A 57,671-nucleotide genomic window follows, 5' to 3' on the forward strand; every position below is an offset into this window, starting at 1 on the left:
AGTTCGCGCAGGTTTCCGGGCCACCGGCGGCCGAGCAGCGCAGCGCGGGCCGCGGGCGACAGGCGCATGTCATCAGGTGCACGCCGCCGCAGCAGGCGGTCCAGAAGCGTGCCGAGATCCTGCCTTTGGCGCAGCGGCGGCAGGGTTAGCGTAGCGCCGGCGAGGCGATGGAACAGTGGGCGGGGAAGATCCAGTTCATTAGGGGCGACGCATGTGGTTGACAGCGGCCTGAGGCAGCTGCGGCTGTCCAGCATCGCCGCAAGGGCGGCAGCCGTGTCCTCGGGCAGATCCTCGATCCGGCGCAGCAGAAGCGTTGTCGGGTTGTTCACATCGGCGCAGGTTTCCTGCAGCGCCTCGGCCGACAGTCCGGCGCAGTCGATGCTCAGAAAGCCGCTGGTTGTTCCAACCATGTGGATCGCGCGGGCTAGCCTTGTCTTGCCGGTCCCCGTTTCGCCGGTGATCAGCAGCGGCACGTCGGTGCGCGCCAGCTTCGCCGCCCGCGCGAGAACCTGCTCCATGGTGGGATCGTCGCCTGCCAGCCCCGTCAACGGTCCGCCTTGACGGCTGCTGCGCGGTGCAGTCCGCGGCGCCTGCGGTGCAATGGCATGACCAAAGAGCGCACCGCCATCCCGCATCTCGATAATTCGATCCTCGGTCGGGCGGTCGCGCATCAGGTCTGGAAGGTCATCGACTGTCAGCCCCAGCACATCGTCGATGCGCCGCCCGAGAATGGTGCCGCAATCTGGAAAAAGGCGCCGCGCTCCGCGGGTATAGCCGAGGACCCGCCCCGACCCGTCTAGGCGAACAGCGGCCTCGGGATCGACATCAAGGAATTCGGGGCTGTCCGAAATCCGCAGTACCCAGTCGCGGCGGCCTTCCGCCATAACGTTCGCCATCTCGACCCGCCGTGCCGCATTGGTGACAAGGCTCATCGCAAGGTTCTGGCTGCGCTTTGGCGTCGGCGAGCGCAGCAGCGAGATGTCCAGCACCGCCGCCAGGCCGCCCAAGCTGTCGAAGATCGGTGCGGCGGTGCAACTGAGCGAGACATGTGCATTGCCGAAGTGGTCGTCCTGGTGAACGGTTACCGGCTCCTGCGTGACGATACAGGCCCCGACACCGCAGGTGCCTGCCAGGTTCTCGGACCAGTTCGATCCGAGGTAAAGCCCAGCACCACGCAGGTCATTGACAAAGAGGTCGTCTCCAAAGAAGTCGACGCAGACACCTTTCGCATCCGTCAGGAGAAGGACGTAGTTTTGCCCGGCGACTTGGCGGAACAGGCTCTGCAAGCTGGAGCGCGCCGCCCCGATCATCCATTCCGCTTGCTTGCGGTGATCCCGAAGTTCGGCCTCCGTCACAATATGGGCAGGATCGTTGCGCGAGGGATCCATGCCGTAAAGCTCGACACAACGCCGCCAAGACGCAGACACAAAACTGTCGCGCCCCGTCTGCGTTCCGTCGAGGACCTGCTCGATCTCCTTGACGTGATGACGATCTGTCACTCCGCCCTCCCTAAGCTCAAGCCGAAACCGATAATTCAGGCTAGCACAGCGCAGGCACATCGGAAGACCAGACTTTTGTCCCGTTCCGGCTGGCGGCTGTCCCGTATCTTTAACCTGCGGCTTATAGGCTCACCGATTCACAACCTCGGTTTAAGTAGGTGCGAACCCCGATTTTTGCCCTGCATGTCGGGGCTTGCGGGACAAAGCCCACCGCATACGTGACCGCACCGGAAGGACCCAAAAAGTAGCAGGGTTTCCGGTCCAATCCAGCGGGCGGAGCTAGGACTGGAAACGGGAAGGGTCTGTTGAGCGCGGATTGGCATGGGACTTGCATCCCATGCCACTAAGACAAGCACAATTACGCCTTTCTGTTGCGCCTGCTGCGGAGAGCGCCAAGACCTGCGACTGACACCCCCAATTCCGGGTGCCGAAGCAAGATGCCAGGACAGGCTATGGGATGACCCAGTTTGGCCGGGCCTTGAACGAGCTGAACATCGAGATCCTGTGCGCCAACTCCTCGCAAGCAACGGATGAGATTGAATAGGCCCTTTCTGTGTGTGCCACCGCTCCGGAAGCCGTATCGGCAATGACCCTCTCGCAGCCAGCCGCCAGCAGGGCATCCCTCTGCAGATCAAGGTTCTGCTCGATGGTGGAGACCCGGGCATAGCCGATCTTCAAGGTCGAAGCCCAGGTTTCGTAAGAAAAGTCGTCATTGCGGAGAGTAAACTGCCTTAGTTTTTCTTACCGAGTTGATTTACTTGGAACTGGCAGGTTCTGCAACGAACATGATGGCCTGTAGCCATAGTAAAGAAAACCTCCGGACACTGTTGGCGAATTCAGGGCGAAGTGGCGAGTGCGGCAAAGCGCGAGGTGCGGGTGGGCGCCAGGGGCCGGTCGGCAAGCCAGGCAGCAAGGCGGTCGAGGTTGATGGCCGCGGCAGTTGCCAGGCTCTGCAAGCCGGTCTTCGCCAAGCCACGGTAGCGCGCGCGGCGCAACCCAAAGGCGCGCACCGCCTGCGAGATCGTGCCTTCAACGCCCTGTCGCTGCGCATAAAGCCGTTGACCCGCCTCGGTCGACAGCCTTGCCCGAGTGGTTGCGATCGCCTCGTGCCGGTCGCGCGGGTGCAGCGCCAAGCGCCGGCTTCGACTGCGCGTGCAGCGAGCCCGCGCCAGGCAGGGCTGACAGTCAGTTGGGCTGAAGCTGGCACGGATAAAAGGGCGGCCCGTGGTCCTGTCCCGATACTCCCTCCATCCCCTGCTCTCGCGACCCTCAGGGCAACGTGCGCAATGCCGGTCCCAGTCCACGGTGAAGTCGGTGACGAGAAATGCGCCCTTCTCCTGTGTCTGCCAGTTCTGGACCGGGCGCGGAGGGCCGATGAGATCGATACCGTGGCGTTCGTGGGCTGTGACGAGATGCTCGGCGCTGACATAAGCGGCATCGACCAGGTGTTCGGCCGGAGCCAGGCCCTTGGCGGCGAGCGCGGCGTGGATCGGCTCCGTGCGCATGGCCTCATGGACATTGGCCGGCGTGGTGTCGGCATGGAGCACCAGGTGCGGTGCGCTGGCATCGCAGGTTTCGGTGAGATGGACCATATAGCCGGTCCATTTCGTGCCGCTCTTGGCGCGGAAGCGGGCCTCGGCATCGTAGGGGGACTCGATCCGGTCGCCGTGACCGCGACCCTGTACCGCCCGCAGACGGACCTTTAACGGCGCGCCCGAGCCGGGATCATCGTCTGTACGGTCGAAGTGCCGGTTCCAAACGCGCCGGAGCAGCGCAACGGCGGGCAGGGCCGCGGCCTCGGCTGGCGCATCCGGAGCAGCGACCGCGTCCAGGAGCCGGAAGCCGTCTGTCCCGACCTGAGCCACATAGGCGTCCCGCCTCAACCCACTGGGCGGCAGGCGCCCTTCTTCGACCCGATGATCATAGCGCTTGTGCCAGTCCGGCTCCGCTACCTGCCGAAGCCAGTCAGGTGCTATGGCAGCGAGGGCGTTCAACGCCGCGCGCAGCGTCTCGGCGAGAAGCTCGATCCGGTTGAGATCGCGTATGGCAGCCAGAACGTGTGTGCTGTCAGTGCGCTGACGACCGCGCGCCTTCAGAAACCCGGCCTCCCGGGCCACGTCGAGCACGCAAGCGAGCAGGCGCTCGCCGGCTTCATGGTCAAGCAGGCGGGCCCGGAACTCGCACAAGACGCTGTGGTCGAAGCCCGGGTCGGCCAGATCCAAGGCCAAAAGGTACTTCCAGTCGATCCGCGCCCGAACTGCGTCGGCCGCTTGCCGGTCGGAAAGACCCTCGCGGAACTGCATCAGCGTGACCAATGCCAGACGCCATGGTGCGTAGGCGGGCTGGCCCAGGGCCGGGTAGAGGTCACCAAAGATGGCGTCATCAAACAATGGACCAAGCCGGTCACGCAGGAGCAGGTACGGGTTGCCGTGCGGAAATGCCGCTCGGGCGACGATCTCCGTCTGCGCAGGAATGGTTGGTGCAGGGCAATGTGGACGCAAGGACATGGGAGCTACTCCTACCAGAGGCGCTCGTTTAACGCTCCATTGCCAGCAGGTTCCGACTTCGCCAACAGTGTCCCTCCGTTTTCTTTACTTCTATTCTTCCTTCCGCGGTGACCTTGCCATCCTACATCGATAGCAGAGTGCGTCGTCCTCCTGGCGGGCGACACCTTCGATGCCGAGCTCCTGTTCCGAACATGCTGCGCGTCATGGCGGCTGAGCCGATCTCACCTGGGTCTTGCTACACCTACTCTGCGCCGCGACGGAAATCCATGTCTTGGTTGAACCCCCACGTGGCGTTGATTTTCTTGCCTTCTCGGATTATCTAGTAAGCACTTCCGCTGGCTACAGGTTAGATAGATGCTTCCCGTACTGTCGAAGGTTATGGCTACCGTGAACGCGCCCTACAGCGTGGTGGTAACGCCTGCCCAATTGGCGGTCAAAATTGCCGATCCCGAGAGTGCTGTCGTTTGCGACCATGCGACCTTTGCATTCCTGTCGGAAGTATCTCTGAACCTGCAGCATGCCTTCATCGATGCAATGGCCGTCGACCCGGAAAAGGTTGCCTTGGTGGCGAGGAAGTTTTCTGACCTTGCCGGTTACAGGCTTCCGCTCGCATCTTGATGAACACCCCTCACCCGAGCCGGTGGCTCGAGCTTTTCGAGCAAGCAATGGCGATCGTCGATCAAGCGAATGCAAATGGCATTACCATGAGCGACTGGACGTTCGGTGGTGGCACTGCCCTCATGCTGCAGATCGGGCACCGTGACAGTCACGATATCGACCTGTTTGTCAGTGATGCCCAATATCTGCCTTTCTTGAATCCAGAAACGCAGGGGTTCGAGCTTGGCCTCGTTCCAAGCGGCTACGAGACGGATGGCACAAGGGCGCTCAAGATCGTCTTTGATGGCGTCGGCGAAGTCGACTTCATCTGTTGCCCTACGGTCACAGACCACGCTTTCGAACGGGCAATGGTCAATGGCCGGGAGGTCAATCGCGAGACACCGGCGGAAATACTTGGAAAGAAGATCGTCTTCCGTGGTGCAACACTGCAACCTCGCGATATGTTCGATATTGCCGCCACAGCTGTGGTGCTTGGCGAGGACGCTCTCGTGACCTTACTGAAGCCTTTGGCGGAGGAAAGTGGCGTTGCTTTGAAGGTGGCTCGCCCTCGCGATATGTTCGATATTGCCGCCACAGCTGTGGTGCTTGGCGAGGACGCTCTCGTGACCTTACTGAAGCCTTTGGCGGAGGAAAGTGGCGTTGCTTTGAAGGTGGCTCGCGGGATGAACCCCGACCTGGCCCGAACGGTGATGAGCCGACTGATGGCACGTCCAGACTACCAGGATCTTTATCTAACTGCGCAAGACGTTGCTTGCAGGGTGCTGCAGCGGGTGGTTGGCGAACCAAGGTGACAACCGGCGCTCGGTCACGCCGCTCCGGCAGAAAGCGCAAGACAACGGGACCACATGGGTCGCAGTATTCCAGTTCGCGCAAGGGGCACGTTTGACCGATCATTTCAGCCGTTCAATGGTGCGAAGAGATCCTGCAGTGTGGCCTCGTCCAGGATCGGCAAGCTGCTGTCGGTGCTCTCGTCGAACAGGGCGTCGGCCAGGGCCTGCTTTCTCGCCTGGAGGTCCAGGATCTTTTCCTCGACCGTGCCAGCGGCGACAAGGCGATGGACGAAGACCGGCTTTGTCTGGCCGATCCGATGGGCGCGATCCATGGCCTGGCGCTCGACCGCCGGGTTCCACCAGGGATCGAACAGGATCACCGTATCCGCTTCGGTGAGTGTCAGCCCCACGCCTCCGGCCTTGAGGCTGAGCAGGAAGACCGGGGCATCCCCGCGGGCAAAGGCGTCCAGAACGGCGGCGCGGTCGCGGGTCTCACCGGTCAGGCTGAGGCTGGCAACTCCGGCCGCGCCCAGATCGGCCTCGATCAGGCGCAGCATCTCGACGAATTGCGAAAAGACCAGGACCCGGCGGCCCTCCGCCACAAGCTCGGCCAGCAATTCGCGCAAGCGCTCGCGCTTGGCGCTGTCGGTGACCGAACGCGCGGCCTCGGTCTTGGCCAGGGCCGGATCGCAGCACACCTGCCGCAGTTTCAGAAGCGCGTCCAGCACCGTGATCCGCGCGGCCGCGAGGCCCCGGCTGCCGATTGCCTCGCGCACCCGCTGGTCCATGGCGCTGCGCACCGTCTCGTACAGGGCCTGCTGCGCCTTGGGCAGGCTCACCCGCTCGAGGATCTCTGTGCGCGGCGGCAGCTCCGCGGCCACCTCCTCCTTGGTGCGGCGCAGAAGGAAAGGGCGCAGGCGCCGGTTCAGACGGGCCTGCGCGCTGGCATCGCCCTGTTTCTCGATAGGGGTGCGGAACAGGGTCTGGAAGCGCTTCCGCTCGCCCAGAAGCCCCGGCACCACCCAGTCAAACAGTGTCCAGAGATCCCCGAGTGAATTCTCCATCGGCGTGCCGGTTAGGGCGATGCGCCCCTGGGCCGGGATCTCCCGCAGGGCCTTGGCCAGGTGCGATGCCGGGTTCTTCAGGATGTGGGCCTCGTCCAGAATGACCAGCGGCCATTGCTGCCCGGCCAGCCAGTCGCGATCCCGCGCCAGCAGGGGATAGGTGGTGATAACAAGATCGGTCTCGTCAAGCCGCTCGCGCAGCGCCTTGCGGTCCGGGCCATGCAGGATCAGCAGGCGCAGCTGAGGCGCAAATTGCGCGGCCTGGACCTGCCAGCCATGCAGCAGGCTGGTCGGCACGATCAGGAGCGCCGCGCCCCTGCGGCCCGCCTCACGCCGGGCCTGCAGCAGCGCCAGCGTCTGGACCGTCTTGCCCAGGCCCATGTCATCGGCCAGCACCGCCCCGAAGCCGGCGCTCAGCAGCCCGGTCATCCAGGCCGCGCCAAAAGCCTGGTAGGGCCGCAATTGCGCCTTCAGCCCGGCTGGGGGGTGCAGGTTCTCGCCCCGGGCCAAGGCTTCGAGATGGCGGGCGAGGGGCAGGATGCCGGCATGGTCCGAGAACCGCACCGTGCTTCCCTCCAGCGCCTCCTCCGCACGTCGCGCGACCACGGCATCGGTGGGATGGAGGGCGCCCCATTCGGCATGATGGCTAAGGAACAGATGGAGAAGCGGTGCCAGGGGCGAGAGATCCAGCGCCGCATAGCTGTTCTTGCCCGCGTCGAGATAGATCGGCTGGTCGGAGAGCCGCTGCCTGAGGGTCTCGGCATCCGGCACCGCCTCCCAGTCCTCGCGGATTTGCGCGAGGCAGGCCGCCAGCAAGGGGGCGACATCAATGGACCGGCCACCGATCTCGGCCGTAAAGCCCAACGAGAACCAGTCATGACCCTGAAAGGCCGCACCCCTTTCCGCCCGGGTGGAAACCGAGAGGGACGCGGACTCAGAGCTGAGGCGATAAGGCCATTTCGTCGTCTCGGTGATCTCCCAGCCTTCGGCGCGAAGGGCCGGCAGGAGACCGAAAGCGAAGTGCAAGGCATCGCGCTTTTCGGTCATCCGAAGGCTGTGCAGGCTCATCTCGCCTTCTGCGAAGGTGTAATCGCAGCGCCCCATCCGCTCACCCGGCCAGTGAAACTCCAGCTCCTCGACCGGAAGGGCGCCCGCATCCAGCAGCCGGGTCCTGCAGGAGGCCTCCCATTCATGGTCCCGGATCAGGCTGACCACCTCCCCGGCTACCACAAGGCGCGGATCCGTGCCATCCTCCGGAGCCTCGATCCCGTCATAGGCAAAGCGCAAGCTCAGCGTCGGCAGCAACTGGCTGGCGCCCCAGCCGCGCGGACCGTCCTTCGCCTGCTCGGCCCCCAGGGTCAGCCGGGCGCAGCGCACCTCGGCCGCGCGCCTCACCCGCCGCGTGTTGCGCGGGGGCGGCAGGGACATCCCCGCGATCGCCTCGGGCAGGGCCGCGCCGAGGGACTCGGCCTCCTGCGACGAGACGATCGGGGCGGCGGTGACGATCCGCAGCGCGCCCTCGTCGACCACCTGGGCCAGACGGCCCATGCGACCGCCTTGCCGGTCAAGCCAGATCGTGGCCGCTTCGAGCGACCGGAGTTCGAGCGCCCGCCCGGCCTCGTCCTCGAAGCCCAGCTGCTGGTTGCCATCCGCCGTCATCCGCCAGCCGAGCAGGGCGTCAGGGTGCTGATCGGACCAACGCAGCCGCGCCTCCGGCGCGTTCTCGTGCAGAAACCGGCCGCTGTCGCAGAGCCTGCGCAAAAGCGCAGTGACATCGTCTCCGCGCGGTCGCAGGCGTTCAGGCAGGCCGTAGCTGTAGGGGGCTTCCCAGAGCCGGGTCTGGGCAAGGGCGGATAGCAGGTCGAGATCCAGGGGGCGGATGAACTTGGCGGGGGCGAGGCTCCGCATCTCGCGCAGCGCGTCATAGCGGCGGATGGTCTGGTTCAGCCGGGTCCCCGTGGCATTGATGCGGCCCTTGCAGATGTCGATCTTGACCTGCGATCCGGAGGGCATGAGCACATAGAGCAGGCGGTCCTTGACCGTATCCGGGTAGTCCTGCGGTCGCTCGGCGGCAGGTTTGGGCCGCGGGGCATAAGTGGCGAGGCTTTGGAGCCAGTTGCGTGTTTCAAAGCTCAGACCGGTGCCGACCCCGGGAGAACCGCGCGTGCTCCAGGTGATCAGCGCGGCTGCCACATGCTTGCAGTTGTAGCCTACAGGGCAGGAGCAGATGCCTTCGACCAGATCGCCCCGCACCGCAATATGCTGCTGATAGGACCGACCCCGATCATTCACCACCCGCGCCTGCAGATGCCCGTTGGGCAGGGCATCGACCGATCGCACGAACCCGCGTTGGCTGTAGTCCCTCCCACGTTCCGCCGTATGGCGGTCAAACTGGTCTTCAAACTGCATCATGCACCAACGTCCTATGCCGGGATGCTTGTCTCCTGTCCGTGGCCGAATGATTTAGAACAGGCGTCGGGATTTTGCTCTGTAGGGCTCTGGCTCTATAGATGGAGGTTATGCTGCCTGCTGCTAATGGTTCAAGTGTACCGGGCAGGGTCTTGAGACAGCGCCTAGCGCCGGTCATGCCGCCAGTTTGAACCCGGTGGCTTCGGTTTCAAGGGCCTTCTGCGACAGAAACAAAATCCAAAGCTGACGATGATGTGCTGACACAAAGGATCCCGCTTCGGCCGGCCTTTTCATGAAGCAGGCGGCGATAAGCTGCCTGAATATTCAAAATGGGGCTGGTGGCCACTGAACGATCCAGACCGGGTAAACACTCAGAAAGGTTATACGACAGTCGGTCTAACACAAACAGGTGGTTGGCGGACCTGGACAGTCTTGGTAATCGCCCGAAACGATCGGGGCAGACGGCGGGTCCGAGCCGCCGTCTGCTCTCAGCCCACAGCCGCCGGGTGGGGCTGAGGGCATGTAGCTCCACTACGACTTGGCTACGCCATTCTCGTAGCTGGACCAATCCGAGACAATCGCCTGGGCAAGCGCGTTTCCGACGCGGAACGCATTTTCCGTCGCGGCAGGAAAGCCGCCGGATTTCGCAGCCAGGGACTCGGCCGTGCTCTGTCCGTCATTGGCGCGGTCGAAGTTTGATGCAGTCCGCAGCACGGCCACTCGGTCGAAATCCAATAAGTCCGATTGCGCCCCGCGCTGAAGCGCGGCCAGCGTGGCGTTGTCCTCCATCTGGCTCATGCAGTAATCCGCCTTTCCATCCGTGAGAAGCGAGACGTGGTCCTCGACCTCCTTGGCGGTAATCGCGCCGTGCCAATAGGTATCGGCGGAAACAGAGGCACAGACCGTCACCGCAGGATCGGCCTTCGCAGCGTCCTGGCCATAAGCGCTGCGGTAGGCAGCGGCATCTGCGTTGTCGCTGAGCTCAACACCCTTGCTGGCCTCGTAGGCCGCCTCCACCAGGGCCGGGTTCAACCGGAACACCTCGGTTCCGGCACTCCAACCAGGCTTTTCATCGGGCTTCTTCGCGCCCAGTTCGACGAAATCAGGCCGGGCCGGATCACCGTCCTATGCCCGCAACCTCCCCGACGAAGGGTCCGCACTGGCGATCTCGATGCGGCATGATGTTGACAAATGGATCAACTTCATCGGTCTTCTCAGCACCCAGCCGAGGTCATTGCCGGGCCTGTTTCTGGCCAACATCATCTCAAGTGCGATTGCGATCGCACTGGTTGCGTTCTGGCTTGTGAAACGGGTCACACAGCCGCTCGCCCGTCTTTCTGAAGCGGCCGAGCGCCTGGGACGCAATCTGTTCTCGATGCCGCTTCCCGTTTCCGGTCCAAGCGAAGTGGTATCGGCCGCAACGGCCTTCAACAAGATGCAGCGCAGGTTGATCCGCCTTATCCGCGGCAGGACCGAGTTCCTGGCCGCCATTTCTCATGACCTGAGAACTCCGATCACCCAGATCAGGCTGCGAAGCGAAATGATGCCCGCCTCGCCCGAACGCGAAAAGAACCTGCGCGCGCTCGATGACATCGATGCCATCATCGGCACGTTTCTGAATTATGCCCGCACACTGGACGAGGCCGAGCCCAAAAGCCGCATCGATCTTGGAGCACTGGTCGCCAGCATCTGCGATGATCTGGCCGACGGGGGCGCAATCATTGGCTGCGATTGCGCCTCTGGGATCATCATCTCGTGCAAGCGTGTCGGCATCAAGCGTGCCGTGACAAACCTGATCGAGAATGCCCTCAAGTACGGCCAAGAGGCCCATGTGAGGACATATCTGGTCAAGCACGCTGCCGTCATTTCCGTGGAGGATCGCGGACCCGGGATTCCTGCATCTCAGCTTGAGGGGGTGTTCCTGCCCTTCAACCGTGGAGACGCATCCCGCTCCGCCAACTCCGAGGGTATTGGGCTGGGCTTGAGCATTGTACAGGCGATAGCCGAAGATCATGGTGGCGACGTGCGGTTGATCAACCGCAGCGAGGGAGGGCTCCGCGCGGAGCTCGTTCTTCCATTGTGACAGATGTCTAGACGGCGTGCCGCCTGTCAGGGGCGTGAATTACCTTTGCCACTGTGCAGATCGTCCCTTCTGGTCACGTTCGTATTGATTCGTTTTCTGCCGAATGGCGAAGACCTGAGGATGCGCTGACGTCGCGTTTCCACAAGCAGGCGGTGTCAAAATGTATCAGCAGCCCTGTCTGTCACATGCTGTCACAGCCTCGACAAACACATAGCGAATTCAGGTTCCAAACATCGCCTACCTTGGTTTCGCAGCTCCTGTGGCGATGCCGCCTCCGCTCTCTGAGCAGGCCGTGTTCTGATCACGGGAGAAGGCAAACAAGACCGGCGGCACTGGCCAGAGCGAGGATGCCTTTGTCGAACCGGATGCAACGGAGGATGAGATCAGTGGCGCTTTGGCTGGCACCGGCAACTGAAAGGCGCCGGCCAGACATCCCGAGACCACACTCAGCCAAACTGGAGGAAAGATCATGCTGACCTACAAGAAACTGCCCGGAGCCGGCTTGCTGGCCTTGTTTCTATGCACCGCGCCAGCCTTGGCCCAGTCCGTCTGGGAGAAGGAGGCCTGGGACGCCGACACCGACGGCCTGCTGAGTGTCGAGGAGTTCCGCGAGGGCTTCCGTGAGCGGGTCAACTTTGCCGACTGGGATGATGACGGCGATGGCGTGCTGTCGGAAGAAGAGTTCGGCAGTGGGATCTACAGCCGGTATGATGCCGACTCGACTGATGCCATCGAAGTAACCGAATACGGCGCCTTTGAGCGTGATTTTGGCGACGAGGGCTTTTGGCGCTTCCACGGTGAACAAGTGGTCGAGGCCCGGGAGGAGGCAGAAGTCGGCGCTGGCGAGGAGGTCGCGGATACTGAGACACTCGCCAGTGACGCTGTCCCTGAGGGCGAAGAACCGGCTGAGGAAGGAGCCAGCGTTGAGGCCTGGGATGTTGATGGTGACGGGACCATTCTCAGCGAGGAATTCCAGACCGGCTTCCAGACATGGGGTACGTTCTCTGAATTCGACACGACAGCCGATGGCGGGATCAGCGAAGACGAGCTGACCCAAGGGATCTTCGATCGGTACGACGCGAACGGCACCGGCTTTATCGAAGAGCCGGAACTGGCCGATATCGGTGACGATATGGGTGACGAGGGCTTCTGGGACGTCTGAGCGTCCGCAGCACACCGAAGAAGGCCGGCAACTGCCGGCCTTTCAGTAGAAAAGCTGATAACCATGGCACTCGGTGCAGGCTTGCCGCCTTTGGCAAGATGTCCGCTGAGGCAGATCCGCAGTGACGGGTCGAAACGCGGGCGTAGTCGTGGCCATCGGTACCCGAAATTCCAGTCGTCTGACGTGGTTTCCGTGAAAACCCGAGGAACCACCCGGCCTTGCTGGACGCAAACGAAGGAGAATGACATGACAATCATGAACGGAAAAATGGGCAGCACTGCCCTTGCCGTCGCTTTCGCTCTTCCCTTGACCCTGGGCACCGCCTGGGCTCAGCAGTCTCAAGGCACGGACCAGAGCAGCGAGACGGCCAACCAGTCTCAGGACTCCAGCCAGTCGCAGAGTTCCGGCCAACAGCAGACTCCGCAGCAGTCGTCTCAATCGGCAGGCAGCTCAGGCGGAACCAGCAACGACGGCCAGGCAAATGCCCTTGTGGCAACAGTGGGCGGTGCTGAAATCCGCGGCTCGGATGTGCTGACGGTGATCGGCATGTTGCCGCCGCAGCTGCAGTCGCAGTCGCCGGACATGCTTGTTCCGATCGCGCTGGAGCAGTTGATCATGCGGGAACTCATTTTGGAGAAAGCCCGCAGCCAGAACCTGGCAGAAGATCCCGAGGTCGTCTCCCTGGTCACCGGCTCCACCCAGGCGGCCGAAAAGGACGCGATGGTGCAGGTCTGGCTGGATCGCGAACTGGCAAAGACCGTAACGGACGAGGCTATCCAGAAGTCCTACGACGAAGCGCAGCAGGGCCAAAAGGATTTCCCCCCGCTGGAAGCCGTCCGTCCGCAGATCGAGCAGCACCTGCGCCGGCAGGCGCTGGAGGAGCTTCGCACACAGCTGCGCGAAGGCGCCGACATTGTGCTCTATGATCCCACAGGCAAACCTGTCGAGGGTTCATCATCAGGTTCGCAGAGCAGCGAAACCTCCAGCAGCGGCAACACCACAAACGGCCAAAGCATCGACGCTGCGAAAAACCAGGCCGAGCAATCGGGCATGCAAGGTGTTGAGCCCGTTCAGGGTGCAACCATCCTGAAGGGAAAGGCCTCAACGAATGCCGACGTTTACATGATCGTGGGTCCCTCGGGTGAACTGCTTGCCCTTGCAGCGCCCCTTCCCGCGGACTCTGGAGCCAAGACAGGTTCCACGGAGAGCCAAGATGGTTCCGAAGCTGCTACGGAAGCGGGTGAGCCTGCCGAAAGCGGCTTCATGGCCACACAGGCACAGCCGGCGTCGCCCCAGATGTGGGATCCCTCTTCGGTCGAGCAGGGCATGCGGCAGCTGGAACTAGGGACCCGCGGTGCTGCGGGTGAGGTATCCAAGCCCTGAGAACCTAGTCCCTCGACCTGGCAGGGGCATGCTGACGCAAGACCTTTATGTCTGCCCCTGCCGCCACACGTCCTATTTGCCGTGTCGAGCAACATTCGGTGGTCTGTCCAGAGGCTGTGGGGCGGTGGTCTCGCTTGATAATTCTTTACAACAGATCTCTTGCATTTGCCGCTTTCAACGCCGTGCTCCGTGTGAACCAACCGGCCATTCGGACCATCAGTCACCCTTTCCGGCGAAATAGGCTGCAAGCGCCTTTATCTGCGTATCAGAGAGAGACTGAGCTGCCGCATGCATCAATGGGGCCCGCTCACCGCCCCTGCGCTGTCCTTTGCGCCAAAGAAACAGCTGTTGCTCCAGATAATTTTGTCGTTGTCCATCAAGGCTTGGAATAAGGGGATTGCGATTGCCGGAGCCATGGCAGACTAGGCAGGCAGGCACGTCGGCCGTGCCAGTCTGCGCGAGCATCTCGGCATTGGCAGGCATCTCAACAGGCGCCGTGCTTTCTGTGGCCGCTGGCAGCGAGGACAGGAGGACTGCAAGCCCCGTATCGGCTGAAGGGTCAACCTCGCTTGCCGCATGGGACATGATGCCGCTGGGCCGCGCCTCGGTGCGATAAGCCTTGAGGGCCATCGCAATGTATTCCGGTTCCAGGATGTCCAGCCGGGGCGCACGAAGCGTACCCTGTCTTCCATGGCAACTGGCGCAATAACCCTCGGGCGCAGCGGCAGTGATCGCCGCGTAATCCTCGGCGGTCATTCCGCGCTGAACGGCCGCGAGAAAGGCCACGACTGCCCAGACCTCGTCGCTGCGGCCCTTTACGGGCCATGCGGGCATTCCCGACATTTTGACACCCTGCTCGACGATCCAGAGCATCTCCCCGGGACGCCAATCGGAGACGGCCTCCTCGATCTGGGGTGGGCGAGGCACCATCGATGCGATCGTGGCATCAGTCACCGCGCCGGGACGGGCATGGCACATCCGGCAGGCGCTGTCATAGTGACGCGCGCCCAGTTCGATCAGCGCCGGATCATCCAGGTCATCGGGAACACTGGACGCAGCAGGGGCACGCAGTTCGACGGCGTTCTCGAAGGTCGTGTGCAAGACCCAGTTCGTGATGGCCCAATGGCCGTTCCGGGCAGAGGTGTTGAACAGGCCAAGGAACACCACCGCCGCGCCCGCCAGTGCACCAAGCGCGGCAACGGCTGCCAGGGTGAGGGCGATGGGACACCATCTTCTCATGCGGACACCTCGCGCAGGGACAAGGCGCGGGCGGCAAGTGCTACCCCGGCCAGAAGATAGACGGGCGTACCAATGGCCAGCATCAGCATCCCGCCCACAGCCTGACCGCCAGGATCGGGCACAGTGCCGCAGAAGCCTGCGTAAACGTCACGTGGCGCCAGCGTCAGCAGCGCGCCCAGCAGCGTCATATGCATGGAGGTCAGCAGCAGCCCGCCCGCGCCAGCCAATGCCTGTCCCGCGTCGCCCGTCGCAGCGCCTCGCAGGCATCCCGCCCAGACCGCCAGTCCTGCCAGCAGGAAACTGGCCTGTTCCAGCACAAAGCCCATCGGCAGCCGATAGGCCAGGCCATGTGCGGCAGGCAGGTGCCAGGCCCATACCAACGCGAATTCCATTCCCGCAGCCATCAGCGGCGGGATCGCGAACCATCGTCCAAGCGCGGGAAATCCCAGCACCAGCAATGGGGCGGCCAAGGCGACCAGCACCATGTGCCGGATCATGTGCAGCGGAAAACGCGGTGCATCCTGCAGGGGAAGCAGCCAGATCGCGGCCAGCAGCAGGAGCCCGCCAAGGGCGTATGGCCACCGCCCCCTCAAAGGCAGCTTCCGATGAACAAGGCCGGCAGCGTGACATAGACGACGCCGACGAACGAGATGATCGACAGCAGAAGCGCGGCGTGGCCCAGGAAGCGATAAGGGCCTTCGACGTGATCGTCGTGGTCGTGCGGCGCCCATTGCCGATAGGAATGCCGGCCCTGCCAGGCGATTGCCAGCAGCGCCAGCACGGTCAAGGCCGCAATCGACAGGCGCAGGAAGGTGATCCCCTCCTGCGTGCCGACCTTCGCGCACCACACGGCTGCACCGGCGTAGCAGAACAGGAAATGGAAGGCCCAGACCGTCGGTGCCAGTGCGATGCGGAACAGGCTGCCGGTGGCGCCACGGAACTCGTCCTGGTCTTGGCGGTGGCTGATCCCGGACACGCGATCCCCTTTCATAGCAGCCCCGGCGCAAGTCCGATGACGGCAGCGGTGACAAGCACCGTCAGCACATGAAAGTGCCAGAACAGCGAGACGTTCCACAGATCGGCATCATGGTCGGGGTCGATCTTGCCAAGGACAAGGCCAGCCAGGCAATAGCCCTGCATGAGGACCCCCACCAGCACATGCGTGCCTGTCCAGATCACTAATGCGCAGATCACCGCGGGATAGACATGGCTGGCGGGCGACAGGTCCAGGACCGACAGGACCAGAAGCCCGCCCCCGGCCAACGCGGCCAGCGGGGCCAGGATCAGCACCGCCCGCGCCCCTGCGACGCTGCCCCGGCGGTTGAGACGGCGCGCCGCCACCGTCATGGCCCACGATAGCGTCAGCGCAGATGCGGCCAGCAGCACCAGCAGCCCGTCGGCGTGGTCCGCGCCGGCCGGCGGAAAATCGGTATCCGCCGTCCAGTAGAAGAAAAAGCCGAAGACGATCGACGCAAAGGCCGTCGCATCCCCCAGCATGGTGATCCACATGGCCCACCACCCCACGGATTGCGGCCCGGCGGCATAGGTCGGCAGCCGCAACCCCAGCCCGGCGTCCTTCATCTCTTTCTCGGGGATCCGCGCGGTCGAGGTCCATAGCCAGTAGATGATGCAGGCCACGCCCAGCAGGCCCGAAATCGCCCCTGCGACATACAGATGGAAGGTCGGCAGGATAAAGCAGCCGCCGATGAAGGCCGCGGCGGCCCGGCGGCATAGGTCGGCAGCCGCAACCCCAGCCCGGCGTCCTTCATCTCTTTCTCGGGGATCCGCGCGGTCGAGGTCCATAGCCAGTAGATGATGCAGGCCACGCCCAGCAGGCCCGAAATCGCCCCTGCGACATACAGATGGAAGGTCGGCAGGATAAAGCAGCCGCCGATGAAGGCCGCGGCGGCCAGCGTAATCCAGGCATCGCCGGTGACGCGCTGGACCTGCACGGGGTGGCCGTCAATGACGCTGGTCACCATGGTTTCGCGGTGTCCTTCGGGCGCGTCGGGCAGATAATACCGCCCCTCCGCCATATGCTCGACCAGCTTGGGCTGATCCCAAAGCGGATAGCGCGAGGTGATGAAGGGGATCGAGCGCACCCCCCAGTCCTCGTCAGACAGCGTCGCGCTCCATTCCAGGGTGCCGGCCTTCCAGGGGTTTGGGTCGCGCAGGCGGATCTTGCCGGGGCGCAGCAGGTCCCAGGCAAAGACCAGAAAGCCTGCGGCGATGATGAAGGCCCCTATCGAAGACACCAGGTTGAGCGTGTTCCACCCCAGGTCCGACGGATAGGTAAAGACCCGGCGCGGCATACCCAGCAGCCCGGTCAGGTGCATCGGCAGGAAGGTCAGGTTGAAGCCGCCGAAGATCAGCCAGAAGGCCCACTTGCCCAGCCGCACCGATAGCTGGCGTTTAGTGAAGAAGGGAAAGAAGTAATACACCCCCGCCATCACCGGCAGGACCATGCCCCCGAACAGCGTGTAATGCAGATGCGCCACGATGAAATAGGTGTCGTGCACCTGCCAGTCGAAGGGAGCGATGGCCAGCATGATGCCGGTCAGCCCGCCCGCGGTAAAAATCGCCAGGCCGCCCGCGATCCACAGCAGCGGCAGGCTTTTCTGCACATGCCCCATCATCAGCGTGACCAGGAACACGAACAACTGGATGCCCGTGGGGATCACCACCGCCTCGGACGCGGCGGAAAAGAAGGCCAGCGAGATCATCGGCAGGCCGGTGGTGAACATGTGGTGCACCCACAGCCCGAAGGACAGGAACCCGGTTCCCACCGCTGACAGCACGATCCAGGAATAGCCGACGATCGGACGCTGCGCCATCGTCGGCACGATCATGGCCGCGATCGCGACCGAGGGCAGGAAGACGATATAGACCTCGGGGTGGCCGAAAATCCAGAACAGGTGCTGCCAGAAGATCGGGTCGCCGCCGCGCGCCGGATCGAAGAAGGGCCAGTCCAGGGCGCGCTCCAGTTCGAACAGCAGATCGCCGGCGATCAGGGGTGGAAAGGCGAACAGGATCATCCCGCCCACCACCAGAACGTACCAGGCGTAAAGGGGCATCATGTTGATCCGCATGCCGGGGGGACGGCATTTCAGCACGCCGACGATCAACTCGACCGCCGCGGCAATCGATGCGATCTCGATAAAGGAAAGCCCCAGGAGCCAGATGTCGGACCCTACGCCAGGATCCTCCGTCGCCAGCGGGGGATACATTAAGGAAATTTCATTTATCGAACACGTTGATGATCTCATGTTAAAGCCGTCATATATTCTGCCGAGGCTGCCTCCGCCGGTTGAACTCGAAACCGTACGAGTGTTGAAGAGCCTGAACCGTGCGTCGCGGGCCTTGGCAAACCTGAAGGGGCAGGCGAGGACGATCCCGAACCAAGGAATACTGATTGACACTTTGGCCCTGCAGGAGGCAAAGGCCTCGTCCGAGGTCGAGAACATCGTTACGACGCAGGACGAGCTGTTTCAGGCAGACGTGTTTCCCGACGATCCGCAGTCCCCGGCCGCCAAGGAAGTTGCCCGCTACCGCAATGCCCTGCGGCTCGGACACCGCCGACTGGTCGAGACAGGCGGACTCGTTCCAAACTCGACCCTGATTGACATGTTCCGCCTCCTGAAGGATCGCGATGACGCCTTCCGGGTAACGCCCGGCACTGCCCTGAAGAATGAACGGAGCGGGGAGACCGTCTTCGTTCCACCGCAGGACGCGAACGAGATCATTCGGCTGATGACCGACCTCGAGCGGTTTGTGAACGACGACAACTTGTCGGACCTCGACCCACTCATCAAGATGGCGCTCATTCATCACCAATTCGAAAGCATTCATCCATTCGCGGACGGGAACGGGCGGATCGGGCGCATCCTGAACGTGCTGTACCTGACGCGCACCGGCTTGCTGGACATTCCCATCCTTTACCTTTCGCGCCACATCACCCGGCACAAGAGCGACTACTATCGGCTCCTGCAGGCTGTGCGCGATGACGGTGCATGGGAGGATTGGGTCATCTTCATGCTGGATGCCGTGGCGGAAACGGCAATCACCACCGCGGAACTGGTCGAAGGCATCGGCCTGCAAATGCGCGAAGCAAAGCATCGGCTTCGGTCGGAACTGCCGAAGATCTACAGCCAGGATCTGCTGAACAACCTTTTCCGGCACCCGTATACCCGGATCGACTATGTCCAGAACGAACTTGGCATCACTCGCCAGACGGCGGCGCGGTATCTCGACACCCTCTCCGAGAGCGGCTTTGTGGAGAAGCATCGGGCCGGGAAGAGCAACTATTATATCAACACACTTCTCGTACGATTACTGATGAGAGTATCGGAGGAGACGTAGAAAGGGCATTAGTTCGTAGTCGACGAGCAGCAATCTAAACCACGCAGTCGGTGCAGTTGATCGTCCGCTCCCGTTGTGGCGCGGCCATGGAATGCTGCATCGTCATCAGTGGGCTTACTGCGTGCTAGTGTTCACCATCTGACAAATGATTCCCAGTCTATTGCTGCTTCACCGTTGGCAGCGCGAGCTAAGGCTCGATGTCAACTATGCGGGACCCGGACGGTCACTGGCCGCTTCGCATAAGGCGGTTTGATCCACCAAATGCTCGGCTTAAACCGGGTATCTTATGTCAGGTGGCGAACACTAGGCTGCGCGAAGCGGCGCGAACATTTGTGATACCATTGAGCTGGTCGGATCATCCGAAGTCAGGGTGGGGCAGGAGGACAGGAGCTAACACCGGAGGCTGGTAAACCAGTATGCCGCCCGCCATGTTGCCGTTGTCCGTCAAGGCCTCAACCAGGAGACTGGTCACTGTGGCCAGTGCGATCACCAGGTTCTGGCGCATGTTGCCCAGCGTCGCGCAAGATCGCCTTCGCCTCCGGGATCTTGCGCCGATCGTTGGCGGCCTGCCTGCATCACGCAGCGCTTCTCATGAACGCCCCGCAATCCGGGATGGGATCAGCGACAATGCCCCCGTGCGGCACAGCCCTCTCATGAGAGGCAAGGGCAGCAAGCTGGGCTAGAGCGAGATTGCCGATCGAATTCCAGGTGCCCTGTGAATGATGTGTGCGGCCAAAAGCGTTCTTTGTTTGTGTATTCATCACGATCTCCTTGGCTAGATAGTCTGGCATCAGAGGAAGGTAACGGAGGATGTTCTCGAGCGGAGCTTGCCAAAGATGCCTTGTCAGCACTGTGGCTAGGACCAACTCCAGGTCGAACGAGAATTATTCTGTTCTTGTTATGTTCCCAAGACGAAATAATCAAGAAAACATTGAGAGTCGCTGCAGGAAAGGCCGTTCTAGGTTCCGGCTAGGATTGTGCTGTTCCTCTAGAGGCTCATCATGATGAGGCGGTGCCAGTAGGACAGTCGCACCACAATTATCCATATGCACATCTTGGCGAAACCGCGGAACGCACTGATATTCTGTAGGAAGGAGGTGCGTCCATGAAGATCCTGTCGATCAGCGGTGGCGGTTTCCAGGCCTTGTATAACGTGATCCTGCTGGAACAGCTGGAGCAGCTGGCCGGTCCGGTGAAGGATAGCTTCGACCTCTTCTGCGGAACGTCGGCGGGTGCCGTTGTTGCGGCGGCAGCCGCAAGGGGAATACCCATGGCGGAACTGCGCGTAGGCTTTGAAAAGCGTGGGGCCGAAGCCTTTCATCGCCGAAGCATCTCTGGTCCGCGCGACCTGTGGCGGGTGTTCGGACGGTCGCGCTACATGGCGGCGCCGCTAAAGATGCTGGTCGACGAGATCGCAGGTAAAATGACCTTCGCTGAACTGGACGCGCCGCTGGCCGTGACTGCCGTCCGGCTGCGCGACGGCGCGCCCACGGTCTTCAGCAACCAGAACTCACCCCAGGTGAAGCTGGGCGACGCGGTGATGGCGAGCGCTGCAGCTCCGACCATGTTTCCTGCGGTCTCCATCAATGGCGAGCTTCATGCCGATGGAGCTATCGTCGCCAATGCCCCCGACCTTCTGGCGCTGGAATTGGCCCTGCGCGCGGGTGCAAAGGCGGAGGAGGTGTCCATGTTGTCGCTGGGTTCGATGAACGCTTGCCCGCCGCTGGGAGAGCCTGCCGATCCCGACATGGGCGTGCTTGACTGGCTCCGGGGCAACCGCATCTTCCGGACCATGATGGGCGCGCAGGCGGAGGTGACCCGCGGCCTGATGAGCAGCCTTCTGGGTGAGCGCTATACCCGGATCGATGCCGATCCCGGCTTTCCGCTGCGGGGCGATGTGGCCCTTGACCGGGCAGATGCAAAGGCCGTCGCAGCGGCAAGAATGGCGGCGAGTCTGTCGCTGCCGGAACTCGAGGCCTGGGTGCGATCAGGCAAGGGTTCCAACTTGCGCAAGATTGCTTGAAAGGCGGGTGCAGGAGGGCGGTGAAGGAGCAATGCGGATGTCGGATTGTCTCATCGGCTACATGCACCTTACAATCTCCATGCAGCCTGTCGGTGAGTCATCAAGGGATCTGGACGATGAGTGCCGAGACTTCCTGTCATCCTCAAAAACCTGTGAAAGACACCACGCTTGCATTCAAGGGCTAGAGCATCATTCAGGGTTGTGTGAGCCGCGCAGTTCACGCTTGTGGAATAATCACTTCTAATAACATGAGCGTTTCCGAAAAGATCAACTTTTCCATGTGGAGATTATTCAATTACAAAATCTTAACAATCTATATACTAAATGATATAACTTAGAGAAACATCCACAGTATGTTTCGTTTGCAGGGCTATAATGCTGTCAATGAAAATCATATGCCAATCAAAGTTGGCCCATTTTCAATGTTGTAAATATTACCTCGCTCAAGTATTATACCTTTGTTCTTGTGGTCATTTTGGTTACACCTTGACGGACGTTTCTGAACTTGGCCTTCTTGATCGCAGAAATATGAAGGGCTTAATCAACTATCGGCGAGGTGCTTCGATGATAGGATATTCGAAGCAATAGAGTTCTTAAACGCATGTTCCTGATGCGGCGAGATGAGCCAAGGCCAACTTGGTGCAATTAGGGGGACTTCAAGTTTAACCCTTGATGTCCGGCAAAGCCGATCACTGACATGCTGATATCCTGCTTCCAAGCTTTCGCAAGCGTCCTGCATTGCAAGACTGCTGGTAGATGCTCTACAGTGGGCAAGTCCGCTACTCCTTTTTGGGTGTAGAGCGGCTGCGAGGCTTTTCAAGCAAGCATCATCACAACGCCTTTTAACATCGGCGTTAGCAACCTTGGTGTTGTCTGGATACCCTATGGCCTGAAAGGGCTGTGCGTGGCGAGAGACAGCACTGTCATCCTGAATGATCGAGTGGGCGCAGCGCCTCATTCCATGGAGTTTGTTATGACAAGGTTACTCGCGTTTGTCGCCGCAGCGTCCCTGTTTTCGGTGACGGCTCAGACAGCTCTGACGCAGGAGGCTCATGAACGGCCTGATCCTCAGCCAGGAACCTCGGAAGTGGTTAAGGTCGAGGTAGACGCTGGCCGTGTAAATAGTGCCCACGACCTGGCCAGTAGCGGTCTTGCCGCAACAGACAAGATTTCGGTCACAAGCTTTGCTTCCTCGGGGGGGATCGACGGCCCAAGTCGGGGTGATTACTGATACAAACGGTGTTCTGCTCGTATCCTGTTTGCTGTTGCGGCGATAACACCGAACCACAAGATGGAAGCAGGCTGCAGGTGAAACGGCCATGCGCGAAGGGCCGCACAGGGCTCTTATCGTCGGCTGAAAGCTCAAGTGCAGCCTGCTAGATTGTCACGCAGATCTTCCCGAAGTGAGAGTTGGTCTCCTGGTGCCGGAAAGCGTCAGCCAGTTGGGCCAGGTCAAAGCTCCGGTCGATTACCGGACGAAGTCCGGTCATCTTCAGCGCGGCCAGGAGATCCTGCTGATGCCTGCGCGATCCCACCAGCAGCCCTTGCAGCCGCTGCTGCCTTGCCATCAGTTGCGCCGTCGGCACGTCGCCGCTGGTGCCGGTCAGCACCCCGATCAAGGAAATGAGCGCACCAGGCCGGCCGGCGGCGATTGATTGCGCCAGCGTTCCCGGCCCACCCACCTCGATGACGTGATCAACACCGCGACCATCGGTCAAGCGGCGTATTTCTTTCCCCCAATCGGGTGTGCTTCGGTAGTTGATGACGTGATCCGCGCCGAGTGCGCGAAGCCTGTCCAGCTTCTCATCCGAGGAGGATGTAGCGATCACCCTTGCGCCCATGGCCTTGGCGATCTGCAAGGCATAGATCGACACGCCGCCGGTCCCTAGGGTAGCGACGACATCACCGGCCTTCAGATTGCCCTCGACGATGAGCGCGCGCCAGGCGGTGACTCCCGCTGTCGTGATCGTTGCGGCTTCCTCATGGCTCCAGCCCTCCGGGGCGCGGGTGAACCAGGTTGCTGGAAGGGTCACGTGTTCGCGTGCATAGCCGTCAATACCATCACCCGGCACTTGCCTGAAATCCGAGGGGCGAAGCTCGCCATCCTGCCAGATGGGAAAAAAGCAGGAGACCACGCTGTCTCCAGGCGCGAACTCGGTCACGCCTTCGCCGACGGCCTCAACCGTTCCGGCACCGTCACTCATCGGAATACGGCCATCGTCCGCGGGAATTCTCCCAAATGCAACAAGGTAGTCATGAAAGTTCAGCGAGCTTGCTCTGATGCGGACCCGGACCTCCCCCGCGCGAGGCTTCGGAGGCTCGGGGGCATCGACTACCACCAGGTTCTCCAGACCACCGGGGCTCTTGATCGTGACCTGTCTCATTGCGGACCTTTCATGTTGAAACGAACAACAGCATTAGCCGTCGCAGCATCAGTCATCTCGGTAACGATCTGCCTTGTCGTGCCTGCCAACGGCGGCCCACAATCCCGGACTGAATTGGGCAAAGAGGGACTCATGTCGCTGCCTGCTAAATCATGCTCGCAAGTCTCGGGAAGGGGAACAAGTTTTGAAGAGCACTTCAGTAGATCGGCATGCATATGCCCCATGTCGCGATAATAGATCGCGCAGCGAGCGGTTTGGGATTTCTTGTCCAGTCAAAGTAATCGCCAGTCTTACTTTCCAGAGCGCTCGTCCCTCTTGCGCGTGCGGCGGTTAAGCATGTTGCAACAGATCATGCTGTCTTCTTTTGAGGTTGCGAACAGTTGCTATTCCTGAGTCCGCGCCCGAAAGTTAGGATCATTCAATCAAGTTCTTCGCTGCGGACTGCACGAATGACTGCTTTCTTGGTCGCGCTGCGGCCGCCATGCCGCGTCGCCGTCAGGCCGCTTCCCGCCCTTCACGGGTACTCATTTGGTCAGGCCTCGACGGATGTCAGGCGCCGCTGCAGCGCTCCTTCGGCGGCCGCAGTTCCTCAGCCCGGAGAGCCAGAGCACCGTCGGGTTTTTCGTGACGGGTTGAGGGTTGGAGGAGAGACCTCCGGCGCCCGTCGCGGAGGACATCCCGATGCCCAGACATCAGCGTATCGCCCGATCCGGTGGCGGCGATCGTGCCTGCCTTTACGAAGAAATCACCGATCGGATCATCGCGGAGCTTGAGGAGGGTCGGCTGCCCTGGGTACAGCCCTGGGGGGCGGCGGGGGCGCAGGCCTCGCTTGCCTTGCCCTGCAATGCCAGCACCGGTCGCAGGTACAGCGGCATCAATGTGCTGATCCTCTGGGGCGCCGTCGTCCAGCATGGCTATCCTACCCAACACTGGCTGACGTTTCGGCAGGCCCATTCGTTGGGCGGTACCATCCGCAAGGGCGAGCGGGGCATTGCAGTGGTCTATGCCGACCGCTTCATGCCCGAGCAGGAGAAAGATCGCGCCCGTGGGACAGGGGAGGAGGCCCACAGCATCGCCTTCCTGAAACGGTTCACGGTGTTCAACGTCGCGCAATGCGACGGCTTGCCTCAGGAAATTTTGCAGGCGGCACCGCCGCCGCCGCCCGACATGATCGAGCCACAGGCCGAGACGCTGATCCGCAACACGGGCATCGATTTCCGCATCGGCGGCGATCGCGCTTTCTACGTGCCCGCCCTCGATTACGTGCAGGTGCCGCCGCCGGCTGCCTTTTTCGTGCCAATCGACTGGCACAGAACGGCACTTCACGAGCTGGGTCATGCCAGTGGCCATCCCTTGCGGCTCAACCGTGACTTTTCAGGCCGCTTCGGCTCCCGTGCTTATGCGGTCGAGGAACTGGTGGCCGAGATGTGCGCCGCCTTCTGCAGCGCGGCGCTCGGCATCGTGCCGACGGTGCGCCATGCCGACTATATCGGCGCCTGGCTCGAGGTGCTGCGCGAAGACAACCGCGCCATCGTCCGCGCAGCCTCGCAGGCCAGCAAAGCTGCCGACTGGCTGCTTGGCCATCTGCCGGACTTGCAGGACGGTGACGCCGATGCAGCCGCTATTGATTGTGAGGTCGCAGCCTGAAGCTCCTCACACCTGATCGTGGCAAGCACCTTCTGGCCATAACCGCATGACCGATGTGACCATGCGTCGGTGGTGAAGCCGTTCAAGACCTTGGGCGAGGACGGCTGGCTTGTCCGGCCTTAGTCATTCGGGTGAGGCCAACGCGGTGTCCGCCGCAACAGCTTGTGAGCGTCACCTTCGACCTGGCTGTTTATTCCCAAGCAAGAATAAAAAGCGGCGACGCCCCTTAGTCATTCGGGTGAGGCCAACGCGGTGTCCGCCGCAACAGCTTGTGAGCGTCACCTTCGACCTGGCTGTTTATTCCCAAGCAAGAATAAAAAGCGGCGACGCCCAGGGAGGAGGAGGGGCGCCGCCGCGGAACGCTGGCCCAGGGAGGAGGGAGGGGCCGCGTTTGGGGTGCGGCACGGCCAGGGAGAAGAAGGGCCGTTGCCGCCAACGATCGGACCAATGGGAGGAGGGGTCCGTCGCATGGGGTGCCGCGACACAGGGCGGCTATGTAGGGTGCGGGTCGGCCAGGGAGGAGGAGGGCTTCACCGCAAACGGCGCGCCCGAGGGGAGGAGGAGGCAGGCCGTATTCTGGTGCCGCGAAACAGGGCGGCTCTATGAGGGTTGCGGCATCCCCCACGGAGGAGGAGAGGGGATGCCGCCAGTTCCCGCGCCCCAGGGAGGAGGGGGACCGGAAAGGGTGTGTCTTACTTCGCGCCCCTGCGATCCTCTTGTGCATGGCCGGCGGTTTCCCCGCGTCAGTCGAGTGTAGCGCGGCCAAGGCCGAGTTGATTCGTCGTATCACCCCTTGGCCAATCGAGCCGCCCTTGCAGCTTTGGCGTTGCCCGATGGGCAATGGGGGCGTGAGCCTTCCCGGTGGAGGAGAATCTAACCGCTTGCCTCTGGAGGTCGCAAAATATCGCGACGCGGTTGAACTCTGGCAGCTTTCAAAGCACGTGACGAACGGCAGTGGCGGGCGAGACCTTTACGTCGATATGAGCCGATACGGGTATTCCCCATCTGGCGACTTTATCCGGCAACAGACCAACGAAGATGATGTGCCGGAATGGCTTGATGAGGAAGTCAGACACCATACCGGCAGCACGTTGATGAATCACTATGGCCGAGGGTTCAGAAGCATCGTGTTTCGCATGCAGGACTACACGGGAGCTTATTCCACAGAATGGGTGAGCTGGTGATGCGTCCGACCCGCCGATCCTTACACAAAGAATTGCTGCTAAGCCCCTGCTGGCGTAGGCTGTTCGGCAAAATACCCCAAAGGGGAGGGACGAGCAGAATCAGATAGACCACCAGCCCAATAGGAAACCCCCCGCGCGGGGGTCCGCACGAGGGGGCTTGGGATTGATAACACAGGTTTGGCGACCTGAATTAGCAGCTAATGTTCACCTGCTATAGTTAGCTTCCCACTCCCGGAAATCAAGAGCAAAAAGCGCATCTGTGCGAACAGATGAGGCTTGCCTGCGGACACCGCGCTTCTTGTGACAAAGGAGCAGCACTTGACGACTGTAGCAGCCGCGGCAAGCGGCGATTTTTTCCAACGCTTGGGCGTACTGGCCCAAGCTTGCACCGGCACGCGACCTCATGGCCGGATGCGCTTGCACCGCAACTCTCATCGTGCAGGAACATGCGAGGCCATGTTCTGGCGCAGCACCTCACGGCAGGAGGTGCAGAAGATCATCAAAGCTGCGCAGCGATACGAGTTGCACAGCCGCAAACCCGGCAGACGCAACGGGCCTTTGGGTAGCATCGCCCTGGAGATCCTGGCGCTGTTCGGCAATCTGGTTAGCTACAAAACGGGACGGCTGGACCCTTCCCTTGACTGGATCATGGGCAAGTTGAAGCGGTCCAGGGACGCCGTTGTTCGCGCCTTGAAGGCATTGCGTGACCACGGCTTCCTTGACTGGCTGCGCCGGTTCGAGCCAACCCCGAACGAAGGCCGTGGCCCGCAGGTCCGGCAGGTCAGCAACGCTTATCGTCTTTCTGCACCCAAGCGTGCCCTGGCGCTTCTTGGTCGCTGGTCCAGCCGTCCTGCCTTGCCTGATGATGATGATGTTACACGAGCTGACAGGAAGGCTATCGAAGTCGAGCATGTGGCATCGCTCGATCTTGGATCTTTCGCCAGCTTTCAATGTGGTGACTCGCCTCTCGGGAGGGCATTGGCACAGATGGGCAAAGCCATAGACTTACGCGAGTCTGCCAGGCGGACTGAATCCCAGTCTACCTTTTATTCTTGTGCCACCATGTAAAGACGAGGGCATGACGCAGAAGCACTCCCGCTGATCCGACAGTTTTGACGACACCCGTGCATGGCTATGAAAATAGCCTGTGGACGGCGCACGGCACATCAAGACTGTCGCACGAGTTGAACCAGCCACGACAGGACGATGAAGAAAACGCTTCATAAATTATTGATATTAAACAGTAATATTTCATGACAACTACTATCAACCCAGGAGGATACCTTCGGCGCATGACCCGCGCCTTCCAACAACGCCACCTGAACCTCATGGGCAGCCTGATCGGGCTGAGCGAGCACATCCGGCATGACCAGGCGTCCGGATGATCCGCCTTGCTCTTGCCGACCAGTGGCCTTGGTCCTGGTACCGCCCTAGTGCAAGCGCCGCTCTATGTGCCTTCCGAAGAGCCTTGGGTGCTGGTTAGCGATGCGGACGCTTGGGAGTATGCCAATCTAATGGCAGCGGATTTCGAGCGGTACGCCTCTGCTCTCACCCGGCACTTCCAGTGTCTGGACACAGCCTGGCAGAACGGAAATAACCATGGCCGGAAGGCTGCCGCTGAACATGAGGTTTTCGTTGCTGGGTAAAAGCGCTTGAGATCGAGGACAGGATCGGTGTCGCTCCTCTGGAGTGGCTGGAGTGAAGGTCATTTCTACCTGTCAACATTCCCGACTGAACGTTCCAAAGATGTGGGCGCGATACTCTGCCAGGTTGAACCCAGCACTGTAAGTTAGGTACCGACAAGGCTTGATGCGTTTCGCGTTTTTCACCACACCTGGCCTAGCCCTGACTGCGCCTTTCCGAAGTGCGCAGTCTCTTGAACGGAGATATGAATGAGCCTCAAGCGTCTTGGTCTTGTCCTAACCACCGCCCTTCTGCCTGCAGCCGCCGCTGCAGATGTTATCGCGCCCAAGGTCATGGTGATTGCCATGTTTGAGGCCGAGGCCAAGCCCTGGCAGGAAAATCTGGACCTGCCGAACAAGGTTCAAGTTCCTGGCTTGCCGGAAGGCGCCAATGAAGTTGCATGCAATGCCGACCTTTGCCAGATGACCACCACCATGGGCTTTGCAAATGCTGCGGCCTCGACCATGGCAGTGGTGCTCTCGGACAAGTTCGACCTAACCAAAACCTACTTCATCGTGGCAGGCATTGCCGGTGTCGATCCTGAAAACGGAACGCTCGGAACGGCCGCCTGGGCAGACTATGTCGTGGACGCGGGACTGGTTCATCGCATCGATGATCGCGAGGCGCCGGCCGAATGGACCAGCCAGATCGTCGAACTGGGCGCGAAGAAGCCCGATGAAAAGCCGGGTTGGAGTGCCGGAACCGAGGTGTTCCGGTTGAACCCGGCACTGGTGAAGGCTGCCTACGAGGCAAGCAAGAACGTCGAACTCAGCGACAACGAGGACGCCGCGACCTATCGGAGTTCTTATAGCCAGGACGCTGCCAAGGCCGATCCTGCGGTGACGGTCTGCGCCTCGATTTCCGCCGATACCTATTGGCATGGCGCCATTACCGCCCAGGAGGTCGAGGACCACGTCTCGCTCCTCACGGATGGAAAGGCGGATTACTGCATGAGCCAGATGGAGGACAACGCCACGTTGGCCGCGCTGAAGCGAGGGGCGCAGTCAGATCTCCTAGATTTTGACCGAGTGGCCGTGCTGCGGACTGCATCGAACTTCGACCGCGCCCATGAGGGACAGAGCACGGCCGAGTCCCTGGCTGCGAAATCCGGCGGCTTTCCTGCCGCGACGGAAAATGCGTTCCGCGTTGGAAACGTGTTTGCCCAGGCCATCATCGCGGACTGGTCCAGCTACGAGAATGGCGTACCCAAGCCGTAGCAGGACATCACAATTTGCTTAGCACGCCCCACGCGCGTGCGGCTATGGGCTGAGGGCGGCTCGGATCCGCCGTCCGCCCCAATCGTTTCTGGCGATCACCATAGCTGTCCAGATCCACCAACTACCTGTTTGTATCACTCCGAACCAGCAAGCTGCTGTCCAAGTCATTCAACGGGCATGTCGTAGCGGAACTCTGATGCCTCAGGTGCGCTGCCCCATAAAATCCGATTGTCACCCCGGCGGTACAGCATGGAGCTCACATTCGAAGTTGGCATAAGAACACCTGGTTTGGGGCCCTGCCCGACAGGCTACCCGTGCCGAGGCCAAGGACCTGCGCGCGGAGTGGCTGGGCCTCAAGGAGGCTGGGAAGGAAGTTGCCAGGGCTACTTTGCTGCCTTTCCGGACGAGACATCTCAGATCGGAAGTTGTTGCCCCAGAACGATAACCCGACTGCTTGGCAGGTGGTAAAAGTCGGTCGCGTTGGCGGCGGATTTCGCCAGTGAAAGAAACAGCGTTTCCTGCCATGCTGGCAGGCCTTTGCCCTTGGTCCGACGGAAGAAGCGCTGCGTCAGGAAGAAGGACGTCGCCATGATGTCGAACTTGATGCCCTTCTTTTTTGCAAGAGCAAGCGCCCGAGGCAGGTTCGTCTCTTCGATGTAGCCAAAGCACATGTCGACCCGGGTGAAGCGCTCGGAGAGCGGCGTGACAGTGACCCGTTCCGCGTCGGGAACATAGGGCCGAGTGGCCACCGTGACGCAGACAATGATGTTGTGCTCGTGCAGGACTTGATTGTGCTTGATGTTGTGCAGAAGTGCTGCGGGGGCCACATCCGGTTCAGCGGTCAGGAAGACCGCCGTTCCAGACACGTTCAACAAACGGCTCGACTTGCCTAGTATCTCGATCAATGCCCCAAGCGACGTGGCCCTCCGCCGGGTCTGGTCCTGAGCATGGCGGGTGCCGCGCACCCAGGACCACATGAGCAGGATCATCACGGCCGCCATCAGGATCGGCACCCATCCCCCATGCGGGATCTTGATGGCATTCGATCCCAGAAACAGCAGTTCCAGCAGCAGGAGCGGCATGACCACGACCGCCACCAAGAGGAGCGGCCATCTCCAAACCTTCAGGAACACGACGGAGGCAAGGATCGTGGTAATGACCATGTCCCCGGTCACCGCGATGCCGTAAGGGGCGGCAAGGTTCGAGGACGAGCCAAAAAGGATCACCAGGATGAAGACACCGACCGCCAGGATGGCGTTGACCTTTGGCAGGTAGATCCGGCCTTCCTGGTTCTCGGAGGTGTGCAGGATTTCGAGCCGGGGCAGAAGGCCGGTTCGCACCGCTTGCTTCATCAGGGAGAAGGCACCCGAGATGACAGCCTGGCTTGCGATGACCGTGGCCATGGTCGCCAGGATCACCAAAGGTAAGAGTGCCCAGGATGGCGCCATGAGGAAGAAGGGATTTTCCGCCCTCTCGGGATGTGCGAGGACCATGGCTCCTTGCCCAAGATAGCTCAAGGTCAGAGCCGGCCACACGAGCCCGATCCAGGCCAATCGAATGGGACGTTTTCCGAAGTGTCCCATGTCGGCATAAAGCGCCTCGCCTCCGGTCACGGTCAGAAAGACCGATCCCAGGACAATGAGCGAGGCAAAGCCGTGCGTGACGAAAAAGCTTGCCGCATAGGTGGGGCTCAAGGCGCGCAAGATCGACCAGTCGTCCCCGATATGGAGTAATCCCAACACCGCCATGGTGAGAAACCAAACGATCATGACTGGCCCAAAGAAGACCGACACGGCGCCGGTGCCCCAACGCTGCACCAGAAAGAGCCCCGCGATGATGACCAGCGTCAGCGGCACGACGTAGGGGCCAAAGGCGGGCGTCACGAGGCTCAGGCCTTCGACGGCAGAGAGCACCGACATGGCCGGAGTGATGATGGCATCCCCGAAGAACAGGGAGATGCCGATCATGCCAAGAGCGAGAAGCCAAACCGGACGGCTGCCCAGGGCTTGCTGAACCAGGGTGACCAGGCTGAGGGTGCCGCCTTCACCACGGTTGTCCGCGCGCATGATCAGCAGCACGTATTTGAAACTCACGATGAAGATCAGCGTCCAGATCAGGAGCGAGATCACCCCGATCACGTCGTCTGGCGTCAGTCCGTCATGGGAAGCGGCATGCAGGGACTCGCGCATGGCGTAGATGGGCGACGTGCCGATGTCGCCGTAGACCACGCCGATGGCACCCAGAGTCAAGGCGGCCAAACTGCCGTTGGCATGCTGCCCAGGTGTCGGCAAGTCCGACAAATGAGCGGCAGCCGCAGCGAACTCGGCCTCTGATTGCGCATGCGTGCCGATGTCGCCGTAGACCACGCCGATGGCACCCAGAGTCAAGGCGGCCAAACTGCCGTTGGCATGCTGCCCAGGTGTCGGCAAGTCCGACAAATGAGCGGCAGCCGCAGCGAACTCGGCCTCTGATTGCGCATGAGGCGAGGTGCTCTCACCCTCGTCGAGATTGGAATTCATGATAACGGCCTCTTCAGAGTAAGCTTGGGCCTGTTCCACACGTCGTTGAGGCCCACGATATTCGCTCGGTTGATGCGGAAACCCGAGGTGAACTCCACATCAGTCTGACCGCAGCTTTTGGGCAGCATCCGAGCGCCTTCATTCGGCAGACGCAAAGCGATAACCGATGCCTGGTTCGGTGAAGATCATCCGCGGTGACGCCGCATCGTCACCCAGCTTTTCGCGCAGATGTCCCACAGCGATGCGCAGATAATGGCTGTCGCCCAGATGCGCAGGTCCCCAGACAGTCCGCAAAAGCTCCTGATGGGTCAGCAGCCGGCCTGCATGGCGGACCAGAAGTGCCAGCACATCGAATTCCTTGCGCGTCAGGCGCACCGGCATCCCGGCTTTTGTCACCGTTCTGGCAGCCAGGTCGATGCTCAGATCGCCGTTGGACAGGATCAGCGAAACCTCCTCGGCGCTCTTGCGGCGGGTCAGGGCGCGCAGGCGCGCGAGCAACTCGGCGGGTGCAAAGGGTTTGGTGACGTAATCGTCGGCGCCTGCATCGAGCGCAGCGACGATCTCGGCCTCTGCTGATCGGACTGAAACCACCAAGATCGGCACGTCAGACCATTCCCGTATGGCAGCGATCACCGCCTTGCCGTCCATGTCCGGAAGACCGAGATCCAGCACCACCGCCGATGGTGCCCCGGTTGCGGCACGCTCTATCCCTTCACGTCCGCGCGTTGCCTCGACCATGGCGTGGCCCGCGCTTTCCAGGACGATCCGCAGAAAGCGGCGGATCGGAGCCTCGTCCTCGATCACGAGAAGGCGTAGCGGCGAAGATGGGTCAGACATCGGTATCCTCGGGAAAAGCAGCAGGCAGGATCATCCGGATGGCCGCTCCATGGCTCCCCGCTGGCTCGACGGCGGCGACGCTGCCCTCATTGGCCTCGATCATGCCCTTGACGATCGCCAAGCCAAGACCGGCCCCTGCCGGATGTCCGTCACCCTGCACGGCGCGGTGGAAGATATCAAAGACCCGGCTGCGCTCGGCTTTTGGAATGCCCGGCCCCTCGTCGATGACGGTCAGTGCGACACCATCTGGCACCGGCTGAGCGGCAATGTGGATGGTGCTGCCCTCGGACGCATATTTCGTGGCATTCTCGAGAAGGTTGGTGAGGGCCTGGCCGATCAGCACCGGATCGGCGAAGAAGGGAGACGTGCCCGGCGCGATCTCGACCTTGACGCGAAAGGGTGCCAGCACGCGGGCGAGATCGCCGCGTGCCCGGCCGATCAGTTCGGCGACCGGCACTACCTCGCGCCGCGGCACCAAGGCGCCGTGCTCCAGCCGGGTCATGCCCAAAAGGTTGCCGACGAACCTGTCGAGCCTGCGCGCCTCATTCAGTGCCTCGCCCGCCAGTTCGCGGTTCTGCGCGGCGGTCAGACCCCCGTCCGCCAACGCAGACAAGGCGCCGATCACGGTGACGAGGGGCGTTCGCAGGTCATGGCTGACGCTGTTCAGCAATGCAGCCCGCAGCTTCTCGGTCTCGGAGGCCAGCCTTGCTCGCTCAAGGTCCCTTTCCACGGTGATCCGTTCAACTGTAACCGCAACCTGATCCTCCACTGCGGCCAGGCGCCGGGTCTCGGGGTCGAGCCGTCGGACAGGATCGAGAAAGCGCAGGCCTACCGTGCCCATCGGGGCACCTAGCCCGGATTATTCGTGAGGGGTTGGTGAGGCTGGCTTAACCAGTTGAAGAACTGTAGTTTTATGGTTCCTACGCCAAAAACCGCAGTTTATCAGGATGCCGCGCCTCACCATGGATGTTTCATCCTTGCATTCATGCGTGAAACCATCCCGCAGGAATGGACAAAATTCCGCGACAAGGTCTCCGACAACTTCCGCGTCATAACCCACGAGAACTTTCGGGTTTTGCAGTAGAAGCGGTATAAAAGACATCGCTGCACGTTTACTTATGGCTGTTTGCTTCGTCCGATCGCTGCCCCGACGGCCAACCCTGATCTAGCCGCTGCAGCAAACCTGAACGGCTGCTTTGGAGAAGCTGCAGTGCAGCAGGTTGCTCCCCAGGTCGGCAGTCATGGGCCGGATGTTGCGTCAACGATGCGCCAGATAGTCTGCAGAAACATAGCCCGAGATACTGGGCTTGTCGGTGAGAAAGACTTTGCACCAGACCTTACCGTTACTCGGCACGCAGTTCTGACGAGTAAGTTGCGTTCCGTCGGGCAGGCCAATTATGATTTTGTGGTCAAGGCTGGGACCTTCGCGCAGCTTCAAGAGGTCGTCTGGCCCGGCGCCCTTCACCACTGCACCAGAACCGACCGCGCATCCGGTGGCAACCATAAGAGCGAGAAGAGCAGCAAAATGAGTTCGCATTATCTGTCCTGAATCGTTTTGCCACCCCTACGACGCCATCACGCTGGATGACAGCAGGCCGGTGTCGTACGCGGATAAGGGCTTGCACAAGGATAGCCCTTGAAAGCCCGTTCCATTAGAGCGGCGACTTGGGCCAGAACTTCGCTGCGGTGACAATTGAGCGGCAGCTTTGCAGGATGTGGCGACGCAACATGGGGTGAGCCCGACGGGCAGATCTGGGCCGCCGCTGAGATAGACCAAATGTCCCCTCCGTGTCGGGTCGGCAGGATACTGAGCCACGGATTCGAGGAATCCGCCAAGGGTCGTTTGGTTCGGGGCATTGCCCACGGCTTGCGGATAATGCGCAGAGAGCGGCCCCATTGCGCCGTTCGGATCGCGCCCATTGGGGAGTCGGCCTGCGCCAGCTGTTCGAGCAAGATTTTGCGTCCCGAGCCTACCCCTGGGACCAGCGGCTATCTCGCCGCCCTCGGTCGTCGCACGACACGCAACCTGCCGCTGACTCCGCCGCCACAGAAGAACCTCTCGGCACCATCGGATTCAAGACCCGAGATGATTTTCCCCTCGGGCATCTCCACGCTGTCCAGCACGACACCGCTGAGCGGGTCGATCTGGCGCAACTCGCTTTGCCCCTTTTCCCATGTGCCATGCCAGAGTTCGCCCTCCACCCAGCTGACCCCCGTGACAAAGCGGTCCGAGCGGATTTCGCGATGAACCTCACCGGTTTCTGCATCGATCTGGATTATCGCACGCCCGTCATATTGCCCCACCCAAAGCCAGCCCTCTGACCAGGCCAGACCTGAGGCCCGCTCGCCTCCGGGCGCCGGGATCGTCGCCACCACCCTGCCATCGGCGGGGTCGATCTTTCGGATCAGGGATTGCGCGATCTGGTAGAGATGGCGGCCGTCGAAGGCCGTCCCGGCATCGGCAAGCATATCGAGAACCTGTCCAGCTTCGCCGCTTTCGGGATCGATGGCGAGCAAGTGATCGCCGGTCGCGACCCAGATGCTCCGGCCATCGAAGCTGACGCCGTGGATTGCATCCGCCTGGGGAAAGGGACCGTATTCACAGAGGATTTCGGCCTGGTGTTTCATGCTTCCATTTTATTCCCGAGGGGCGTTCACCGGGAGCAACAATCCTGTCGGGAAACCCGGGACCCCCGCGAATATCCAGCGCCGCGATCTGCCATAGCCAAACCATTCGACCTTACCGGACTGGCTCAGCGCAGCAAGCATGCGTTGCACCGTCCGGGGACTGACATCCAGCGCCAGAGCGAGGCCCGAACTGCTCCAGGCTTCGCCATCGGCAAGGAGCGCCAAGACGTTCGCATTTGGTCCCTGGACTGGGGGTGCGAGGACAACAGGGGTGCTTTTTCGCGGCTTCAGGGTATAGCCCCGGCGCGTCGCCTCAACTCCGGCCAAGGGGGCGAGCAGCTTGCGCAGCCTCGCAATCTCGACCCGCAGGCGGGCCCGGTGCGACTCATCCACCTGCCGGGCACGAAAAACGCGCTGCAACAGATGTTCGCGCGGGACGTCATTCGGCCAGGCCTCGGCCAAGGTGCGGAGCAGCCCAAAGAGGACCGGCCGGCCGCGCAGATCTATATTATGCGGCCCTTGGCGCAGCAGGTTTCGGCACGCATCGACCACCAGTCTCTCCGAAGCCAGGACCTTTTCGACCTCGGCAAGGCCGAGACTGCGATCCGTTCCTTCCATGATCAGCCGGGCCGCCGGTGCCTGGGCGGCCTGCCGGGCGTTTTCCACCTCGGCCAGCAATGCCGGAACTGATGCAACGTGCGCGGCGCGAGCTGCCTGATGCAGGGCGGAACGGGCTTTGCTGGCCTCGACCCGCCGCATCGCGATGCCGGCCGCGACAAGCCAATAGCCCGGGCGCGACACGCTCGGCACCATCGCGGGATCAATCGAGGACAGAAGGTCTTCGGCCTGGCCCAACCGACCGAGAAGCAGCGCCAGCCGTGCTTGCAGGTAGATCGCATGGGCAAGATTGGACCGGTCGCCGTGCCCCTCGAGAATGCTTCCCGTTTCCTGCAACAACTCAATCAGCCCGCCCAGATCACGCAGCACCAGCGAGATTTCGGCGATTGCCAATTTGCATCTGGCGACCGTCAGGGGTGAGCTGGAACCGAAGCCGCAGGCGGCGTCGCGCAGCAGATCACGGGCACGCAACAAATCGCCCAGTTGCGCCATGGCAATCCCACGCAGCGCGCGGGCATGGAGGTCGTCTCGCAGGGCCACCCGCTTCAGGGCCTCCAGTGCGTTGCCTGAGGCAAGGGCCCGCGCAGCAGCCGCGATCACTGGATCCATCGCAATCCCGCCATGTTTGTTACTCACCCGCGGCCTGAAACCCGCCGTAGGGTCGAGCTGCGCCATTACCATCAGAGAGGAGGCGGGACATGACAATGGGGAAGGATTACGCTGGATGGTTCTCCCTGGCCGCATCGCCGAGCTTTGCGGTGATGGCGGCGATAACTGTGCTGGACGGAGGAGGTCTCTGTCTCTCGGCACCCGGCGCCTCGCCGATGAGTGGCATGACCGGGATGTATCTCTTGATGTGTTTTTTTTCACCTGCCGCCTTGGTTTCGGCTGATTGCCCGCCTGGCGGGCTCCCCTCGCAATTCCAGCTTCACGGAGAATAACCCATGACACCCCCCATCGTATCGCGCGAAGAATGGCTCGACGCCCGCAAGTCCCTGCTGGCCCGCGAGCGCGCCATGACCCACGAACTGGATGCGTTGCGCGCGCAGCGGCGCCAGCTTCCCTGGGTCCGGCTCGACAAGACCTACATCTTCGACGGTCCGAATGGTGAGCGAACGCTTGGCGACCTGTTCGAGGGTCGCAGCCAACTGGCCATCTACCATTTTATGCTGACACCGGGGTCGGACAATATCTGCTCGGGCTGCTCCTTCATTGCCGATCACGTGGACGCAGCGCGGCAGCATTTTGAGCAAGCCGATCTCTCCTTCGCCGCAATCTCGCGGGTCCCTGTCGCGCAGATCCAGGCGGTCAAGACGCGGATGGGTTGGACCTTTCCCTGGCTGTCCTCCGCACGCAACAGTTTCAACTTCGATTTCGCAGTGTCTTTCACGCCCGAGGATCGCGAGGCCGGCCGCGCCATCTACAATTACGGGACAGTCATCCGAAACAGTCCGGACATGTTCGGGACAAGCATCTTCGCCAAGGACGAGTGCGGTGATATCTTCCACACTTATTCGACCTATCATCGCGGCAACGAGTTGCAGATCGGTGCCTTCAACTGGCTCGACTTGACACCAAAGGGACGCAACGAGACCGCCACCATGAGCTGGGTACGCCTGCACGATGAGTACTGACTGAAACTTGGCGGAGCGGCAGAAGCCATCGCTCCTCAATGGGGGACATCGAAGACTTTGCGCTGCGATGGATGCGGGAGACTTCGCATCTCATCCTATTCATGGGTGTCGATAGTCGCGCTGCGCGGCGCCTGTGCCGCCGCTTTGGCGAATGCCGCATTGCGGCGGAGTTCGAAGTCAAATGACCGAAATGGGCCGGAACTATTTGAACTTAGAACTCCAAGGCGCCACGTCCAAGAAAGCTTACCTCTTCCCGCGCGGGCTGCAGCTGGTCGAAAAGCAGGCGGTGCTGCATGACGGCGGCTTCAACCAGTTGAGGTGGGCCCACGCGGTTACCGTGACCACAGGCTTTAGCCCCCGATTTGATAGGGCCTCCCGATCCGTTGCGGGCAGCGGGATATCCCGGCACATGGCAAAGCTGAAGACCCCCGCAGGAATGCCTGATGGAAATCAGCCCCTCATTCTGCCTTGTCTGGGGCTTCGGCGACCACAGAAGGCTCTTGCGCCAGTTCCGCTCCTGGATCAGTGGTCTCTTCCGCAACAGCGGCTTTGGACTTGCGACCTCTGGCTGTTGTTGAACTGGCTGTCGCTTCTTGAGGATCAGCCTTTGCTTTCCGCGCTCGTGTTGCTTTTGGCGCCTCCGCGCCATCTTCCGCCAAAGCTTTTGGCTTGCGGCCCCTGGTCTTGGGAGTCGCTGCGTCCGCAGCCTCAGTTTTCGCGTTTGCTGCGCGTCCCTGCCTCGCCTTTGGCGCCTTCTCGGCCTCTCCTGGCACAGGCTTCGGCTTGCGCGCGCGGCGTTCAGTAGTGGGGCCGCTCATTCCGGATGCCTGAGCGTCGTCCTCCGCGGCGATCTCGCGCTCGGCCTGCGACCAATGCTGCGCATCCCGCCCATGAGGATGACCTTCTTGCTCCCACAAGGCGTGCGCCCGGTCCTGGATACGTCGTGTGCGTTCTTCACTCATCAGAGGTCCTCGTGTTGTTTGGCTGGCATCTTCTGTCGTCACGAGAGGATCAGATCGCCAGCGGTTCGATACGCTGTGTTGCAACGTGGCACGATCTCGCAATGTTGCCAACGGCTGCTGGAAATCCAAGCTGATCATGATGTTCAGTTGACCTGCCGCCGATCCTTCAGCAGCGCTATTCCGACGCGCCAGTGCTCAGCTACGTCAACACCACGGCTGCCGTGAAGACCGCCTCGGACATCTGCTGCACGCCCTCAAATGCGGCGCAGATCATGGCAGCGATGCTGGGCGACACGGTCATCCCGATGCCTGACAAGTGGCTGGCTCAGAATGTCGCGAAACGGGTGCCGCAAAAGCGGATCGCCTGTTGGGTCGAGTCTGCATTGTCCAAGAACGCTTCACCCTGCAGAAGTTGCGCCGATTACCAGACTGTTTAGCTGGTCCGTAGACCCACCACACGAGGCTTTGAAGCCTGCAACGCCGTCAGCAAAGACCGTGCTGCTGATAGTAGGCCATAGCTCAGGTAGCGTGCTTCAGGGTGATGACAGCGAGGGACTTAATCATCGCCACCATGGGGTCTCCTGTCGTCAGATTATCCGGTTGCCACCAAAGTCCGGCCGGATAACGCTTCACGCACCATGAAGCGTGTTGTCCTTACTGATTCTCGAACAAAAGCCATGACGATCTTTGAGAACCCGCCGTGGCGGCTCGGTGGGATCACCGCGAAGAAAGACCATACCTTTGATGTTCGCGTAGTCCACCAAAGTAGCAAGGAACTGATCGTCAACGTGAAGGCCGATAAAGGGTCTCTGACCAAGCGGTTTGAAGACTGGTAATCGGCTGCATGATGCGGGCGGGGCTATCCGCTGCGCGACATGCCCGGCAACGCTGTCAATACCATGTCGCTACGTAAGGTCCGAAGCAGCAGCGGCGCGCGGTTACATTCCCGCGGTCGTCAGTGATCGGAAAGACGCCGATGGTCCATTCAAAGGGGTTAGTGGTGACGCTGAAATACGGCATTGGGCTGTTCCTCAGACAATGAAGCTGAAGAACTAACGGTCGTCGGCATGAGGATGGTTCCATCACCAGGCACCTGGTCCACCAGTGGGCGATATTGTCAGCTAGTCCTTTGGCTCCCGTAGCGGTCAGGGGGCTTCTGGGCCATGCACAATGGCTGCCCATGAAGGCAAAGTCCAGCAAACGGCGAATATCTTGCACCCCTGAGCGCCCGCTTTTGGGATGCGCTCGGACTACCCTACAGGCGGGGGTCGCCCGGCCGGAATGCGGCGTCACAAGGCTGCAGAATTGCGTCTGCGCCTCTATACAACAAACGACCTGGCGGCTAACGAAGTTCATCCTGTCACGCAACCGCAACCCTGCATGGTCGTTGCGTCCCAGGATTTTGCGGACTCCTGCCAGGGCCAAGCCTGCATCATGTCATGCATTGGGAAATGATGCGGATTTCCCGGGAGGGATGTGCTGCCGGAAGGAACGGAATCATGGACGAGATTGAGCTGAAGCTGGAACTGTCGGAAGCCGCAGCCAAGACGCTTGAAGCGACAGATCTGCTACCGGGCTCACCCAAGGGGATTGAGCAGACCTCGATCTATTTCGATACGCCCGATCGTGCTCTCGCTGCAGCGGGTGTGTCGCTGCGCATCCGCCAAGCCAAAGGCAAGCGCGTCCAGACTGTCAAGCAGGGCAACGGCAGTGCTGCGGGCCTGTTTGCCCGCCCGGAACAGGAGAAGTTCCTCGACAGCGCCTTGCCTGACCTCGACGACACGCTCCTCCCTGCCCTCCTGGGAACCAGGGCGCAGAGGATCGTCCCGGTCTTCACGGTGAGGGCGACACGCCGGACATGGATGCTGGATGAGGAGGAAGCTCGCATCGAGCTGGTGATCGACCGGGGTGCGGTGAGCGCGGCCGACCGATCGACCCCGGTCAGCGAATGCGAGCTGGAGTTAAAATCGGGGCCACCCGAAGCGCTCTTCCGCTTGGCACAGCGGCTGAACAGCATCGCTCCGGTCAAGCTCGGCATCCTGACGAAGTCAGATCGGGGCTACCGGCTTCTTGAAGCTGCGCGAGTATCGCACAAAGCCGAGGCGGTTGCGCTTGACGGAAGCCTGAGTGCCGCGCAAGCCTTCCAGTCTATTGCTTTGTCTTGCATCCGGCAGTTTCGGCTGAACGAGGACCTTGTTCTCGTCACGCGTGCTTCTGAACCCCTGCATCAGGCACGGGTCGCGTTGCGGCGGCTTCGCTCGGCCTTCTCGATCTACCAGCCTATGCTTGGTGAGAATGGGGCAGCCCTCCGCGAGGAACTGCGCTGGCTTGCCCGCGAACTGGGACATGCGCGCGATCTCGACGTGCTGTTGGAACGCGCGGCAGAGAGTCCCCTGTTTGAGCAGATCCGGAAAGGTCGTGAGGCTGCCTACGACCGTGTGTCGGAAGCCCTGGGTTCTGACCGCACCCGAAGGCTGATGCTGGACTTGGCTGAATGGCTGCATGGCGGCCCTTGGTTGACGGACCCTGATGGGGAGATGGTTCGCAGCATGCCGGCGCGGGACTTTGCTTCATCGGCTTTGTCGCGCTATCGCCGCAAGATCAAGAAAGCGGGCCGCGGGCTGATCACCCTTGAGGAGGAGGCACGCCATGAACTCCGCAAGGACGCCAAGAAGCTGCGCTACGCCTCGGAGTTCTTCACGTCCTTGTTCGACACGGACGAACTCCGCAAGCGGCGAAAGCAGTTTGGCACGGCCCTCGAAGATTTCCAGGAGCATTTGGGCGCCCTGAATGACCTGTCAGCCGCGCCTGAGGTTTTGGATCATCTCGGGATCACGCCTCAAGCTCGAGGCGGTCTGCTGAGGAAAGAAAGCCGGGGCGGATCATAGGCGTAGCTGAATCGTTCCAAACCCAGCCGTCAAGTCACCAAATTCGGCTGCCGCAGGACTCCGAGTATAGCAGTTGGGCGCCCGCTGTCGTTGGGGCGCTTGACGGTCTGGCCGCAGTTTCGCTGCTTACGCCGGAGTATCCGGGTTTCTTCGCAGCCGTCCAATTTTCCCGAGAAGATCGGCTTCCCGTTCAGAACTTCCTTCACCTCGGAAATCACCAGGATCCATATTCCAATCGTTGAAAGACCAGCCCCAGGATCCAATTCCACCTGATGTCCTGCGAGACCGCTGATAAGCGCAATGCGAACTGCCTCTCGCCTGAATTCACAGTTGCGTATCCCTGCCATATCCAGCCTCCTCCCTAGCGAGCATCGTTCTCAGAAGGCCGGGACGAAACCGGGATAGGTCCGTATGTCCTCTCCAATCTGATCCACGTGGATCCGATCGGCGAACCGAATGCCGTTTCTTGGCGGATCAAACGCCTCGTCTTCCCCTTCCTTGCACACTCCCGTTACCACCGGAGTGCTGCCTGCTCCCGCGCCTAACGGGTGCTATGGAAAGGGCGCGCGCCACCGTCGCGCCGGTCTGACATTCCGCTGGCAGACGCCGTCGCCCGCCAGCAGCGTTTTCTTCAGCGGGACGATGCTGCGGGTGCGCTGCGTGTGCCCAGGTATTGCCGCGCCGTAACTGCGGCCAGGATCGCGAAGCCGATCGCAGTCGATACCGGCTCGGGCGCGATCAGCAGCAGCGCGGCCAGGACCAGCACGATCCGCTCGATCACCCACAACGGGCCAAGCAGCCAGTTGGTGATCGCCACTGACAGCGCGACGATGCCCAAGACCGCGCCGGTGAAGGCCAGCAGGAAATCGGGCAGCGTGAAGCCCTGGGTCACGATCAGCAACGACGGCGAGAAGACAAAGACGAAGGGCACCAAGGCCTTGCCCATCGACAGCCGGAAGGCGGTGTTGCCCGCCTTGAAGCCGTTGGCCCCTGCGATCCCCGCGGCTGCATAGGCGGCAAGCGCCACGGGCGGCGTCACATCGGCCAGCACCCCGAAGTAGAAGACGAAGAAGTGCGCGACCAGCGGTTCCACGTTCATCATCCCCAGCACCGGCGCGGCCACGGCGACCATGATGATATAGTTTGCGGTCGTGGGCACGCCGCAGCCCATCAGGATGCAGACCACGGCGGTCATCACCAGCGTGAACAGCAGCGTCAGGGTGTCGATGCCGAAGGGTTCGAACGGCAGGAAGCCCAGGAAGGCGTGGAAATCACCCGCCGCATTGGCCGCGACCGAGGTCACCATGAAGGCGATCTTGAAGCCTACGCCAGTGAGGGTAACGATGCCGATAACGACGCCCACAAGGGCCGCCGCGGCGGTCACCGACAACGACTGGCGCGCGCCGGATACGAAGCCCTCGAAGATGCCGGCGGCGGTTTCCTTGATGCCGCCCACCACCCCTGAAGCCATGACCCGCTGGATCAGATATACGGCCATGCAGGCGGCGATCGCCCAGAAAGCGGACAGGAAGGGGGTTCGGCCCGACATCAGCATCCAGACCAGCAGGATCAGCGGCGCCATCGACAGCCAGCCTTCGCGCAGCACCTTGCCGGCCTTGGGCATTTCTTCCTTGGTCAGGCCGCGAATGCCCAGGCGCTTGGCTTCAAGGTGAACCTGAACCAGCACGCCGAAGAAATGCATGAAGGCGGGCACGATCGCCGCGATCAGGATCGTGCGCAGCGGGATGCCCAGGTATTCCACCATCAGGAAGGCCACCGCCCCCATGACCGGCGGCGTGATCTGCCCACCTGTGGAAGACGCTGCCTCGACCGCGGCCGCGAAGTGACGCTTGAAGCCGATCTTGATCATCGCCGGAATGGTCAGCGCGCCTGTCGTCACTGTGTTGGCAATGGACGAGCCCGAGATCGTGCCCAGCATGGCCGAAGACACAACCGACACCTTGGCAGGCCCGCCCGCGAAGCGGCCCGTCAGCGCGGTGGCCAGGTCGATGAACAACTGTCCGAGGCCGATCTTCTGTGCCATGACGCCGAACAGGACGAAGTGGAACACATAGGTCGCGATCACGCCAAGCGCAGTGCCATAAATCCCCTGCGAGGTCAGGTACAGGTGGTTGATGATCGTGTTCCAGTCGGCGCCCGGGTGGACCAGGATGCCGGGCATCGACCGACCCCAATAGGCATAGGCGATGAACAGCAACGCGATCACCGGCAGGGGCCAGCCCATCGACCGGCGCACTGCCTCCATCAGGGTGACCAGCAGCAGCGTGCCCATGACGATGTCCAGCGTCATCGGGTTGCCGACGCGGAAGGCAAGCTGGTCATAGATCCAAGGCACGTAAAAGGAGCTGACCGCCCCGGCGATGGCCAGGAACCAGTCCACGACCGGAATGCCCAGGATGGCAAGGCCGGTGGTCTTGTGGCGCCCGCTGTTGAAGGCTGCGAAGCTGAGAAAGATCACGAACAGCGACACGCCCATGTGCAGCCCGCGATGGGTCGTGGCGCGCGGGATCCCGAAGCCTGCGGTATAGAAGTGATACACCGACAGCAGGAACAGGATCACTCCTGTCAGGATCGCGACCGGGCGGAGGACCGTGCGGAACCGGGCCTCGGGGTCGTATTCCTCCTCGATCGCGCGCAATTCGGCGTCGGACAGTTGGCGTGCAGTTTCGTTCATTCGTCATTCCTGCGTTTCGGGGAACGGAAAAGGACGCGGACCTGTGGCCCGCGTCCTTCAAACCGGATCGGACCCTTGCTTACTGAAGCTTGCCTGCTTCCTTGTAGAACCGTTCGGCGCCCGGGTGGAACGGGATGCCCGCCCCCTGTGTCGCGCTATCCAACGTGATCTGCTTGCCCTTGGCATGGCCGGCCGCGAATAGCTTCTGCGTGTTCTCGTTATACAGCGCCTGGGTGATGCCGTAGATCAGCTCTTCGGGCTGATCGGCCGAGGTGACAAGCTGCGCGCCGACCGAGATCGTTGCAACATCGCCTTCCTGGCCTTCATAAGTTCCGGCCGGAAGATTGTCGGTTGCAAAGAAGTTGTAGGTTTCCAGAAGCTTGTCGACCTCGGGACCAACGATGGGGACCATTTTCACGTCATGCTGGCTGGCCAGTTCCGCGATCGCGCCCGCGGGGAAGCCCCCTACAAAGAAGAATGCGTCCATAGCACCGTCGCGCATCCGGTCGGCCGCCTGGTCAGGCTTGAGGTATTCAGGGGTGATGTCGGCTTCCGACAGGCCATAGGCTTCCAGGATGATCTTGGCATCGACCAGCGTGCCTGAGCCCGGTTCATCCAGCGACACGCGCTTGCCCTTCAGATCCGCCACGGAGTCGATCCCCGCATCGGCGCGCGAGACCAAGTGGATGCTTTCGGGATAAAGGTTCGCGATCAGCCGCAGCTTGTCGACGGCGGGCTGGCCCTCCCAAAGCCCCGTGCCGGTCTGCGCCCAATAGGCCACGTCAGACTGGGTAAAGCCCGCCTCCATCGCGCCGCCGCTGATGGCGTTGACGTTGCCGACCGAGCCGTTGGACGCGACTGCTGTCGCAACCAAGCCCGGCACGCCGCAGGATCCGCCATCATCGCAGGGGCGAGAGCCCGGCGGGTTGGAGATCGCGTTCGCGATCAGCCCGCCGATCGGATAATAAGTGCCTGCGGTTCCGCCCGTCCCGATGCGGAAGAACGACATTTCCTGGGCGATGGCATTCTGGCCCAGCGTGGCGGCAAGGGCACACGCCGCAAAAAGCGATGTGAATTTCATGATCTTTGTCCCTGTTATCACAACTTCCTGATCACGTTAGCACAGGTGGCGGCGGTCACAACCGTTCGACGCAGCGACAAGTGCCCCCATCAGCGTGTCACCTGCTGCGCCCGCCAGTTGCGGAAATGGACGAGCAGGGCAATGCGGCCTGGAGGTCGGCCAAACCGGCGAATAGCTGCCGCATCCGGGAACGGCGGATCGCAGAATGCTTCATGACCAAGCCCTTCGCCCCGGCCACCACGAGTGCGCGTCCCACCTGCCGTTGTGCAGAGTTCTCGGCCGCAAGCACAGCCCTGTCCAATGCTGCAGGGGCTTCGGAATACTTCATCCGCAACACCTTTCTTGCAGGTGCGGAAAGTCCTCCAGGGTGGGAAGCAACTAACCGGACGAACAATGAGACGCTGCCTCATCACGACTTTGGAGGAGTTTCCCCTTGAAGCGAGATGAGACGTGGCTAAAAAGGCCTTCTTCATTCTGGCTGACGTTGCTGAACTCGACCCGAGTCCGCTTCTTTATGCATCAGCTTACAGTTCCGGGATCCCTCATGAGCAAGTCTATTGCGCGGGTGCTGGCGCGTTCTGAATTCATTGCACTGATCGCTGCGATCATGTCGCTGAATGCCTTGGCCATCGACGTGATGCTGCCGGCATTGCCGCATATGGGAGAGGCCCTTGGTATCGCCGAGGAGAACCAGCGGCAGTTCGTCATATCCGTCTACATGATAGGTTTTGGCTTGGGCCAGTTGGCTGTTGGGCCGCTATCGGATCGTTTTGGCCGACGCGCGCCGCTCCTTCTAGGCATCGGGATCTATGTCGTAGCCATCCTTGCCGCGGCATGGGCACCGAGCTTCGCCTTCCTCTTGGCCATGCGCTTTGTCCAGGGCCTCGGCGCCAGCGCCACCCGGGTCATAGCCACCGCCGTGGTGCGCGACTGCTTTGAAGGACGCGCCATGGCCGAGGTCATGTCGCTCGTCTTTATGGTCTTCATGGTAATCCCTGTGATCGCCCCCTCTATCGGCGGGGTGCTGCTTCTGGTGAGCCCATGGCAAAGCATCTTCGTCTTCATGGGAGGTCTGGCGATCGCTTTCGGGACCTGGGCCTTCCTGCGCCTGCCAGAGACGCTCGAAGCGGAACGCCGTCGTCCGCTCACGGCCGAGACAGTCTTCGGAGGGTTCCGCATCGTGGTGTCGAACCGCCTGGCCTTCTGGTACGCCCTGGCCGGCACCTGCCTTTTCGGCGCCCTATTCGGCTTCATCAGTACGGCGCAACAGATTTACGTCGACATCTACGGGCTGGGCGCGTGGTTCCCTGCGGCCTTTGCCCTTGTCGCAGGCCTCATGGCCGTGTCGTCCTTTCTGAACTCAAGGATCGTCAGGCGCTTTGGGATGCGGAGGATGTCGCACTTTGCCATCATAACCTTCACTGCGCTGAGCGGAGTGCTCCTTCTCGTCAGTCTCGACGGGCAGCCGCCCCTGTGGTTGTTCCTGGCACTGCTTTCGGCGATCATGTTCATGTTTGGCTGGGCTGCCTCCAACATGAACACCCTGTCCCTCCAGCCCCTTGGTGCCGTGGCAGGCACCGCCGCATCCGTGTTTGGCTTCATCCAGACCGTTGGAGGCGCATTGATGGGCGGCTTCGTGGGTCAGCAGTTCAACGGAACAGTCGTCCCCACCGCAGCAGGATACCTTGTACTTGGCGCGCTCGCTGTTGCTTGTGTGCTTGTCGCCGAGCGAGGCCAGCTCTTTGGGGCGAGCGTGGATGAACCCGCGCTATCAGGGAGAGTTTCCGCCCTGCAGGAACGCGCGATGCCTTGAGCTTTCTATCAGAAACTTCTGTAGTAGCCTGCGCACTAGGGTTCGCCCAGCACATCACCGCTATCGCGCCGCTAATCAAGAGACGCCGGATACTACGTTGTTCGGATTCGCATCTGGAAGAGGTCTCGGGGGAACGATACGAGAATGTCGCCCATCTCTTCGGGCCTGATGGAGAGCTCTTCGGGCCTGATGGAGAGCATTACAGGCATTCAAAGACCCACATTTTCCCGGCCGAGGCGAATTAGTCGACCTCTGAGGGCGACAGGATGGAAGCCTTCCAGTTGCCCTTTGCAAAGGTAGGTTTCAACATCTGCTACAAAGCCGAGATCCCTGAATGCTCTGCCTCGCTTGCCGAACAGGGTGTCGAGATTATCCTAACGTCGTCAGCCACCTTTACCGAACAGGGCTTTTGGCGTGTGAGGCATTGCGCACAATCACGCTGTATCGAAAACCAGGTGTACCAGGTCCATTGCTGCCTTGGCGGACAACCCGGCCCGCCGTTGCCTAACGGATGGGCGCGCAGCTCGATCCTGGGTCGGTCCGACATGGATTGGAACAACCCCGCAGGCATTATCGCGGAGGCAGAGACCAACGTGGAAATGGCAGTCACCGGAACGGTCAATCTCGATCTGCTCTACGAGAACCGCGTGAGCGGTGCTGCCACGACGTTCAAGGATCGCCGCCGTCAGGCCCGGCTCTACCGTACGTGGCCGTCGCATCTTTGACGCTGCAGGTTGCTCCAAGGTATCCTGACCTGCCGATCTATGTGCTAGGAAAAGGTTGCTGAAAACCGCGACCTGTATTCACCGACCGTGCTGGGAGCTTTTGTCATGTACCCGCTGCCCCCTTCAGAGTCGGTATTGTTCGTCATCTACCTTGTTGCGATCACTGCGGAGGCGATGTCCGGTGCGCTTGCAGCGGGGCGGCGCAACATGGACATCTTCGGGGTAGCGGTCATCGCCTTTGTCACGGCGCTTGGCGGCGGCACCATTCGTGACCTGATCCTAGGCCGCTTTCCCATCGGCTGGACCCAAAAACCAGAGTATGTCTACATCGTCATTTCAGCCGGATTGCTGACTATCCTCATTGCGCCGCTTGTGGGTCGGTTGAAACGCCTTTTTCTTGTACTTGATGCCATGGGGCTTGTTGCGTTTTCATTGATTGGTTGCAGCGTAGCGATGGACATGGACTATCCGACGGTCGTCGTGATCATGTCGGGTATGATTACAGGAATTTGCGGCGGGATCCTGCGCGACATCCTGTGCGGTTAGGTTCCCGTGGTATTTCAGCGTGAACTGTATGCAAGTGTAGCCTTGGCCGTCTGCATCCTATTCCTCAGCTTGGAGGCATGGGGGATCGGCACCGACCTTGCCACTGCCATCAGCTTCACCGCCGGTCTGATTTTGCGCTTTCTGGCCATCTGGCGTTCCTGGAGCCTTCCGACCTTTTCCACTCGGCAGGATTGGGAGTGAACAACAGGTGCTTTAGAAAAAGATTTTCATTGCTGCCTTGGCGGACAGCCCGGCGCGCCATTCCCGACGGATGGGGGCGCAGTTCGATCCTGGGACCGTGCGACAGGGCCTGGGACAATCCGGCAGGTATTCATCGTGGAAGCGAAAACCAATGTGGAGATGACAGTCACCGGGACGGTCAACCTCGATCTGCTCCATGAAAACCGCACGTGGTGCTTCCACGACCTTCAAGGATCGCCGCCGTCAGGACCGGCTCTACCGCACGTGGCCGTCGCATCTTTGACGCTGACCATGGCATCAGAGCATCTCAAGATGGCGGAGGGAAGAAGATTGCGGGCAATCTCACCCTCGAAGTTGACACCTGGCCGCTGTGGCTTGAGAGGTTCAACGGCCCTCGCCTTGGTACGTCGACCATCCCCACGAGGCCTCCTCTGCGTCACCTAAAGCCATGCCGTTCCAGGAACTCCAGCACTGCCTTGGCGATCCGACCTGCGGCCTTGACCTCGAGATGAAGATGATGATCGCCGACGAGTTCGACCACTGACCATCCAGAACCGGCGCTTGAACCATCAGCGCCACGCAGCATAACCTCAACCCACAGAGCCAAAGCCCTCCAGACCAACATCAGGCCGCCTGTTCCAAATCATTCGACGACGGACAGTGGTCATCATCGCCTTGATGGGCGCGGGCCTCAAGATCGACCGCGTGCTCGGCCTGCGATCGTGGATGATCACCTGGCGCTTGATTTTTCTAACGTTGCCGCTTGGCATTGCTCTGATCGCATTGCTGGCGGGCACCTGGCTGGCCCTCCCCTGGGCGATGGCGCTGTTGCTCGGCGCTGTTCTCGCGCCGACGGATCCTGTCCTTGCATCTGACGTGCAGGTCGGACCGCCAAAGACGGGCGAGGAAGACGAGGTGCGTTTTGCTTTGACCTCGGAAGCCGGCGTGAACGACGGGGCAGCCTTCCCCTTCGTTCATCTGGCGATTGCGCTGGCAGCTGCGTCCGTCACGCAGGAACCGTGGGCCTTCGAGTGGCTGACTTATAATGTCCTGTGGGAGATCGGGGTTGGTATCCTGGGCGGCTATCTGGTCGGACGGCTGTTCGGTTGGATCACGTTCCACATTCCAGCAGAAACCAAGTTGGCCAGGACTGGTGACGGACTGATCGCCTTATCGGCCACATTTGTGTCTTATGGATTTACCGAGATAATCCACTCGTACGGTTTCTTGTCGGTCTTCGTCACGGCGCTCACCTTCCGGCAGGCCCATCGGGACCACGACTTCCACAAGTCGATGCACGACCTGACCGAGCAAATAGAACGGATTTCCATGATGGTGCTGCTGCTCTTGTTCGGCGGCGCTTTGGTTCACGGGCTACTATCATCCCTCGAATCTATGGATATCGCAGCTGCGGTGGTGATCCTTCTGGTGATCCGTCCGCTTACCGGACTGATCGGACTGGCAGGGTTCAACGCGTCCTGGCACGAACGGCTGACCATTGCCTTTTTCGGTATCAGGGGCATCGGCTCATTCTATTATTTGGCTTATGGTCTGAACCATATGGATGACCTCCAACACGCGTCGCGTCTTTGGGCGATCGTCGGGCTGGTGGTGCTACTGTCCATTATAATGCACGGATTGTCGGTTACCCCAATCATGCGAAAGCTGGACCGCATGCAGGGGCGCGATCCCGATGCCAACGATGCCGTGCCGCCGCCGGGCTTCCAAGGACCCGGCGCCGACGCACGCTGATGTTCCAATTTCCGGCCCGCTTTCTCGAACCAACAACTTCGCGTGCGGAAACACCTGCATGTCCAGATGGCTTCTGACAGGTACAACACCGGCCGGAGATAGGGTCTGCGTCAGAGGCTGCGACTTCTGTACCTTCCAGCATGGCAAGGTGACCCGGAAGGACTCGTCCTGGAAGATCGTCACCTGAGGGTCTGCTTCGACAAAAGCGGATAGACAGCGCTGCGGAATGCGAGGCTGGCCATCACTCCGGACCGATGCGGCGATGCCGGCGTTCGCAGCCCGCACCATCAGCGCCTCGATCGCGGGCAGCAGTTCGGCCATGGCGAACAGCGGCACGCTGAGGGCGTTACCGAGCGCCAACGCCGCGGACATGTCCCCTCCGATCACGGCGCTGGGCGTCACCCGGATCGATGACCAGTGGAGGTGCACTGAAACTTACGTTGGATTCGACTTGTTTTGGACAGATAAGACGAAAGCATCGGGAGCGATCTGTGCCGGTGGTCTCCGCGCTGGTCGGCCTCTCGCTTCGCTACGCATGGTTCCTAAACCAGTTTGGTCATCCCTTTCGGTCAAGGCCGTTCGCATGCGGACGATCACAGTGAACGCTCACGACTTCTGTAGCTGTCAGTGGGAAATAGTGTCTCAAGGCCTCGAGGGATGCCGCTGCCAGACGCAAGTTCTCGAACATCGACCGCGACGACCTCCAGTATCGGCCGCTCTCCGGTCATGAGCACGAACTCGGTGATCTTTCCTAGCGCGTACCACCTGGAGGACGGGTAGACGAGCGCGAGTCGTTTGCAGCGGTAGCGGCTGGCATAGGCCTGGGCTGGTTGGACCCCAGCCGCAGCATAACGCGGCAAGGTCGCGAAGATATCCCCCGATCATTCTGCCGATCGTGTTGACACCTCGGGCTCTTACGGAACAAAACAGGAACACAATCTGTTCGTTCTTACCTGCATCGGAGCTGTCTCCCTCATGCCTGCCCGGTCCTTCAACCCTGCCATTGCCGCCTTGCGCGAGCAGATCGCGCGGATGGAAGGAGACGGCGGGCCGACACGCGGCGTGCTGCCCTTCGGCTTGCCTGAGCTGGATCGCCGGTTGCCCGGAGGCGGTCTGGCGCTTGGCTGCCTGCATGAGGTAGCGGGTGGCGGCAACGGTGCGGTGGATGGGGCAGCCGCCTCCTGCTTTGCGGCCGGCATTGTCGCGCGGATGCCGGGACAGGTGCTCTGGTGCGTGACGCAGGCGGACTTGTTCGCGCCCGGTCTCGGGCAGGCAGGTCTTGGGCCGGATCGGGTGATCTATGTCGAGGCCGGCGATGATGTCTCGGTGCTGGCCTGCATGGAGGAAGGCCTGCGCCACGGCGGCCTGGGGGCGGTGATCGCTGATGTCGCGCGTCTGTCGATGACAGCCTCGCGCCGGCTGCATCTTGCCGCGAAGGGCTCGGGCACGACAGGCATCGCGCTCAGACGCTGGCGCCGGCAGCAGGACGCTTATGACTTCGGCCAACCCACGGCGGCGATGACCCGCTGGCGGGTGTCGGTCTTGCCCTCGGGCCCGCTGCCCGTGCCGGGTTTAGGTCGTTCTCGCTGGCTCGTCGAGCTGATCCGGGCGCGGGCGAGAGAAAGCTTCGATCTGGAACTGGAGGGGTGCGATGGCACGGGTCATCTCGGTCTTCCTGCCGCTCTGGCCGATCGACCGGCTCAGGCGGCAGGGGGGCGAGGCAGCGCCTTCGCCTGAGGCGCCGCTGGTCCTGGCGGGTCGGGTCGGCAACCGTCGGCTGGTGACAGCGGCCTGTGGGATAGCGCAGGAGCTGGGCCTTTCCGTCGGCATGCCGGTCAGCAAGGCGCAGGCCCTGGTCCCGGGGCTTCAGGTGCTGTCCCATGATCCACACGCTGATGCGGCCTCCCTGGAGCGGCTGGCGTTCTGGGTGCTGCAGCGGGTCTCGCCGATCGTGGCGGTCGATCCGCCGGACGGGTTGGTCATCGACTCCACCGGTGCCGATCATCTCCATGGCGGTGAGGCAGCCATGCTGGAGGCGTTGATTGGCCGGCTGGTCATGTCTGGCGTGACCGCACGCGCAGCCATCGCCGACAGCTGGGGCGCCGCCCACGCCTTGGCACGACATGTCGCGGATCCTGTGCATCTCGCCGAAACAGACACTGCCGAGGCGTTGCTGGCTCCTTTGCCTCTTTCGGCCCTGCGGCTGCCGTCAGCCACACTGGCCAGCCTGCGCACCCTGGGCTTTGCCTGCATCGGCGATCTCCTCGGTCAGCCCCGCGCGCCGCTGGCCCGGCGCTTCGGTCCCGAGCTGTGCCGCAGGCTGGATCAGGCTCTCGGCCACGCCTCCGAGCCGATCGAGCCACTGCGCCCGTCGGAGCTTGTCGAGGTGCGCCGCAGCTTTGCCGAGCCGATCGCTGCCGCCGAGACCATCGTGCGCTACATCGGCAAGCTGGTGATCCAGCTCTGCGCGGCGCTCGAGGAACGGGGCCTGGGTGCCCGGCGGCTCGATCTCCTCTGCTGGCGGGTAGATGCCCATGTCCAGACCGTGCGCGTGGGCTTGGCCCGCCCGCAGCGCGACCCAAAGCGACTGACCCGGCTTCTTTGCGAGAAGATCGAGACCATCGCGCCCGGCTTCGGCATCGAGATCCTGTCGCTGACGGCGGTGATGACCGAGCCGCTGGAAGCCCGGCAGATGGCGAGCAGCTTGTTGGAAGAGCCTGCCCTCGATCTTTCTGGCCTTATCGATGTGCTGGCGAACCGCGTCGGTGCGCGGAGTGTCTACCGCATGGCCCCTGTTGCCAGCGACGTGCCGGAACGCTCCCTCACCCGCATTGCTCCCTTGGCCGATGCCCTGGGCGCAGGTTGGCCAGACCACTGGCCCCGTCCCACGCGCCTGCTGCCTCGTCCGGAGCCGATCGAGACGATGGCCCTTCTGCCCGATCATCCGCCGGTCTGGATCGCCTGGCGGGGCATCCGCCGCAAGGTGGCCCGCGCCGATGGGCCTGAACGGGTCTTCGGCGAGTGGTGGAAGCGCGATGCTGAACTGATCGCCGTGCGGGACTACTTCCGCATCGAGGATGAGGCGGGAGAACGCTACTGGGTGTTCAGGGCCGGCGACGGCGAGAACAGCGAGACAGGCAGCCATCGCTGGTTCCTGCACGGGGTGTTCGGATGAATGCGACGTCGGACAAGGGCGCCCTGCCATGACCAGCCCGCACTATGCCGATCTACAAGTGACCTCGCCCTTCTCCTTCCTGCGCGGGGCCTCCTCGGCCGAGGAGTTGTTTGCCACGGCGGCGATGATGGGCATCGACGCCCTGGCCGTGACCGACCGCAACTCGCTCTCCGGCATCGTCCGGGCCTGGGAGGCCGCCAAGGCGACCGGGATGCGGCTGGTGGTCGGCTGCAGGCTCGATCTCGCCTGCGGCATGGCGCTGCTGGTCTATCCCATGGACCGGGCGGGGTATGGCCGGCTCTGCCGATTGCTGACCCTCGGCAAGTCCCGTGCCGGCAAGGGCAAGTGCCACCTCGACTGGGCGGATGCGTGGAGCATGCCGAGGGCCTGATCGCGGTGCTGGTGCCCGACGTTGCGGATGACACCTGCGCCTTGCGCCTGCGCCGGTTGCGCGATGTCTTCGGCGATCGGACCTATCTGGCTCTCACCCTGCGTCGCCGCCCCAATGACCAGCTGCGGCTGCATGAGCTGTCGACCATGGCCGCGCAGCTGCGCGTGCCGACGGTGGTGACCAACGACGTGCTCTATCACGAACCCTCCCGCCGCATCCTGCAGGATGTGGTCACCGCCAAGGTCTTCGAGGCGCACAGGCAGATCGTGCTCGGTGCCAGCATGATCGCTGTGCAAGGGCGCGTTCAGCGGGAAGGCGAGATGGTGCATTTTGTGGTGCACCGGATGGAGGATCTTTCCCGGAGCTAGCCTGTGTCGGGGCACGAGGGGCGGCGTTTCCGCTGACGCAAGGGCGCGGGGATGAGGGGGGCATGAAAGGCAGTGGGCGATGTGCCGGAGGCGGCGCCCGTCGAGCCAAAGGTGCGCGAGATCTATATCCGGGATCTGCATCTTGACGCGATCAGGGTGAAGATGCGCGATTTCCGATGAGGAAGCTACACAAAGCGTAGTACTTTGGCCGCCGAATTTCTGCCGCAACCAAAGCGTCTACTTACGCGACTTTTCAGCGTTTGCCCCATCTCCGAACCCATAGAGCTTGCGTCATCGCCGCCGCCATCCTTCACTTTCAGAGAGCACTGCGCGCTGTTATGTCCAAGACTATCAAGGATCAAAGCGAACCGGCTATGTGACGGTGACACCAATTTCACACAACGTCATCGTTTTTGTACGTCAATGACGATTCAGGTTAAGAGGCCATCATGTCAGAGAAGTTGACCAGCGAGAAGCGACAGGAAGCTCTGGCGTTTGCGAGGCGCTACATTTCGTCCTGGAAACCAAAACTGACTCTCTCACCTGATGAAGAGCATATGGAACGGGCCTATGAAGCTGTCCAGTCGGTCATAGGTCCCTCTGGGGACTTCGATCTTGAACAGCTGAAGAGAATTATCGATCAAGCTTCTACGTGCACAGCATCTTTTGACGGGCTTTGCTGGCTAGGAGCAGGGCAGCAGAACTCTGAAGAGCCGACCCCAAGGCCACTTCAGGAATTCCTTCAGGGGGTGCTGTCTTACAAGCTAAAACGACCGCGGCAAAAGAGGGGCCGCCAGGCCTTCAGCATCCTCTATCGAACTGTTGTCGCTGTATCGGTCGCAGATATCTGCCGTGTTTATGATATCCGGGCACAACGGAGCGGGACCACGAAGCCAGGCAAGTACCATGAAGACAGCGCTTGCGACATCGTAGCGGAAGCCCTTCAAAAAGAGGGGTTCAGGACGGCAACCTACGGGGAGGTCGAAGGAATTTGGAAGACACGACGTAAATACGTGGATCCTAGGCACCTCGCATGGAACTGACCCATTGCAAGCAGCTGCATGCTGCCCTGGTCAGTGAACTTTGCCACCCTACTGAGTAGCCGCGCACCGGGCGCAGAGAGTAGCTCTGACCATCCCAGAACATTCTCAATGTCCCGGCGGCACCTTGTCGTACTGCTGGGCTAAGTCGTGAACAAGAAAACTCCCTATCACCACAGTTTGTGGTGTTTAATTCGATGTGAAATTTAACCCACCACGACCCTCGGGTGACCCGACAAAAGCTCTTCAGAGACACTAATAGCCCCAAAGGAACGGCAATGTCTGAAGAGATACTTCGCATGAACCGGGTCACTGCGACCATAGGGATGGGACGTAGTTGGCTCTATAGAGCCGTTGCCGATGGTCGCTTTCCTGCGCCGGTTCGCCTCGGCGCGCGTGCGATCGGCTGGAAGCGTAGCGAGGTGCAGGCTTGGCTCGATGGCCGCACGCCGAGGGCTCTGTGATGGCTGTTCTAGCGCCGTGCCCACCTTCTACAACGGATAATGCTGCCAACAGCACGATGCTGGCAGTCTGGAATGACCACGTCGCCGAGGAGGATCAAGACCCGCAAAAGCCGATCGTGCAGATGCCGGTGGAGGAGCGGCCAAAACGCACAACGGCCGCGAACCCGTCGGCATCCGAGTGGGCCTACACTGTTCCAATGCTTCGCTCCACCCAGAAGAAGCTTCTCGATGTCTTGGCCCTTCACTCGGACAAGTGGGGAGTCAGTTGGTGCAGTCAGAAGAGGCTGGCCTTCGAAGTAGGCTGCTCCGATCGTAGGATTCGCGATCTTCTCAAAGTCCTGGAAAATCGCAAACTCATCCGCCGCGTTGGTCGGGTGGGTAAGTACGGTGCTCAGCTTACCGATGTTGTTGTTTTGATCGGCTGGCCTGATCGAGAACTGATCAAAACGTCCGGCCACCGGACCCTCAAGCTTGCCATTCAAGAAACCGACGAAACCCGCCGCATTTCAACCCTCCTGCGTGCCCAGGCCCAGACAAAGTTTCCGGGGGGAGCGGAAAAAACGTCCGACCAGAACAAAGATAATCTAAACAACACTACTACCGCTCAATTGGAGAAAGCTCTGACCGCGTGCTTTGACGCTCTCGGTCCGTGGGCCACTGCAGAGAACATGCAAGGCCTCTCTGACGATCTGAAAACCCTGAGGGGCTGGCTCGACAAGGGCGTTGATCTGCATCTCCACATTCTGCCGGTGCTAGCTGAGAAGGCGAAGAGCCAGGCGAAGGTCCCGCTTTTGCGCACCTGGCTGAGAACGGCGGTGAGAAACTAGTCCACGGAAGCGGCGGCATGGAGCTGCTGCGGGCGGCGTAAAAGTCGTCCACCTTTTCCCTTTCTGCGGCAGCAGGGAGGGCGCGAGGATTTTCAGCAAGGGATTTTCCAACATGAAAGCGAGCGAGCAGAAAGGCCGCCCCATAAGTATCTTGAAATGCCGCACTGCAGCATTCATATGGGTGGCGTGAGATGGACGCGGCGATACGTTCCTCAGTCTCTCAATCGCTGCAGCACCAGGAGTGAGCGAGATGGCAAATACCCCCGATTTTACGAAAACGATGCAGGACATGATGGCGAACTTTCCGATCAACACGTCGTCGATCCAGGACGCCATGAAGTCGCAAAGTGTGTTGGGCGAAAAGCTGGCCCGCGTGGCACTGGCCGCTGCCGAGCGCTCGACCGAGATTTCGGCTCGCTGGGCCAAGGACTCGATGACTTGCATGGGTGAACTGGCTGCCCACAAGGACGAGCCTTCTGATTATACCAAGACAGTAAGCGATTTTGCGTCGCGATCGGCCGAACTGGCTGCTGAGCACATGGCCGCATATGCCGAAGTGGCGAAGAAGGTTCAGATAGAAACCGTCGACCTGATGCTGACCGCAGGCAAGGACGTTGCCTTGGACACTCAGAAAAACACCTGAAACGCGACGCGTGACACGCCCGCCGCGGCCAATGATGCCGCAGCAGGCGATGCTACGACGTGATCTGCAGATCCACGATTGAGAAGGGGCGGCTTGGCCGCCCTTTTTGTTTGTCCGAGAGGCTCGGGAGGAGCCTCAATTTTGGTAATTTGGCATAGCCTTGCAAGCTTCAGAGACGCGCGCGGATTGAAGCGCTATTGGAACATGATGGCGTTGTAGAGCGACCCCCGCCGACGGGCTCGTCCTCGTGCCGGTGGAGTTGATTACCAGCCATTCGGCGGATCGACCGCCACGATGGGCAAAATCCGATGCAGAACGCAGGGTGCCAGACGCCCGAGCGAACCCGCATCTGCCGCTGGATCAGCAAGCAGCACTTGCAGCCCCGGCACCAGCCCTGCGCCTTGCTGACCATCATACGGACGTGCAGGCCGAGCAACAGCGCCACCTCACCCGCCGCAGTGATCAGCCGCCGGCGGCCCGCCCGGCCGGCCAGGACCAGCGGCGCCTCAGACGAGGGAGCCGCCTCAGGCGCCTGCCGCCGCAGCCAATCGATGGGCCAGAGCGGCAGGGTGACCGAGATGACCCGTGCCATCGCATGCCTCCAGTTCAAGATCGAGACTTTCTCCCGCCCGC

General features: G+C 61.4%; 44 protein-coding genes and 6 pseudogenes (2 of these 50 running past the window's edge). 28 read left to right on the top strand and 22 right to left on the bottom strand.

All coding sequences use genetic code 11. The features are described from left to right. Positions 1-1,559, bottom strand: partial view of a sigma-54-dependent Fis family transcriptional regulator gene (locus Q5701_RS21205; protein WP_306752914.1) — the 5' portion only. Its footprint begins 232 nt before the window's first position; only the first 1,559 of its 1,791 coding nucleotides appear in the window; it begins with the start codon at positions 1,557-1,559; its stop codon lies off the left edge, out of view. 349 nt (positions 1,560-1,908) lie between these two features. On the opposite strand from Q5701_RS21205, the pseudogene Q5701_RS23010 reads away from it, so the two are divergent. Beyond that, positions 1,909-2,040: pseudogene (locus tag Q5701_RS23010) on the top strand (ISNCY family transposase); the annotation flags it as partial. 26 nt (positions 2,041-2,066) lie between these two features. On the opposite strand, the pseudogene Q5701_RS21210 reads toward Q5701_RS23010, so the two are convergent. Both Q5701_RS21210 and Q5701_RS21215 read right to left on the bottom strand, forming a co-directional pair. Beyond that, positions 2,067-2,177: pseudogene (locus tag Q5701_RS21210) on the bottom strand (recombinase family protein); the annotation flags it as partial. A 158-nt stretch (positions 2,178-2,335) separates the two neighbouring features. After that, positions 2,336-4,006 (bottom strand): IS1182 family transposase, encoded by a 1,671-nt coding sequence (locus tag Q5701_RS21215; RefSeq protein ID WP_306752916.1) that lies wholly within the window; start codon positions 4,004-4,006, stop codon positions 2,336-2,338. 354 nt (positions 4,007-4,360) lie between these two features. Between Q5701_RS21215 and Q5701_RS21220 the strand changes: the two genes are divergently transcribed. Both Q5701_RS21220 and Q5701_RS21225 read left to right on the top strand, forming a co-directional pair. After that, positions 4,361-4,624, top strand: coding sequence for a hypothetical protein (locus tag Q5701_RS21220; protein WP_306752917.1), 264 nt, complete (start codon positions 4,361-4,363; stop codon positions 4,622-4,624). Between the two features lie 47 nt (positions 4,625-4,671). Then, complete coding sequence (locus tag Q5701_RS21225; protein ID WP_306752919.1) at positions 4,672-5,415, top strand: nucleotidyl transferase AbiEii/AbiGii toxin family protein; 744 nt, start codon at positions 4,672-4,674, stop codon at positions 5,413-5,415. A 104-nt stretch (positions 5,416-5,519) separates the two neighbouring features. Here Q5701_RS21225 and Q5701_RS21230 read toward each other — a convergent pair whose 3' ends face one another. Continuing rightward, entirely contained in the window at positions 5,520-8,870 is a 3,351-nt protein-coding gene (locus tag Q5701_RS21230; RefSeq protein ID WP_306752921.1) for a DEAD/DEAH box helicase, read from the bottom strand. A gap of 528 nt (positions 8,871-9,398) precedes the next feature. Continuing rightward, on the bottom strand, positions 9,399-9,959 hold the full coding sequence (locus tag Q5701_RS21235; RefSeq protein ID WP_306755464.1) for a nucleoside phosphorylase-I family protein: 561 nt from the start codon (positions 9,957-9,959) through the stop codon (positions 9,399-9,401). Positions 9,960-10,038: 79 nt separating this feature from the next. Here Q5701_RS21235 and Q5701_RS21240 point away from each other — a divergent pair, with 79 nt between their 5' ends. The 3 genes from Q5701_RS21240 (at position 10,039) to Q5701_RS21250 (ending at position 13,495) form a co-directional block, all read left to right on the top strand. Next, positions 10,039-10,950: an ATP-binding protein gene (locus tag Q5701_RS21240; RefSeq protein WP_306752923.1), complete on the top strand. Its 912-nt coding sequence runs from the start codon at positions 10,039-10,041 to the stop codon at positions 10,948-10,950. A 469-nt stretch (positions 10,951-11,419) separates the two neighbouring features. Beyond that, entirely contained in the window at positions 11,420-12,112 is a 693-nt protein-coding gene (locus Q5701_RS21245; RefSeq protein WP_306752925.1) for a hypothetical protein, read from the top strand. 246 nt (positions 12,113-12,358) lie between these two features. Continuing rightward, a complete protein-coding gene (locus Q5701_RS21250) occupies positions 12,359-13,495 on the top strand; it encodes a hypothetical protein (RefSeq protein ID WP_306752926.1) in 1,137 nt (378 codons plus the stop codon). A 216-nt stretch (positions 13,496-13,711) separates the two neighbouring features. Here Q5701_RS21250 and Q5701_RS21255 read toward each other — a convergent pair whose 3' ends face one another. The 5 genes and pseudogenes from Q5701_RS21255 to Q5701_RS21275 all read right to left on the bottom strand — a co-directional run. Continuing rightward, positions 13,712-14,734 (bottom strand): c-type cytochrome, encoded by a 1,023-nt coding sequence (locus tag Q5701_RS21255; RefSeq protein ID WP_306752928.1) that lies wholly within the window; start codon positions 14,732-14,734, stop codon positions 13,712-13,714. Continuing rightward, positions 14,731-15,327, bottom strand: a complete 597-nt coding sequence (locus Q5701_RS21260) for a cytochrome c oxidase assembly protein (protein WP_306752930.1) — start codon at positions 15,325-15,327, stop codon at positions 14,731-14,733. The genes Q5701_RS21255 and Q5701_RS21260 overlap by 4 nt, the downstream gene beginning before the upstream one ends. After that, positions 15,324-15,710 (bottom strand): hypothetical protein, encoded by a 387-nt coding sequence (locus Q5701_RS21265; protein ID WP_306752932.1) that lies wholly within the window; start codon positions 15,708-15,710, stop codon positions 15,324-15,326. Before Q5701_RS21265 ends, Q5701_RS21260 begins: the two co-directional genes overlap by 4 nt. An 11-nt stretch (positions 15,711-15,721) precedes the next feature. Then, entirely contained in the window at positions 15,722-16,372 is a 651-nt protein-coding gene (locus Q5701_RS21270; RefSeq protein ID WP_306752933.1) for a cytochrome c oxidase subunit 3 family protein, read from the bottom strand. An 80-nt stretch (positions 16,373-16,452) separates the two neighbouring features. Further along, positions 16,453-18,147: pseudogene (locus Q5701_RS21275) on the bottom strand (cbb3-type cytochrome c oxidase subunit I); the annotation flags it as partial. Between Q5701_RS21275 and Q5701_RS21280 the strand changes: the two are divergent. After that, on the top strand, positions 18,029-19,093 hold the full coding sequence (locus Q5701_RS21280; RefSeq protein ID WP_306755465.1) for a Fic family protein: 1,065 nt from the start codon (positions 18,029-18,031) through the stop codon (positions 19,091-19,093). The pseudogene Q5701_RS21275 and the gene Q5701_RS21280 overlap by 119 nt on opposite strands. Positions 19,094-20,198: 1,105 nt before the next feature. Continuing rightward, positions 20,199-21,116 carry a CBASS cGAMP-activated phospholipase gene (locus Q5701_RS21285; RefSeq protein WP_306752934.1) on the top strand — a complete coding sequence of 306 codons (918 nt, stop codon included), beginning with the start codon at positions 20,199-20,201 and terminating at the stop codon, positions 21,114-21,116. 1,376 nt (positions 21,117-22,492) lie between these two features. On the opposite strand, the gene Q5701_RS21290 is transcribed toward Q5701_RS21285, so the two are convergent. Next, positions 22,493-23,500, bottom strand: coding sequence for a zinc-dependent alcohol dehydrogenase family protein (locus Q5701_RS21290; protein WP_306752936.1), 1,008 nt, complete (start codon positions 23,498-23,500; stop codon positions 22,493-22,495). A 681-nt stretch (positions 23,501-24,181) separates the two neighbouring features. On the opposite strand from Q5701_RS21290, the gene Q5701_RS21295 reads away from it, so the two are divergent. The 4 genes from Q5701_RS21295 to Q5701_RS21310 all read left to right on the top strand — a co-directional run bounded on the left by Q5701_RS21295 (position 24,182) and on the right by Q5701_RS21310 (position 29,231). Continuing rightward, the gene (locus Q5701_RS21295) at positions 24,182-25,147 is read left to right on the top strand and encodes an ArdC family protein (protein ID WP_306752938.1); all 966 of its coding nucleotides are present in this window, start codon (positions 24,182-24,184) and stop codon (positions 25,145-25,147) included. Between the two features lie 722 nt (positions 25,148-25,869). Continuing rightward, positions 25,870-26,331, top strand: coding sequence for a hypothetical protein (locus tag Q5701_RS21300; RefSeq protein WP_306755519.1), 462 nt, complete (start codon positions 25,870-25,872; stop codon positions 26,329-26,331). A 318-nt stretch (positions 26,332-26,649) separates the two neighbouring features. After that, the gene (locus tag Q5701_RS21305; RefSeq protein ID WP_306752939.1) at positions 26,650-27,399 is read left to right on the top strand and encodes a helix-turn-helix domain-containing protein; all 750 of its coding nucleotides are present in this window, start codon (positions 26,650-26,652) and stop codon (positions 27,397-27,399) included. An 824-nt stretch (positions 27,400-28,223) separates the two neighbouring features. Then, positions 28,224-29,231, top strand: coding sequence for a purine-nucleoside phosphorylase (locus Q5701_RS21310; RefSeq protein ID WP_306752940.1), 1,008 nt, complete (start codon positions 28,224-28,226; stop codon positions 29,229-29,231). 413 nt (positions 29,232-29,644) lie between these two features. On the opposite strand, the gene Q5701_RS21315 is transcribed toward Q5701_RS21310, so the two are convergent. From Q5701_RS21315 to Q5701_RS21340, 6 genes are all read right to left on the bottom strand, one after another. Further along, positions 29,645-31,750, bottom strand: coding sequence for a potassium transporter Kup (locus Q5701_RS21315; protein WP_306752941.1), 2,106 nt, complete (start codon positions 31,748-31,750; stop codon positions 29,645-29,647). Between the two features lie 138 nt (positions 31,751-31,888). Further along, positions 31,889-32,587: a response regulator gene (locus tag Q5701_RS21320; protein ID WP_306752942.1), complete on the bottom strand. Its 699-nt coding sequence runs from the start codon at positions 32,585-32,587 to the stop codon at positions 31,889-31,891. Continuing rightward, a complete protein-coding gene (locus Q5701_RS21325) occupies positions 32,580-33,428 on the bottom strand; it encodes a sensor histidine kinase (RefSeq protein WP_306752943.1) in 849 nt (282 codons plus the stop codon). The genes Q5701_RS21320 and Q5701_RS21325 overlap by 8 nt, the downstream gene beginning before the upstream one ends. A gap of 417 nt (positions 33,429-33,845) precedes the next feature. Beyond that, complete coding sequence (locus Q5701_RS21330; RefSeq protein WP_306752944.1) at positions 33,846-34,124, bottom strand: SH3 domain-containing protein; 279 nt, start codon at positions 34,122-34,124, stop codon at positions 33,846-33,848. Between the two features lie 452 nt (positions 34,125-34,576). Next, positions 34,577-35,215, bottom strand: coding sequence for a Vgb family protein (locus Q5701_RS21335; protein ID WP_306752945.1), 639 nt, complete (start codon positions 35,213-35,215; stop codon positions 34,577-34,579). A gap of 9 nt (positions 35,216-35,224) precedes the next feature. Continuing rightward, the gene (locus Q5701_RS21340) at positions 35,225-36,442 is read right to left on the bottom strand and encodes a winged helix-turn-helix domain-containing protein (RefSeq protein ID WP_306752946.1); all 1,218 of its coding nucleotides are present in this window, start codon (positions 36,440-36,442) and stop codon (positions 35,225-35,227) included. 335 nt (positions 36,443-36,777) lie between these two features. On the opposite strand from Q5701_RS21340, the gene Q5701_RS21345 reads away from it, so the two are divergent. Continuing rightward, the gene (locus Q5701_RS21345; protein ID WP_306752947.1) at positions 36,778-37,467 is read left to right on the top strand and encodes a DUF899 domain-containing protein; all 690 of its coding nucleotides are present in this window, start codon (positions 36,778-36,780) and stop codon (positions 37,465-37,467) included. A 458-nt stretch (positions 37,468-37,925) separates the two neighbouring features. Here Q5701_RS21345 and Q5701_RS21350 read toward each other — a convergent pair whose 3' ends face one another. Further along, on the bottom strand, positions 37,926-38,567 hold the full coding sequence (locus tag Q5701_RS21350) for a DUF2934 domain-containing protein (RefSeq protein WP_306752948.1): 642 nt from the start codon (positions 38,565-38,567) through the stop codon (positions 37,926-37,928). Between the two features lie 26 nt (positions 38,568-38,593). On the opposite strand from Q5701_RS21350, the pseudogene nadA reads away from it, so the two are divergent. The 3 genes and pseudogenes from nadA to Q5701_RS21365 form a co-directional block, all read left to right on the top strand. Next, positions 38,594-38,847: pseudogene (nadA, locus tag Q5701_RS21355) on the top strand (quinolinate synthase NadA); the annotation flags it as partial. 220 nt (positions 38,848-39,067) lie between these two features. Beyond that, entirely contained in the window at positions 39,068-39,265 is a 198-nt protein-coding gene (locus tag Q5701_RS21360; protein ID WP_306752949.1) for a hypothetical protein, read from the top strand. 663 nt (positions 39,266-39,928) lie between these two features. Continuing rightward, a complete protein-coding gene (locus Q5701_RS21365) occupies positions 39,929-41,317 on the top strand; it encodes a CYTH and CHAD domain-containing protein (RefSeq protein ID WP_306752950.1) in 1,389 nt (462 codons plus the stop codon). Positions 41,318-41,948: 631 nt separating this feature from the next. On the opposite strand, the gene Q5701_RS21375 is transcribed toward Q5701_RS21365, so the two are convergent. After that, the gene (locus Q5701_RS21375; protein ID WP_306752951.1) at positions 41,949-44,012 is read right to left on the bottom strand and encodes a TRAP transporter permease; all 2,064 of its coding nucleotides are present in this window, start codon (positions 44,010-44,012) and stop codon (positions 41,949-41,951) included. A 79-nt stretch (positions 44,013-44,091) separates the two neighbouring features. Next, positions 44,092-45,093: a TAXI family TRAP transporter solute-binding subunit gene (locus Q5701_RS21380; protein WP_306752952.1), complete on the bottom strand. Its 1,002-nt coding sequence runs from the start codon at positions 45,091-45,093 to the stop codon at positions 44,092-44,094. 544 nt (positions 45,094-45,637) lie between these two features. On the opposite strand from Q5701_RS21380, the gene Q5701_RS21385 reads away from it, so the two are divergent. From Q5701_RS21385 to Q5701_RS21400, 4 genes and pseudogenes are all read left to right on the top strand, one after another. Next, positions 45,638-46,906, top strand: a complete 1,269-nt coding sequence (locus tag Q5701_RS21385; protein ID WP_306752953.1) for a multidrug effflux MFS transporter — start codon at positions 45,638-45,640, stop codon at positions 46,904-46,906. Positions 46,907-47,169: 263 nt separating this feature from the next. Beyond that, a pseudogene (locus Q5701_RS21390) lies at positions 47,170-47,631 on the top strand (nitrilase-related carbon-nitrogen hydrolase); the annotation flags it as partial. Positions 47,632-47,736: 105 nt separating this feature from the next. Continuing rightward, positions 47,737-48,177, top strand: a complete 441-nt coding sequence (locus Q5701_RS21395; protein WP_306752955.1) for a trimeric intracellular cation channel family protein — start codon at positions 47,737-47,739, stop codon at positions 48,175-48,177. 861 nt (positions 48,178-49,038) lie between these two features. After that, positions 49,039-50,130 (top strand): cation:proton antiporter, encoded by a 1,092-nt coding sequence (locus Q5701_RS21400; protein ID WP_306752956.1) that lies wholly within the window; start codon positions 49,039-49,041, stop codon positions 50,128-50,130. Positions 50,131-50,397: 267 nt separating this feature from the next. Here Q5701_RS21400 and Q5701_RS23125 read toward each other — a convergent pair. Then, positions 50,398-50,559, bottom strand: a pseudogene (locus Q5701_RS23125) (DUF7697 family protein); the annotation flags it as partial. Between the two features lie 546 nt (positions 50,560-51,105). Between Q5701_RS23125 and Q5701_RS21405 the strand changes: the two are divergent. The 8 genes from Q5701_RS21405 to Q5701_RS21440 all read left to right on the top strand — a co-directional run bounded on the left by Q5701_RS21405 (position 51,106) and on the right by Q5701_RS21440 (position 57,038). Beyond that, positions 51,106-51,867, top strand: coding sequence for an ImuA family protein (locus Q5701_RS21405; protein WP_306752957.1), 762 nt, complete (start codon positions 51,106-51,108; stop codon positions 51,865-51,867). Continuing rightward, on the top strand, positions 51,782-53,305 hold the full coding sequence (locus tag Q5701_RS21410; RefSeq protein WP_306752958.1) for a Y-family DNA polymerase: 1,524 nt from the start codon (positions 51,782-51,784) through the stop codon (positions 53,303-53,305). Before Q5701_RS21405 ends, Q5701_RS21410 begins: the two co-directional genes overlap by 86 nt. Positions 53,306-53,333: 28 nt before the next feature. Then, complete coding sequence (locus Q5701_RS21415) at positions 53,334-53,696, top strand: PHP domain-containing protein (RefSeq protein WP_306752959.1); 363 nt, start codon at positions 53,334-53,336, stop codon at positions 53,694-53,696. Then, positions 53,675-54,064, top strand: coding sequence for a PHP domain-containing protein (locus Q5701_RS21420; protein ID WP_306752960.1), 390 nt, complete (start codon positions 53,675-53,677; stop codon positions 54,062-54,064). The genes Q5701_RS21415 and Q5701_RS21420 overlap by 22 nt, the downstream gene beginning before the upstream one ends. Positions 54,065-54,513: 449 nt before the next feature. Next, positions 54,514-55,107 carry a hypothetical protein gene (locus tag Q5701_RS21425; protein WP_306752961.1) on the top strand — a complete coding sequence of 198 codons (594 nt, stop codon included), beginning with the start codon at positions 54,514-54,516 and terminating at the stop codon, positions 55,105-55,107. Between the two features lie 296 nt (positions 55,108-55,403). Next, positions 55,404-55,568: a helix-turn-helix transcriptional regulator gene (locus tag Q5701_RS21430; protein WP_306755466.1), complete on the top strand. Its 165-nt coding sequence runs from the start codon at positions 55,404-55,406 to the stop codon at positions 55,566-55,568. Positions 55,569-55,624: 56 nt separating this feature from the next. After that, positions 55,625-56,395, top strand: coding sequence for a helix-turn-helix domain-containing protein (locus tag Q5701_RS21435; RefSeq protein WP_306752962.1), 771 nt, complete (start codon positions 55,625-55,627; stop codon positions 56,393-56,395). A 250-nt stretch (positions 56,396-56,645) separates the two neighbouring features. Then, the gene (locus Q5701_RS21440; protein ID WP_306752963.1) at positions 56,646-57,038 is read left to right on the top strand and encodes a Phasin; all 393 of its coding nucleotides are present in this window, start codon (positions 56,646-56,648) and stop codon (positions 57,036-57,038) included. A 524-nt stretch (positions 57,039-57,562) separates the two neighbouring features. Here Q5701_RS21440 and Q5701_RS21445 read toward each other — a convergent pair. Further along, positions 57,563-57,671, bottom strand: partial view of an ImuA family protein gene (locus Q5701_RS21445; protein ID WP_306752964.1) — the 3' end only. It continues 674 nt past the right edge of the window; 109 of the gene's 783 nt are visible here — the last part of the coding sequence; the start codon falls outside the window, past its right edge; the stop codon is at positions 57,563-57,565.

It is taken from the genome of Paracoccus actinidiae (genome assembly GCF_030863885.1).
In the GTDB taxonomy this organism is placed as follows: Bacteria; Pseudomonadota; Alphaproteobacteria; order Rhodobacterales; family Rhodobacteraceae; genus Paracoccus; species Paracoccus everestensis.

Bases quoted from the DNA above. Each gene is read 5' to 3' on its own strand.
- Q5701_RS21215 (WP_306752916.1), bottom strand. From the start codon at position 4,006: ATGTCCTTGCGTCCACATTGCCCTGCACCAACCATTCCTGCGCAGACG.
- Q5701_RS21220 (WP_306752917.1), top strand. From the start codon at position 4,361: ATGCTTCCCGTACTGTCGAAGGTTATGGCTACCGTGAACGCGCCCTAC.
- Q5701_RS21225 (WP_306752919.1), top strand. From the start codon at position 4,672: ATGGCGATCGTCGATCAAGCGAATGCAAATGGCATTACCATGAGCGAC.
- Q5701_RS21230 (WP_306752921.1), bottom strand. From the start codon at position 8,870: ATGATGCAGTTTGAAGACCAGTTTGACCGCCATACGGCGGAACGTGGG.
- Q5701_RS21240 (WP_306752923.1), top strand. From the start codon at position 10,039: ATGCGGCATGATGTTGACAAATGGATCAACTTCATCGGTCTTCTCAGC.
- Q5701_RS21245 (WP_306752925.1), top strand. From the start codon at position 11,420: ATGCTGACCTACAAGAAACTGCCCGGAGCCGGCTTGCTGGCCTTGTTT.
- Q5701_RS21250 (WP_306752926.1), top strand. From the start codon at position 12,359: ATGACAATCATGAACGGAAAAATGGGCAGCACTGCCCTTGCCGTCGCT.
- Q5701_RS21255 (WP_306752928.1), bottom strand. From the start codon at position 14,734: ATGAGAAGATGGTGTCCCATCGCCCTCACCCTGGCAGCCGTTGCCGCG.
- Q5701_RS21285 (WP_306752934.1), top strand. From the start codon at position 20,199: ATGAAGATCCTGTCGATCAGCGGTGGCGGTTTCCAGGCCTTGTATAAC.
- Q5701_RS21290 (WP_306752936.1), bottom strand. From the start codon at position 23,500: ATGAGACAGGTCACGATCAAGAGCCCCGGTGGTCTGGAGAACCTGGTG.
- Q5701_RS21295 (WP_306752938.1), top strand. From the start codon at position 24,182: ATGCCCAGACATCAGCGTATCGCCCGATCCGGTGGCGGCGATCGTGCC.
- Q5701_RS21300 (WP_306755519.1), top strand. From the start codon at position 25,870: ATGGCCGGCGGTTTCCCCGCGTCAGTCGAGTGTAGCGCGGCCAAGGCC.
- Q5701_RS21310 (WP_306752940.1), top strand. From the start codon at position 28,224: ATGAGCCTCAAGCGTCTTGGTCTTGTCCTAACCACCGCCCTTCTGCCT.
- Q5701_RS21315 (WP_306752941.1), bottom strand. From the start codon at position 31,750: ATGAATTCCAATCTCGACGAGGGTGAGAGCACCTCGCCTCATGCGCAA.
- Q5701_RS21320 (WP_306752942.1), bottom strand. From the start codon at position 32,587: ATGTCTGACCCATCTTCGCCGCTACGCCTTCTCGTGATCGAGGACGAG.
- Q5701_RS21325 (WP_306752943.1), bottom strand. From the start codon at position 33,428: ATGGGCACGGTAGGCCTGCGCTTTCTCGATCCTGTCCGACGGCTCGAC.
- Q5701_RS21330 (WP_306752944.1), bottom strand. From the start codon at position 34,124: ATGCGAACTCATTTTGCTGCTCTTCTCGCTCTTATGGTTGCCACCGGA.
- Q5701_RS21335 (WP_306752945.1), bottom strand. From the start codon at position 35,215: ATGAAACACCAGGCCGAAATCCTCTGTGAATACGGTCCCTTTCCCCAG.
- Q5701_RS21340 (WP_306752946.1), bottom strand. From the start codon at position 36,442: ATGGATCCAGTGATCGCGGCTGCTGCGCGGGCCCTTGCCTCAGGCAAC.
- Q5701_RS21345 (WP_306752947.1), top strand. From the start codon at position 36,778: ATGACACCCCCCATCGTATCGCGCGAAGAATGGCTCGACGCCCGCAAG.
- Q5701_RS21350 (WP_306752948.1), bottom strand. From the start codon at position 38,567: ATGATCAGCTTGGATTTCCAGCAGCCGTTGGCAACATTGCGAGATCGT.
- Q5701_RS21360 (WP_306752949.1), top strand. From the start codon at position 39,068: ATGAAGCGTGTTGTCCTTACTGATTCTCGAACAAAAGCCATGACGATC.
- Q5701_RS21365 (WP_306752950.1), top strand. From the start codon at position 39,929: ATGGACGAGATTGAGCTGAAGCTGGAACTGTCGGAAGCCGCAGCCAAG.
- Q5701_RS21375 (WP_306752951.1), bottom strand. From the start codon at position 44,012: ATGAACGAAACTGCACGCCAACTGTCCGACGCCGAATTGCGCGCGATC.
- Q5701_RS21380 (WP_306752952.1), bottom strand. From the start codon at position 45,093: ATGAAATTCACATCGCTTTTTGCGGCGTGTGCCCTTGCCGCCACGCTG.
- Q5701_RS21385 (WP_306752953.1), top strand. From the start codon at position 45,638: ATGAGCAAGTCTATTGCGCGGGTGCTGGCGCGTTCTGAATTCATTGCA.
- Q5701_RS21395 (WP_306752955.1), top strand. From the start codon at position 47,737: ATGTACCCGCTGCCCCCTTCAGAGTCGGTATTGTTCGTCATCTACCTT.
- Q5701_RS21405 (WP_306752957.1), top strand. From the start codon at position 51,106: ATGCCTGCCCGGTCCTTCAACCCTGCCATTGCCGCCTTGCGCGAGCAG.
- Q5701_RS21410 (WP_306752958.1), top strand. From the start codon at position 51,782: ATGGCACGGGTCATCTCGGTCTTCCTGCCGCTCTGGCCGATCGACCGG.
- Q5701_RS21415 (WP_306752959.1), top strand. From the start codon at position 53,334: ATGACCAGCCCGCACTATGCCGATCTACAAGTGACCTCGCCCTTCTCC.
- Q5701_RS21425 (WP_306752961.1), top strand. From the start codon at position 54,514: ATGTCAGAGAAGTTGACCAGCGAGAAGCGACAGGAAGCTCTGGCGTTT.
- Q5701_RS21430 (WP_306755466.1), top strand. From the start codon at position 55,404: ATGAACCGGGTCACTGCGACCATAGGGATGGGACGTAGTTGGCTCTAT.
- Q5701_RS21435 (WP_306752962.1), top strand. From the start codon at position 55,625: ATGCTGGCAGTCTGGAATGACCACGTCGCCGAGGAGGATCAAGACCCG.
- Q5701_RS21440 (WP_306752963.1), top strand. From the start codon at position 56,646: ATGGCAAATACCCCCGATTTTACGAAAACGATGCAGGACATGATGGCG.